The sequence below is a fragment of the Mesorhizobium sp. YC-39 genome (assembly GCF_025753795.1).
GTDB lineage: Bacteria > Pseudomonadota > Alphaproteobacteria > Rhizobiales > Rhizobiaceae > Mesorhizobium.
On record NZ_JAOWPS010000016.1, the window covers coordinates 1 to 53,792 of the forward strand.

Sequence of the window (53,792 nt, forward strand, 5' to 3'; positions counted from 1 at the left end):
TCGGCCAATCTCCAAAGTCGGCGCCTCAGTCCTTAACAACAATCGGTTGCCTCTGGCCCATGGCCGGGCGGACCCTATACCTTCAGGATGCCAGCAACCCAACGAGGCCGCACCATGCGCAAACTCATCTCCACCGGTTCGCCCTTCGAAAAAACCGCCGGCTATTCGCGCGCCGTGGTGCAGGGCGACTGGTGTTTCGTCTCCGGAACCACTGGCTACGACTATGCCTCCATGACGATGCCGGAGACGGTCGAGGCGCAGACGCGTAATTGCCTGGCGACCATCGCCAAGGCGTTGCGGGATGGCGGTTTCGAGATGGCCGATGTGGTGCGGGCGCATTATTACATCACCGACCGGGCTTTCGTGGATGTCGTCTTCCCGATCCTCGGCGAGGCTTTTGGCGAGATCAGGCCGGCGGCGACGATGATCGTCTGCCAGCTCAACAAACCGGAAATGAAGATCGAGATCGAAGTCACGGCGCTGCGGCGGGCGGCCCGATGAAAGTCCGGCGCATCGTTGCAAACATAGACACGCAGGACATTGCGGCGGCCAAGCGCTTCTATCAGGATGTGCTCGGCCTCGATCTCAAGATGGATCTTGGCTGGATCGCCACCTATGGCTCGCAAGAGACAATGACCGTGCAGGTCAGCTTCATGGCCGAGGGCGGCTCCGGCACGCCGGTGCCGGATCTGTCGATCGAAGTCGACGATGTCGACGCGGCGCTCAAAGCGATGAAGACCGCCGGCTTCGCCATCGAATACGGACCGGTCGACGAGCCCTGGGGCGTACGGCGATTCTTTGTGCGCGATCCGTTCGGCAGGCTGGTCAATATTCTCTCGCATCAGTAGGCGGCTTCTTGCGGGACGTTATTCCAGCTTGGGTTCCTCTCCCCCGCCTCTGGCGGGGGCGAGGAACCTCAAGCCCCGCAAGGCCGACAGCTCAGAAGGGCGTCGCAGCGTTCTTCATCCCCTTGCGCACAGCCTGCTTGCCGTTTAGCAAGGCCGCGGTTTCTCCAAACAGCATTGGGACGGTTCGCCATGGCTTCGAAAAATCTTCTCCTGCTTGCCGGCGACGGTATCGGCCCCGAGGCCATGGCCGAAGTGAAGAAGTTGATATCAGCCATGAACGACAAGCTCGGCAGCGGTTTTACCACCGACGAGGGCCTGGTCGGCGGCTGCGCCTATGACGCGCATGGCGCGGCGATCTCCGATGCCGACATGGAAAAGGCGATGGCGGCCGACGCGGTGCTGTTCGGCGCCGTCGGCGGGCCGAAATGGGACAAGGTGGCTTACGAGGTACGCCCCGAAGCCGGGCTGCTGCGGCTGCGCAAGGACATGGAGCTGTTCGCCAATCTCAGGCCGGCCATCTGCTATCCGGCACTGGCCGCATCCTCCTCGCTCAAGCAGGAGGTGGTCGAGGGGCTCGATATATTGATCGTGCGCGAACTCACCGGCGGCGTCTATTTCGGCGAGCCGAAGCAGATCATCGACCTCGGCAACGGCCAGAAGCGCGGCATCGACACCCAGGTCTACGACACGTTCGAGATCGAGCGCATTTCCGGCGTCGCCTTCGAGCTGGCGCGCACGCGCAAGAACCATGTCACCTCGATGGAGAAGCGCAACGTCATGAAATCCGGCGTGCTGTGGAACGAGGTCGTCACCCAGACCCACAAGGCCAGATATGCCGACGTCAAGCTCGACCACATGCTGGCCGATGCCGGCGGCATGCAGCTGGTGCGCTGGCCGAAACAGTTCGACGTCATCGTCACCGACAATCTGTTCGGCGACATGCTCTCCGACATCGCCGCCATGCTGACCGGCTCGATCGGCATGCTGCCTTCGGCCTCGCTCGGCGCGCCTGACGTGAAGACCAAGAAGCGCAAGGCGCTTTACGAGCCGGTGCATGGCTCGGCGCCCGACATCGCCGGCAAGGGTATCGCCAACCCGATCGCCATGATCGCCTCCTTCGCCATGTGCCTGCGCTATTCCTTCGGCATGGTGGCCGAGGCCGACAAGCTCGAAGCCGCAATCGCCGCCGTGCTCGACGACGGGTTGCGCACCAAGGACATCCTGTCCGAGGGGATGACCGAAGTCGGCACCGTCCAGATGGGCGACGCGATCATCGCCAGGTTCCTGGGCTGATTCCATGGCAGTCGACGTCCGCTGGGCGACGACTGCGGATGCGGCGGCGCTTGCCCTCATGTTTTGCGAGATGGCGGTGCATTACCGCCAGCCGCCGCTCGATACCGATCGGGCTTTATCGGCAGCGCGCAAATGGCTTGGCGAGGAAAGCCCGGCCTATCCGCATTTCGCGCTCGCCTTCGTCGATGGCAAGGTGTCAGGCTTGGCTTCGGTGGCCATCGCGCATCCCGGCATCGATCTCGAGCGGTTGCTGTTCCTGAAGGATCTGTTCGTGCGCGAGAACACCCGCAATGAAGGCGTCGGCCGGGCGCTGATTGGCTTTCTCGCCAGCCATTGCCTCAGCCAAGGCGTCGGCCGCATCGACCTGACCACCGAAGACTGGAACGAAGGCGCGCTGCGCTTCTACGAGCGACTTGGCGCGGAGCGCCACGGGCAGAAGATCTTCCTCAGACTGTCGGGCGAGGCGCTGGAGAAGATTTCGGCGAAACCCTGACGCCGGCTGGTACAGGCCCCCACTGGTTCTCCTCGAATTGGGAGGGAAGAAGCCCGAAGATGAGAAAGGCCACGGCCCCCAAAGCCGGAGTGTAGCACAGCAAGACAAGCCAGCCGGTCAGCCCGATGTCGTGCAGACGCCGCACGACGACTGCGATCGACGGCAGAATTGCTACCAGCACGAAAAGCAGGGCAGGAACGTACCCGATCGAGGTCCTTGGACCGTCGTCGAAACCGCTTATTGCCAGGTTGAGCAGAATGCCGAAACCGAACAGCGCCACGAGCACAATGTAGAGCCAGAGATAGAACGCCCAAAACTCCTTACGGCAGGCCCGGCCGGTGAAATTGCGGTAGTCGTCGCCCAGAGCTCGCAGGAAATAAGCCCACAAGCCCATAGATGGGGCCGGCCGACGTTCGGCGGAACGGGTAGGCCGCTGCGACGGATCGCGTCTTGGCGCCGTTGCGGCGACGATGTCATGCGCCGTCCCGTCGTCCGCCCGGAACTCGACCACCGTGCCCCTGAGCAGCGCGATGTCCTGACTCAGGTCCGCACGCGCGAAGATATAGCGCTTACCATCCACTCCGTTGATGTAGCCGTAATCCTGATCCTCGTCGTAGTGGAATACCGTCCCGCGCATTGCTTTGCCCCCAAAAAATTCCCGGTTCCATACTATCCAAGGTTGTTCATGATTGCAATATGCACGCAAGACATGCATGATTGAGCTCCAGGCGCGGATGCTGGGCAAGGCGCAGGCTAAACCCTGACGCCCGTCGGCACCGGGCCCCACTGGTTTTCCCGGCCTTGAGTCGGGATCAGCGCAAAGATCAGGATGATCAGGCTGCCGAAGGTCGGGATCAAGACAAGCAGGACGAGCCAGCCGGTCAGGCCGATATCGTGCAGGCGACGCACGTTGAGTCCGAGCCACGGCAGGACTGTCGCCAGCAGGAAGAGGCCGCAAAGGCCGATCGTCACGGCCGGCAATTCGTCGAGATTGGCCATGGTGTCGTCGATGAAGACGCCGATGCCGCCAATCACCAGCAGCGCGATCGTCCAGAACAGGAAATAGCCCCAATATTCCTTGCGGCGGGCGCGGCCGGCGAAGTTGAAGTAATTCTCGGTCAGACCGCGCCAGAAATAATCCCATAATCCGGTGGTTGCCGCAGGCTCGTTGTCGGCGGATCGGCCGAACTGTTGTGGCTTGGATGTTTCGGGCGCATTGCCGGTTTGAGAGGGCGCGGCGGTTGCAGTAGCAGGAGCATCGGCTGCCTTGGCATCAATCGAAAAGACATCGCGCGCCCGGCCGCCACCCGGCTGGAACTCAACGAGCGCGCCCTTGGCCATCGACGTCTCACGGCGCAGATTCTCGCGCGCGAAACTGTAGCGATTGCCATCGGCTCCAGTGATGAAACCGAAGCCCTGGGTCTCGTCATAGTGAAGAACCTCGCCGCGCATGCTTGCCCACCCCCATTCGCGTCTCGCCCAGACTGTCTAGAGTTGCGGCGGATCGCAAGGGGTGCAACTGCCAAGGTCTACGATTTGTGGCCGGGGCTCTCATGACGAAGGGAGGGATGTTTCGGCCAATCTCCAAGGTTTGCGATCCGCCGCGGGAAGGTGACGTTCGCTGTCCATCGGCTTCCAGCCTATCCAAATCGTCGTTAAGCCGGCCGCTTCTTCGATTTCTTGTGTTTCGGCGATCCGCTGGTCTCGAATTTCGGTTTGCCCGCCTTCTTCGCCCAGGGTTTTGCCTCGGAGGCACCGGCGTCGCGCTGCCCGGCCGGCGCCGCGCGCTTCTCGAATTTCGGCTTCGGCGCGTTCGGATCGAACGCTCCCTTGCCGCGATGCGGCTTCTTGTCAGGCCTCGGCGGCTGGTAGCCGGCCCGCGACAAATCGGGAGTGCCTTCCAGCCGCTTCACCACGATGTTGTTCTGCAGCTTGCGGTCTGGCCCGATCGCGGCAAGGAAGCGGTCGGCCCAATCGGCTGATATCTGCACGAAGGTTTCCTCCGGCTGCATCTTGATGGCGCCGATCTCGCGCTTGGTGATGCCGCCGGTGCGACACAGCATCGGGATCAGCCAGCGCGGCTCGGCATTCTGCCGGCGTCCGACGGACAGCGAGAACCAGACACTGGCGCCGAAATCGTCCCGGCGACTGGGCTGCTCATCGCGGCGTGCAAATTTTTCGCCCGACGGCGTGAACGGTGCGACGTCCAAAAGATCCTCGGGCGCCGAACGGCTGGAGCGGCACATCCGCACGAAAGCGGCCGCCACCCGTTCGGCGCCATGTTTTTCGAGAAGCGTGTCGACGAAGCCGCGCTCGTCTTCATTCACCGGTTCTTCGAAGGCCGGGTCGGCAAGGATGCGCTCGTCGTCGCGCCTGAGCACGTCGTCGGCCGAGGGCGGACTCGCCCAAGTCGCCTTGAGGCCGGCACTTTGCAGCAAGCGTTCGGTGCGCCGGCGGGCGCTGTTGGGCACGATCAGCGCGCTGACGCCTTTCCGTCCCGCCCGGCCCGTGCGCCCGCTGCGGTGCAGGAGCGTCTCCGGGTTGGTCGGCAGGTCGGCATGAACAACCAGTTCGAGATTGGGCAGGTCGATGCCGCGCGCCGCCACGTCGGTGGCGATGCAGACTTTGGCGCGGCCGTCGCGCATCGCCTGCAGCGCGTGGCTGCGCTCGTTTTGGCTGAGCTCGCCGGACAGTGCCACGACCGAGAAATTGCGGTTGTTGAAGCGCGCGGTCAAATGGTTGACGGCGGCGCGGGTGTTGCAGAACACCAGCGCGTTCTTCGCCTCGTAATAGCGCAGCACGTTGATGATGGCGTTCTCCCGGTCGGCCGGGGCGACGCTCAGCGCCCGGTATTCGATATCGAGATGCTGCTTTTCCTCGCCAGCGGCCGAGATGCGCACGGCATTGCGCTGGTAGCCCTGGGCCAAAGTGGCGATGGAGCGCGGCACGGTGGCCGAAAACATCAAGGTGCGGCGCTCGGCTGGAGCGGCGTCGAGGATGAATTCCAGATCCTCGCGAAAGCCAAGGTCGAGCATCTCGTCGGCCTCGTCGAGCACCACCGCCTTCAGCGCCGACATGTCGAGCGAGTGCCGGGCGATGTGGTCGCGCAAGCGTCCGGGCGTGCCGACGACGATATGGGCGCCGCGCTCCAGCGCGCGCCGCTCGGTGCGCATGTCCATGCCGCCGACGCAGGACGCTATCGCTGCGCCAGTCAGCTCGTAAAGCCATTCCAGCTCGCGCGTTACTTGCAGGGCGAGCTCGCGCGTCGGTGCCACGGCCAGCGCCAGGGGTGCTGCGGCGTGGGTAAAGCGCTCCACGCCGCCGAGAAGTGTCGGCGCCATGGCAAGACCGAAAGCGACGGTCTTGCCGGAGCCGGTCTGCGCCGAAACCAGTGCGTCGGCTTGACCGAGCTCGGGCGCCAAGACAGCCTTCTGTACCGGCGTCAGCTCGGCATAGCCGCGTTTTTCCAGCGCCGCTGCCAGCGCAGGAACGATACCTTCGAAATTGGACATCTCGCTCTTTCGGAATTCGGATTCTTTTTATGCCCGGCAATGGGTCATCCGTCGGCGGGCGCGCTATCAGCGCCACGAGCCAGACGATCTTGCCGTACGTACTTCGCGCGGCAGCCATTGTACAGGGCAAGTGTGGCGCCTCGTTGCGATTGACTCTTTGCACAAACCGCGTAAAAGCCGGCTCCAAACGGGACAGTTTCGATGCGCGGCCTTTTGATGGCGCTCCTTGCATTCGACATCTCCAGCCACAATGTACACCATTGGGCCGGGCGCATTGGCGCGTCATCCCGTTCCAGCAAAACCATGGCCAAAACCACCACCAAAACGGTGTGATTCCCTTGGCCTAACCACCCTCTCCCGGGTCCGGCCCGGGGGTTGAAACCCGCATCGGCCGGCGGGTTTTCTCCAAAACCAAAGCGGAGAGGGACAGGAGAACTTTATGAGTTTCAAGGTTGCGATCGTCGGCGCCACGGGCAATGTGGGCCGGGAAATGCTCAACATACTGGAAGAGCGCGGCTTTCCGGTGAGCGAAGTTGTGGCGCTGGCCTCGCGGCGCAGCCAGGGCACGGAAGTGTCCTTCGGCGACCGCACGCTGAAGGTCAGGGCGCTGGACAGCTACGACTTCTCCGACACCGACATCTGCATCATGTCGGCCGGCGGCAATGTGTCGAAGGAATGGTCGCCGAAGATCGGCAAGCAGGGCTGCGTCGTTATCGATAATTCGTCGGCCTTCCGCTACGACCAGGACGTGCCGCTGATCGTGCCGGAAGTGAACCCGGACGCGATCTCGCTGTTCACGCGCAAGAACATCATCGCCAACCCGAACTGCTCGACGGCGCAGCTCGTCGTGGCGCTGAAGCCGCTGCATGATTTCGCCACCATCAAGCGCGTCGTCGTCGCCACCTATCAGTCGGTGTCGGGTGCCGGCAAGGAAGGCATGGACGAGCTGTTCACGCAGACGCGGGCCGTGTTCGTCGCCGATACCGTCGACGTCAAGAAGTTCACCAAGCGCATCGCCTTCAACGTCATCCCGCATATCGACGTCTTCCTCGACGACGGCTTCACCAAGGAAGAGTGGAAGATGGTCGCCGAGACCAAGAAGATGCTCGACCCCAAGATCAAGCTGACGGCGACCTGCGTGCGCGTGCCGGTGTTCATCGGCCATTCGGAGGCGGTCAACATCGAGTTTGAAAAGCCGATCACCGCCGACGAGGCGCGCGATATCCTGCGCGACGCGCCGGGCTGCCAGGTCTTGGACAAGCGCGAGGACGGCGGCTACATCACGCCGCTGGAATCGGCCGGCGAGGACGCCACCTTCATCTCGCGCATCCGCGAGGACTCCACCATCGACAACGGCTTGTCGATGTGGATCGTCTCCGACAATCTGCGCAAGGGCGCGGCGCTCAACGCCGTGCAGATCGCCGAGCTGCTGGTTGAGCGGGGGCTTATCCAGCCGAAGAAGAAGGCGGCTTAGTTTTCGCTCACGGGCCGTATCGCCGCTGCCGCGGCGGGGCCCTGCGCGGGCGCGCCGGACGACCGGCGGCCCGCGGTCGCGGGCCTGGCCTTCGGCCGGATGCTCCCTTCTCCCCGTTTACGGGGGAGAAGGTGCCGGTCCACCCTCCGCAGCTGCAGCGCAGCTGCTGCGGAGGACGGGCAGGCCGATGAGGGGCGGCACCGGCGTTTCAGGTAGTCGCATTGGCCGGCATCACCTCCGGCTCTCCTCCGCCAGCTTTTCCAACATCGCCATCGCCTCTTCCGCCCGGTCGGCCGGCACGAACAGATGATCGTGGTAGAAGGCCGAGACCGGATTGACGCCCATGCCGGCGCTGGCCAGCCGTGTGGTGATGGCAGCGAGGAAGCCGACGGCTTCCAGTGACGAATGGATGTTCAGCGTGATCATGCGGCTCGGGAAAACGCCGTCCAGGCCGGCCGCCCTTGCCTGATCCTCGAGCACGATCAGCGTCGTGCCCTCGCGCTCGCGAAACAGCATCACCGGATCGAGCCCGCCGGGAACCGGCACAGCGGGCGGCACGGTGACGAAGACATGGATGCCGGCAAGCAATTGCGGCGTCATCGTCGCCAGAAGTTTCTTCAGATCGGTCTCGCCGCTCATTGCCATCCTCCGACTGACGCCCTTGGCGGGCATGCAGAATGCATATCCGCGCTGGATGGATGCCGATAGTCCCCGGCGGTTACGGTCCGTGGGTCATCGCTGCGCTTGGCGAAAAAGTTCCCGTACCGTGTCGGATCGCCGCCTGGTGCCGCGTCCTTGCTTCGAACCTGGCGAACGAGGCCAGTGCCCGAAACAACGGAGGGAACACCTATGACCATTGCTCAATCGACATCCGTGTCGTCGCGTGCGCTGTGGACCGGCCGCGTGCTCAGCGCCATCATCGTGCTGTTCATGATCTTCGACGGCGTCATCAAGCTGCCGCCGCTCGATGTGGTTACGCAGACAATGGTGCCGCTTGGCTGGCCGGCCGACGCAAACGTCGCGCGCATGCTCGGCGTCATCGTGCTGATCTCGACAGCCCTCTACGCCCTGCCGCGCACCTCGGTGCTCGGCGCCATCCTGCTCACCGCCTATCTCGGCGGCGCCATCGCCACCAATATGCGGGTCGGCAGCCCGCTATTGTCGCACACTCTGTTCGGTGTCTATCTCGGCATCATACTGTGGGGCGGCCTGTATCTGCGCGACCCAAGGGTGCGCGCACTGATGCCGTTCAGCCGATAAGCGCAAACAAGGGAGAAGAAGATGCTTACCACCGTCCTTATCATCCTGGTCGTGCTGATCGCCGCATTGCTCATCTATGCCGCGATGAAGCCGGACAATTTCACCGTCAGCCGTTCGGCCAGCATCAAGGCGCCGCCCGAGGCGATCTTTCCGCTGATCAACGATTTCAAGCGCTGGACCGTCTGGTCACCTTACGAAAAGCTCGATCCGGACATGAAGCGGACGCTGTCCGGCGCCGACAGCGGCAAGGGCGCCGCCTATGCCTGGGAAGGCAATGGCAAGGCCGGCGCCGGACGGATGGAGATCACCAAATCGGTGCCGTCGTCCCTGGTCGCGCTGAAGCTCGACTTCGAGAAGCCGTTCAAGGCGAACAATACGGTCGACTTCACCTTGGTTCCGGCCGGCAACAACACCGCCGTCACCTGGGCCATGCACGGCCGCTATCCCTTCATCGCCAAACTGATGGGCATATTCATCAACATGGACAGGATGGTCGGCAAGGATTTCGAGACCGGCCTCGCCAATCTGAAGAGCGCCGCCGAAAAATAGGGTTTGGCTCAAGCGCCGTTACTCCTCCAAGCGGATCAAATCCCACAGCCATGCGTTATCGGCACAAGGCGGGGTGGAGATATTTGGCCTTCGGGAGGAACGACAAATGAAAAAGACGATGCTTTTGCTGGCCCTGGTGATACCGCTCGGTGCCTGCTCGCAGACAGAGAAGGGTGCGGCGGTCGGTGGACTGGGTGGCGCGGCGATAGGTGCTGCCGTGGCAGGGGATCCGGTGGAGGGAGCTGTCGTCGGTGGAGCTGTCGGTGCCGTCGCCGGCGCGCTGATCGGCCGCGCCAGTGAAAGCGGCCAGTGCCGCTACCGGGACCGCTACGGGCGCGTCTACGTTGCCCGTTGTCCGCAGGGCTATTGACCCGGCGATCTCGGAATTCCGACAAAATAGCAAAACGGCGGGCACAGGCCCGCCGTTTGCTACCACAGGGGTAAAGCGATTTATTCCGCGGTGGCGGCTTCCGCCTCGGCCGGTGCGGCCGCAGCGGCTGCAACAGCGGCGGCGGCATCTTCCTGCGCCTTCTTCAAAAGGGCGGCGCGTTCCTGCGCCTTCTTGCCGGGCTCGGCCTTCTTCGGGTTGGAGCGGGCTTCGCGCTTGGCGAGGCCGGCCTCGTCGAGGAAGCGCAGCACGCGGTCGGTCGGCTGGGCGCCGTGCGAGAGCCAGTGCTTGACGCGGTCGGCGTCGACCTTGACGCGTTCGCCGTCCTTCGGCAGCAGCGGGTTCCACGAGCCGAGCGACTCGATGAACCGGCCGTCGCGCGGCGAGCGGGCGTCGGCGACGACGACGTGATAATAGGGACGCTTCTTCGAGCCCGCACGGGCCAGTCTGATCTTCAATGGCATTTCTTTTCTCCTAAAAGCTCTGATTCGTTAGTCGGTTTACGGTTTGTGTTTTGTGCATGTCGTTGTCCCAAAACCGCTGCGCACTTTTGGGCGACATGCACCGGGTCCTCAGCCGGTTTTCGTCACGCCGTTGGTAGCGGCGATCTGTTCGTGGTGTCTGATGACTTCGCGGACGACGAAGTTGAGGAATTTCTCCGCGAAATCCGGGTCGAGATGGGCGTCCTTCGCCAACTGGCGAAGGCGGGCGATCTGCTGCTGCTCGCGCGCCGGATCGGCCGGCGGCAGGCCATGCTCCGCCTTCAGCACGCCGACCGCCTTGGTGCAGCGGAAGCGTTCGGCCAGCATGTGGATGAGGGCCGCGTCGATGTTGTCGATCGAGGCGCGGTAGCCGGCCAGAATCGTCCGTGCTTCGGCCATGTCCTTCTCTTCGTTCATTGCATTCTCACTTCTTCTTGCCAAGGCCGGGCAGTCCGCCGCCGCCCAGGCCGGGAAGTCCCGGAAGTTTCATGCCGCCGGGCAGACCGGGCAGTCCGCCGCCACCGGGCAGTGAGCCGGGCAGGCCCTTCATACCGCCGAGACCAGCGGCTTGCGCTTGCTTCTGCAAGGCTTCGAGCTGCTTGGGGTCCATCTTCGACAGGTCCGGCATGCCGCCACCCATGCCGCCCGGGCCTCCCATACCGGGCATCATGCCGCCGAGACCCATCTTCTGGGCGAGGCCGCCCATCATGCCGCGCATGAGGCCGCCGCCTTTACCCTTGCCGCCCATCGCCTTCATCATGTCGGCCATGCCGCGATGCATCTTGAGCAGCTTGTTGATCTCGGCCGCATCGGTGCCGGAGCCGGCGGCGATGCGCTTCTTGCGCGAGTGCTTGAGAATATCGGGATTAGCGCGCTCGGCCTTGGTCATCGACGAGATGATGGCGAGCTGGCGGCCGAACATCTTGTCGTCGAGACCGGCGGCGGCCATCTGGTCCTTCATCTTGCCCATGCCCGGCATCATGCCCATGATACCGCCCATGCCGCCCATCTTCGACATTTGCTGAAGCTGGCTGGCAAGGTCGTTCAAGTCGAACTTGCCCGACTGCATCTTCTTGGCCATCGCCGCCGCCTGTTCGGCGTCGATGTTTTCGGCGGCCTTTTCGACGAGGCTGACGATGTCGCCCATGCCAAGGATGCGGTCGGCGATGCGCTTGGGATGGAATTCCTCCAGCCCGTCCATCTTTTCGCCGGTGCCGATCAGCTTGATCGGCTTGCCGGTGACGGCACGCATCGAAAGCGCCGCACCGCCGCGGCCGTCGCCGTCCATGCGGGTGAGCACCAGGCCGGTGATGCCGACGCGCTCATCGAAGCTCTTGGCCAGATTGACGGCGTCCTGGCCGGTCAGCGAATCGGCGACCAGCAGGATTTCGTGCGGCGACGACACCTTCTTGATGTCGGCCATCTCGACCATCAGCGGCTCGTCGATATGGGTGCGGCCGGCGGTGTCGAGGATGACCACATCATGACCGCCGAGCTTGGCCGCCTGCACGGCGCGCCGCGCGATGTCGACCGGGTTCTGGCCGGCGACAACAGGCAGTGTCGCCACCTTGACCTGCTCGCCGAGCTGGCGGAGCTGCTCCTGCGCGGCGGGGCGCCGCGTGTCGAGCGAGGCCATCAGGACTTTCTTGTTCTGGCGCTCGGAAAGCCGCTTGGCGATCTTGGCCGAGGTCGTCGTCTTGCCGGAGCCCTGCAGGCCGACCATCATGATGACGACGGGGGCCGGCGCATTGAGGTCGATGGCGACGCCTTCGGCGCCGAGCATCTCGACCAGCTCATCGTGGACGATCTTGACGACCATCTGGCCGGGCTTGATCGACTTGACCACGGCGGCGCCGACAGCCTTCTCGCGCACCTTGTCGGTGAAGGAACGCACCACTTCCAGCGCCACGTCTGCCTCGAGCAGCGCGCGGCGCACCTCGCGAAGTGCCGCCGAGACATCCGCCTCGGACAGCGCTCCGCGGCCTGTCAGGCCGTTCAGGATGGAGCCAAGGCGCTCCTGAAGGGATTCAAACATCTAGCTTCCTTCAATCTCGGTTCAGTTCGATCCGAGAGGTAATGCGTTCGCGCCAGGTGTCCAGACAAAAGCCCGTGCAAGCGCAAAGCCAAAAAGCACCCGGGGGCGCATTGCGCTGCCGGGTGTTGGCCTCCAGGATCGATTTACAGCACTCACCTCAAAGAGGTTTCGGCGTCCTGGTCGGCTTGCTCGGAGGGATACTCGTCGCGGAATTCGGGGGCTGTAGACAGGAAATTGGCCGCAGAGTCAAGCTGCGAGCCGGATATGGCCAGGTTGGGCTGCCGGCGCGCGCATGACTCCGACGTCAGGCTGTGCTATGCGCCGCGCTTCATTTCCAGCGCGATGCTGCAATCGGCCGTAAATAGCTTATATCAGTGCAACCATGACCCTTTCGCTCGATCTTACTGCCGAAGGCGCCCGCGAGGCGTTGCGTGCCCGCGTCACGGCGGCCGAAAAGCCGTCGCTGGTCGGCTTGACCCGTACCGAACTTGGCGCCGCCCTCATTGCAGCGGGCATCGTGCCGGAGCGCCAGGCGAAGATGCGCGCCCAGCAACTCTGGCACTGGATGTATGTGCGCGGCGTCTCCGACTTCGCCGGCATGTTCAACATCTCCAAGGATCTGCGCGCCGAGCTCGACAAGCATTTCACCGTGACCAGACCCGAAATCGTCGAGGAACAGATCTCCGCCGACGGCACCCGCAAATGGCTGTTTCGCTTTCCGCCGCGCGGCGCCGGCCGGCCGGTCGAGATCGAGACGGTCTACATTCCAGAAGAAGGCCGCGGCACGTTGTGCATCTCCTCGCAGGTCGGCTGCACGCTGACCTGTTCCTTCTGCCACACCGGCACGCAGAAGCTGGTGCGTAATCTCACCGCCGAGGAAATCCTCGCCCAGTTGCTCACCGCCCGCGACCGGCTTGGCGATTTCCCCGACCGCGACACGCCGGACGGCGCCATCGTGCCGGCCGAGGGCAGGAAAGTGTCCAACATCGTCATGATGGGCATGGGCGAGCCGCTCTACAATTTCGAGGCGGTGAAAAAGGCGCTGCTGATCGCCTCCGACGGCGACGGGCTCTCCCTGTCGAAAAGACGCATCACGCTGTCGACCTCCGGCGTGGTGCCCGAGATTTTCCGCACCGGCGAGGAGATCGGCGTCATGCTGGCGATCTCGCTGCACGCCACCAATGACGATCTGCGCGACCTGCTGGTGCCGATCAACAAGAAGTATCCGCTGAAAGAACTGATCGCCGCCTGCCGCGCCTATCCGGGCCTCTCCAACGCCAAGCGCATCACCTTCGAATATGTGATGCTGAAGGATGTCAACGATTCGCTCGACGATGCCAAGGCGCTGGTCAAGCTGCTCAGGGGCATTCCGGCCAAGATCAATCTGATCCCGTTCAACCCGTGGCCGGGCACCAATTACCAGTGCTCGGACTGGGAGACGATCGAAAAATTCGCCGACTATATCAACAATGCCGGCTACGCCTCGCCGATCCGTACGCCGCGCGGCCGCGACATCCTCGCCGCCTGCGGCCAGCTCAAATCGGAATCCGAGCGCATGCGCAAGGTCGACCGGCTGGCGCTGGAAGCGATGATGATCGCGGGGCACGGCGAGGCGTGAGGAACGTCAGACGATTGGCTTTGGTCACGCTCTGCTACGTTTTGGCTGCCTTCACCACGTGTCTGATCACATTGATGCTTAGTGGGCTGATCTGGCGTCACGGCACGGTACTATTGAACGGCTTGGACGGTGTGGGCTTGTTGCTTCTCGGGACGGCGATCGCAGGAATCTATGGCGCCCCGTTCGCAATCCCCTTGATCATCGCAGCCCGGTTTCTTGAAACGAGACGCTGGACCACGTTTGCTTTTGGGGGAGCAATCATCGGTGCATTCATGTTTGTATTCATGAAATTTTATCCGCTGGCTCAGCGGCCACCAGACACTGGCACGCTGGTTATCCTGATTGTTGCAGCCGGTTTCGGAGGTGCGGCCTACTACTTCGCGGAGAGCCGACTCCTTCAAGATTGCAGACAATCCGCATGAGTCGTCTCGTCGCCTACCTCATACGCTTCGCCGTCATCCTGATCGGCTATGCCGTCGCTTCGCTGGCGGCCAGCGCCTTCCTCAACATCATGTTCCTGGCGTCGCTTGGGCTGATGGCGGAGCAGTCGCAGCCGGCGGCGCAGGCGTCGCTGTGGTTTTCCGTCCCCTTCGTCGCGCTGTTCGTCGCCTATTTCGCCTTCATGCCGGCGGCCATCGCCATCCTCGTCTCCGAAATCCTGGGACGGCGCGACTGGCTGTTCTATGCGCTGGCGGGTGCCGTGGTCGCGGCGGTTTTCCTCGGCTTCGTCCACCAGACGGCCGACGCCAATTTCGAGGTCACCAACACCAGCGTCATGCTGGCGGTGATCGGCTGCGGCATGGTCGGCGGCATCTTCTACTGGCTGAGCGCCGGACGCTGGGCCGGAAGCTGGCGTGAAATCGGAAACCCTATTTCGCCTGGGCCGTCAGGATCTTGAGCGCGAAGGCCGAAAATACCCCGGCGAACAGATAGTCGACGACGCGCGTCACGCGCGGGCTGGCCTTCATCGCCGCCGAAAATTTTTCCGCCGCAAAGACCATCGGCGCCGTCACCGGGATCGACAGCACGACGAACATCGCGCCGAGGAAGAACAGTTTTCCCGGTGCGTTCGGATCATGCGCCGAGACGAATTGCGGCAGGAAGGTCATGAAGAACAGGATGATCTTCGGGTTGAGCAGGTTGACGCCGAGCCCAGCCGCCCAGCTGCGGAACAGTGAGATTTGCGGGCCGCTCTTCTTCTCCGGTGAGAAGGCCGACCCCTTGGTGATGGCCTGCCAGGCCAGGAAGACGAGATAGCCGGCGCCAAACAGCTTGAGCACGAAGAAGGCCATCGGCGAGGCGACGATCAGCGCCGAGACGCCGACCACCACCAACGTCGTGTGGATCAACGTGCCGCACAGCGCACCGGCCATCGAGGCAAAGCCGGTGGCGCGGCCCTGGCTCAGCGTCCGTGACACGAAAAGCGTCATGTCAGGCCCCGGCGTGATCGCAAGGATCACCGTGGCGATGGCGAACTGGATCAGCGTCGTGGTATCGGGAATGAAGGACATGGCCGGTCTCGTGGCAGCAAAATATGGCGCAGCCATACCGCATGAGCCGTGCGCTGGCCAGCTTCTGGCCGATGCAGCATCTGGTCCAGCCGCCGTTCATCTCTTGCGCAGGCCGGAAACGCCGTGATACCTCGCCCGCGAAACCTTTTCGCGCGGAACCGCCAAAATGTCCCCAAGCAAGATAAAAGACGTCAAGAAAGTCGTGCTCGCCTATTCCGGCGGTCTCGACACCTCCATCATCCTGAAGTGGCTGCAGACCGAGCTCGGCGCCGAAGTCGTCACTTTCACCGCCGATCTCGGCCAGGGCGGCGAGCTGGAGCCGGCGCGCCGCAAGGCCGAGATGATGGGCATCAAGGACATCCGCATTGTCGATGTCCGCGAGGAGTTCGTCTCCGACTTCGTCTTCCCTATGTTCCGCGCCAACACCGTCTATGAGGGCACCTATCTGCTCGGCACCTCGATCGCGCGGCCGCTGATCTCCAAACACCTGGTCGAGATCGCAAAAGAAACCGGCGCCGACGCGATCGCCCATGGCGCCACCGGCAAGGGCAACGACCAGGTCCGTTTCGAGCTCTCGGCCTATGCGCTGAACCCCGACATCAAGGTCATCGCGCCGTGGCGCGACTGGTCGTTCAAGTCGCGCACCGACCTGATCAACTTTGCCGAGCAGCACCAGATCCCGGTGCCGAAGGACAAGAAGGGCGATGCGCCGTTTTCCGTCGACGCCAACCTTCTGCACTCCTCCTCCGAGGGCAAGGTGCTGGAAGACCCGTGGAGCGAGCCGCCGGAATTCGTCCACCAGCGCACCATTTCGCCGATGGACGCGCCGGACAAGGTCACCGAGATCGAGATCGAATTCCTGAAAGGCGATCCCATCGCCCTCAACGGCAAGAAGCTGTCGCCGGCAACGATGCTGGCCGCGCTCAACGATCTCGGCCGCGACAACGGCATCGGCCGGCTCGACCTGGTCGAGAACCGTTTCGTCGGCATGAAATCGCGCGGCGTCTATGAAACGCCCGGCGGCACCATCCTGATATCAGCCCACCGGGCGATCGAATCGATCACACTCGACAGAGGCGCCGCCCATCTCAAGGACGAGTTCATGCCGCGCTATGCCGAGCTGATCTACAACGGCTTCTGGTTCGCGCCCGAGCGGCTGATGCTGCAGGCGATGATCGACAAGAGCCAGGAAGACGTCGAAGGCACGGTGCGGCTGAAGCTCTACAAGGGCAACGTCATCGTCACCGGGCGCAAGTCGAGGAAGACGCTCTATTCCGATGCGCTGGTCACCTTCGAGGACGACCGCGGTGCCTACGACCAGAAGGACGCCGAAGGCTTCATCCGCCTCAATGCGCTAAGACTGCGCACGCTTGCCGCGCGCAATCGCAAGGGCTGAAATCCGAACGGCGCATGGGCCGCTTTACCGATCCCGTGAAAGCTGAAACGGTTCGAGAAACCCGGCGGAGACGCCGAGTTTTATTTGGTGTTTCTAATATAACGGAAGTTAAACCACCTCAATGGAGTTTTGTTTGACCTTTAGGCGACTTCATCTAAGTTCCCTCTGCTGAACGGGGGACTTTCCACAATGAAAAATGGATTTTTTATTCTGCTTGCAACGGTCGTCACCTTGACAATTTGCCAGTCGTCAGAGGCAAGCGCGAAACGCAACCCGAACGCGGACTTGGGCGGATGTATCGCCTCTGTCCACGCATGGAGCATCACGCTCAAGCACGATATCGCCTCGTTCATGGGCGTCTCGCAGGAGCGCATGCCGGCCCTGTTCTGCCAGCGCCTTGCCGAAGGGGTGCGCACCGGACGCATCAGCTACTCCGACATAAACAGCCTGCAGCTGGACCAACCGACCGAAATCTGGATGGTCATCAAGGGCAAGTCAAAGGCGGCTACGCAAGCCCCGGCGCCCCGGAACTCCAAGTTCCGTACCTGCAGCGGTATTGACGGCACCTTCCAAATCCCCAGTTCCCGGAAATGCCCGTTGAGCGGCTACGCGCATTATTAAGAGTGGTGATGAGATCGAACTTGATCTTTCCGAGTGATTGGGTTTTGACCCTGCTCCATCAACAAGAAGGCCCGGCTCATGGCCGGGCCTTCCTTTAATTAATCTGGATACCTCTATCAGTCGGCATCGATCGCCGTGGCGATGCGGGCGATGGCCTGTTGATAGACGCTCGCGGAATTCCAGCCGGCGATTGCGCCCATATTCGCCCCGTAACTCGCGCCGGCCCGCCAACCATGCCCCTTGAGGAAGTTGGCGGTGGAAGCCAACGCGGTGCTCTTGTCGCGCAGATTTCTGCTGCCGACGCCATACTTCATGACATTACCGGGCAGGAACTGCGTGTGGCCAATCTCGCCATGCATGGCGCCGACCGACGAGGCGCTCAACGCTCCGCGATCAACCAGCTTCAAGGCTGCAATGGCATGCGGGTAAAAGAATTCCGGGCGGCGGCAATCATAGGCAAGCGTTAAAATGGCAGAGACCGTATTCTGGTTGCCCATGGAGGAACCGAAGCCGGTCTCCATACCCCAGATGGCGAGCAACACACCCGGCGGCACGCCGTAGGTCCGTTCTATCTTGTCGAACATCCCCGCATTCGCCTTTTTCAGCGCACGGCCCTTGGCAATGATCGCGGATCCGCCACGGCGCTTCATGAAAGCTTCCACCGAGCCGCTGAAGGCCTTGTGGATGGCGCGGTCGGCGGCGATCGTCCTTGTTGCATAGTTCGCGCTGGCCAGAGCGGCCAGACCTTTCGAGCCTACACCGTTGGCCTTGGCCTCAGCGGCAAACTCCGGCTTCCAAGCATCGAAGCCAGCGCCGCTCTTGCCACAGCTGGCCGCCGCCTGCGCGCCCGTCGCTAGTGCAAACACCGCCACCACCGTGGCCGCTGCAAACATTTTTCCCTTGGCAAGAAATGCCATGCTGTTCTCCTGATTTGCCTGAATCACGTCCCAGTCGCGAATTTGCCAGTGAAACGTGCGTTTGTCACTCTAGAGCGGCGTGCGTGAATTTACGTGCACAAAGTACGCTCCAACACTTTGAACCCGCGTATCATGCTTTCCGAAAGTCGACTCCGGTTTTCGGGCAGATACGGTAAGAAGTCGTTTACGCGTTCCCGGTACCGCACTGGCGAATGCCGGAGAACTTGCCTACGATCAAGCAATTATTGTGGCGGGGCAGAATATTCATGGAAGACGTTGACGTCGTGATCGTTGGCGCTGGCTCGGCGGGGCTTGCCGCCGCCAGGACCCTTGGCGCAGCCGGCCTTTCCTTCAAGCTGTTCGAGGCGATGAACCGCATCGGCGGCCGCGCCTGGACCAGCGACCAGCATTTCGGCGTGCCATTCGACATTGGCTGCGCCTGGCTGCATGCCGCCGACCGCAATCCCTATTTTCCCGAGGCACAGGCCGCCGGCTGGACGCTTCACCATCACGACATGAATGTCGATCATCTCTATTACCGCAAGCGCAAGGCGAGCGAAGCCGAAGAGGCCGCGATGAAGGCCGCCGACGCCAAGCTGTTCGAGCTTTTGGCGGCGCATCAGGTTGGCGATGGCGACGACGACCGTCTTTCGGCGCTGCTGGCCAGGGGCCAGGCGCCGCGCGCCGCCGCCACCTTTGCCGGGCCGATGGATTTCGGCGCCGACGAGGACGAGATCTCGATCCGGGACTTCCAGGCCGCCGCCGATCTCGATCCGAACTATTTCTCCAAGGAAGGGTTCGGCGCATTGGTCACCCGGTTTGGCGCCGATGTGCCGGTCGAACTGTCGACGCCGGTGCGCAAGATCCTCTGGGAGGTGCCGGGCGTGGCCTGCGTCACCGATCGCGGCACCATCCGCGCCAAGGCAGCCATCGTCACAGCTTCGCCGGCGGTGCTTGCCTTCGAGGAGATCGAATTCTCGCCGGCGCTGCCCGACACGCATTTCGGCGCCTTCTTCGATCTGCCAATGGGCATGCTGACCAAGCTGCCGGTGGAGATCCGGGGCACAAGGCTGGGGCTGGCGCCCTTCGACGACCTGCTGATCGAGCGGATGGCCAGGCACGATATCTATTTCCTCTGTTTTCCCTTCGACCTCGACCTGATGGTCGGCTTCGTCGGCGGCGATTTCGCCTGGGAAATGTCGGCTGCAGGCGAGGCGGCAGGTGTCGATTTCGTTGTCGACCGGCTATGCGGCATCTTCGGCGCGGATGTGCGAAAGCATGTCGGTCGCGCCATGATGACCAATTGGGGCGGCGAGCGCTTCGTGCGCGGCGCCTATGCGACGGCCCGCCCCGGCCGTTCGGAGGCACGCGCCACGCTGATGCAGCCGGTGGCGGAGAAGATCTTCTTCGCCGGTGAGCATCTGGCCGGTCCGCTGATGCAGACCTGCGGCGGCGCGCGCCTGTCTGGTGAGGCGGTGGCGCGACAGGTCGTCGCCCAGCTTGCGGCAAAATAGCGTCGTCGGCAGGAACGCCGGCGGTGGCGGGCATTTGGGCAATGGATGGCCCCGCACTATATCCGTCACCTTGCTCCGGGGTGCGGACCCCCCTGATGATTTGGGACCGAGATGAAGCTTTTCGATTGCCCGCATTGTGGCCACCGCCTCTATTTCGAGAACGCCCAGTGCCTCCACTGCGCCAGCCCAGTGCTTTACGACCCGGGGCACGCGCGCTTCGCGCTGTCCGGCACCGCCGGTGTCTTCCAATGCACCAATGCCGACGAGTGCGCCTGCAACTGGATGGCGGAGCCGGGCCATGCCTTCTGCCGCGCCTGCATGCTGAACCAATTGATCCCCGACCTTTCGGTCGACGGCAACCGCCGTCGCTGGATCCGCGTCGAAGCGGCGAAGAAGCGGGCCATCTATTCGCTGCTTGCCGCCGCGCTGCCGGTCGCACCCAAGCAGAATGCCGGCGACGAAACCGGCCTCGCCTTCGACTTCCTCGCCGATCCGATCGGTGGCGGACCGGGCGGCGAACGCATCCTGACCGGTCACGACAATGGCCTGATCACGCTCAACGTCGCCGAAGCGGATTCGGCCGAGCGCGAGAGGCGGCGCATCGAAATGGGCGAGAACTACCGCACCTTGCTCGGTCATTTCCGCCATGAGCTTGGTCACTACTATTGGGACCGCCTGATCCGCGACGATCCGCAAAGGCTGGTCGCTTTCCGCGCCTTGTTCGGCGACGAGCGCTCCGACTACGAACAGGCGCTGAAGGCCTATTATGCCAACGGTGCGGCGCCCGACTGGCAGCAGGGCCACATCTCGGCCTATGCCACGTCCCACCCCTGGGAGGACTGGGCTGAGACATGGGCGCACCATCTGCACATCACTGACACGCTGGAGATGGTGCATGCGCTGAATTTCCCGCTCGGCCGGCTGGAAACCGTGGAAACCAACGCTCTGCCGCAGGGCGACACCGGCGGCGAGCTGCAGGCGGCGCCGTCCGAACCCGCCGCCGCCCCGGAACCGTTCGACAAGATCCTGGCCCGCTGGCTGGTGCTGTCGGAGGCGTCCAATTCGATCAACCGCTGCATGGGCCTGCCCGACCTCTATCCCTTCGTCATCTCGGATCGAACGGCACAGAAACTGGCCTTCGTTCATGAACTCCTTACGGGTTTGCCGAAAGAAACCGGAATAAATCGTGAGCCGGCCGGGGCATTTTAGCCGGAACGCATAGGCCTTTGCCCCGTTTCCGTTGCGAGGGGTTGTGAAAAACGGAGCGAAAACCATGAAACGCTTACTGTTTCCTGCCATAGCCGGCGCGCTTGCCGCCATGTCGGGGACGGCCTTGGCTGACACTGCTGTTTCGGCCATTGCCGATCTCAACGTGCGCGCCGGGCCTGGCCCGCAATATCCGGTCATAGGCGTGCTCGCCGCTGGCCAGTCGGCGACGCTCGACGGCTGTATTGAAAACAGCAAATGGTGCACCATCGCCGAGGCAGGCGGCCAGGGTTGGATCTATTCCGACTATGTTACCGCCGATTTCGGTGGCGACCGGGTCGTGCTGACGCGGCGCCCGGCCGATGCCGCCATCACCGTCGTGACACCGCCGGCTGACAGCGATGAGTATTCCGACACCTATACCGGAGCGATCGTTGCCGGCGAGCCGATCGAGCCCATCAGACGACCGCCGGCCGAAGTCCGCACCTATGTCGACACCAATCGGCTCGATCCGGTCTATCTCGATGGCGAAGTGGTTACCGGCGCAACCTTGCCCGACAGCGTCGAGTTGCGCGAGATTCCAGACTACGACTATCGCTATGTCTATGTGAACGGCCAGCCGGCGCTGGTCGATCCGGCCACGCGGCGCATCATGTACGTCGTGCGTCAATAAATAACCAACCGGGAGCCACCGCCAAGTCGGCGGTTTCCGCGGCTCCAATTTGCGCATGACCCCGAAAATCGATTTTGATTTTCGGGGTCATGCGCTAGATCATGCGACCCGATGCGTTCGGCAAAGGAACCCGCGTGATATCAGACCCCGCCGCCTTCGAGCGCTACCGGCTTACCCCCAACGACAAGACGACCCTGCCGCGCCTGCTGTTCGGATCGGCGATCGTCATCCTGTTCTGGGTCACGACGACCATGGTCGTGCTGCTCGGCGGCGCCTATGTTTTTGCGCTGTGGCAGGCATCGTCGGGTACGGTGCAGGACTTCATGGCGTCGCCCGCCGGGATTCTTGCCGCACTCGCCTCCTTCGCCGGCATCTGGATCGGCCTTTGGGTTGCCATGCGCTGGGTCCATCGCGAGCCGCTGACGGCGCTGCTCGGCGTGAGCCGCCGTGTCTCGCGCGCAGGCTTCCTCAAGGGGTTGGCCGCGGTACTGATCACCTCGGCGCTGTCCGAAATCCTGCTCTATGTCCTGCAGCCCGATATTGCGCGCGGTGCGATCAGCTTCTCGACCTGGCTTGTCTTCCTGGTCCCGATCATCGTGCTGACCTTGCTGCAAACCTCGTCCGAAGAGGTGCTGTTTCGCGGCTATCTCTTGAGGGGCTTGGCCAACCGGTTTCAGAACCCCTTCATCTGGGCGCTGCTGCCGGGGCTCTTGTTCACCTCGATGCATTGGAGCCCAGGCTCGAGCGCCGCCATCAACGCCTGCGTGCTCGCCTCGATCGCCGCTTTTGCGCTGGTGCTGACGCTTGTGGTCTATGCCACCGGCAATCTCGGCGCCGCCTTCGGCGCCCATCTCGGCAACAATCTGACCGGCTTCCTGCTGATTTCGCATCAGCAGAGCTACAACTCCTTCGCCCTCTTCAACGCCAAGCCGCTCGAAGGCCCCGGCTGGACGACACTTGACGCGGTCTTCATCGCCGTGATCGGCATCGTCTGCAGCCTGCTGACGATCGTGCTGCTCCTGCATCCTCGCTCGCCGCTGAAGGTCGAGCCGGATGGACAATGATCCCGAACCGAAGGTTCGCGTCAGCGAAAAATGGAAACCGGTTTCGGATAAGATCATGGTCAAGCAAAAGACCGGCAGGGGCGGCTGATGCGCATTACACTGGTGGTGGTCGGAACCATCCCCTCCAGGGGCTATGGCGGCACCCAGCGCCAGGTCGACTGGTTAGCTTCGGAATTCGCCCGCCTTGGCCATAGCGTCATGCTGATCGCCGATCCCGGCTCGAGCCACCCGCTTTGCGAGGTGCGGCATGCATCTTCGGAGGCGCAATGCCGGGCCGCCATCCCGGCGGATACGCAGATCGTCCATTTTCACAGCCGGTTTCTCGACGTTCCCTACCCGACCCTCAACACCGCACACGGCTATTCCCCGCAAAAACCGAGGCCGCAGCCGAACTGGAGTTTCGTCAGCGCCAGCCATGCGCGGAACCACGGCAGGAAGACCTTCGTCTATAACGGCTTTCCGACGGACAGCTACCGCCTGGCCGCTTCGAAGAACGACCATCTGCTGTTCCTCGCCAGCATCGCGCGCGCCGGCAAGAACCTGAACCGCGCGGTCGATCTGGCGAAGAAATTCGAATTTCCCCTCGATATCGCCGGCGGCTCGCGCTGGATGCTTTTGACGCGCAGCCAGGTGCGGCGCGATGGCGTCTTCTTCAAGAGCCTGGGCGGCCGCTTTCGCTTCCATGGCGTCGTCGATGGTGAGAAAAAGCATCGCCTGCTGGGCGAGGCAAAAGCCTTTCTCAATCCGATCGCCTGGGAAGAGCCGTTCGGTATGGCGCCGGTCGAAGCCATGCTGTGCGGAACGCCAGTGCTGACGACGCCGCGCGGCGCCATGCCCGAGATCATCAACGACGACACCGGGCGCCTCTTCAACAGCGATGAGGAATTTGCTGCAGCGCTTGCCGCCGTTACCGGCCTTTCGCCGCAAAATTGCCGCGACCAAGCCGCCGAACGGTTTTCGATCGCCCGCACCGCGAAGGGTTATCTCGATCTCTATCAGCGGATCCTCGACGGCGAAACGCTGCCATGAGCCGGCGCCCACGCTCGTACAAGAACGGGGACGCGGACAACCGTCTCTAAAGCGCGTCGCGTTTGAACGGATTCATGCGACGCGCTTTAAGTTCTTGTTTTTATATGCATGTGGCTATCGCAAAACCGCTGCGCACTTTTGCGCGACATGCATTAAGCTGCCGTCTGACCTATTTGCACTTGGCGATCGAGGCCAGCGCGGCGGAAATGCCCTTCAGCGAAAAGACGTAGGTGGTGGTGTTGCCGCGGCCGGATTTCGCCGACACTTTCATGTCGGTGCCGGTCTTCATCGCGGCGATCAGCACCGGTTCCTCGGCGGCATTTTCGACCCAGGCCGACTTGCCGCGGGTGAACATCGAGAAGCTCTTCTTGTCGATGGTGACGGTGGCCTTGGAGCCTTCCTGGAAATTGTAGCCGGCGATGAATTGCGGCTCGTAGGAGATCTGCTGTCCTGGCCGCTGGCTGACGAAAAAGAACATGTCGCCATGGTCGAGCGTCGGCGGCTGCTTGTCGGTCGGCACTGTCAGGACGTAGCAGACCTTGCCGCCGGACGCCTTGTAGCTGTAGGTGCCCCAGGCATTGTGCTGGCCGATCTTGGTTGCCGATTGCGCCATGGCTGGCGCTGTCAGGGCCACCAGGACCAGGCTCGAAACTGTAGCAATCAATCCGCGCATCGTTTTTCCTGTATTCCAAATGGTGCGGAGGCAGACCCGCCTTGCGTCCTGCCGTCGCTTCATTTTGATTTAATCTGGGTTACCAAACGGTGAACTTCCTTTGGGAAAAGGACCCTCGCCCCAGGAAACCGCCGCCACTCCCGCGCCGCCGCCCGAAAAGCGACAAACATGGTGTCCCTGGCGCGACTTGGAGGCCACGAAAGCGGCAAGAGTTTGACTTTTCAAACGGCCCCTCGGCCTGCGCCAGCTCAGCTCTCGTCGGCCATCGCCTCCCGGGCGGCCAGCCTGTGCGCGGGCGTAATATGGGCGCTGACGGTGGTGATCGCGGCGGTCAGCACGGCGATGTCGTCGGTGAAGCCGAGCCCGAGGACGAAGTCGGGGATCGCGTCCACCGGCAGCACGAAATAGCCCAGCGCCGCCAGCAATATGCCCTTGGCGCGCAGCGGCGTCTTCTTGTCCATGGCGCAGTAATAGGCGGCGACCACCTCTTCCATGAACGGGACATGCCGGGCAGCCTTCTTGGCAGTGCGCCAGAATTTCGCGCGCACTTCGCTTTCATCGCCCAGCTTGCCGCCAAAGCCGAAGAAATCAAAACCGGATTTTTGCACCATCAAATTTCTCCTGCGCGGGCTCGAGCGCATCGTTGAGCGCAGACCGCGAGCAAAAATGTGGTGAAACCCGAACCGCGCTGCAAGATGCCGGTGGTGGATTTCGGATTCGCCCTGCCTGCGCGGTCAACCGCCGAGATAGCCGTTCATCTTCTTCGCGAGTTCGAAATCGAGTGCGGTCAGGCCGCCGGCGTCATGCGTGTTCAGTGTGACGTTCACGGTCTTGTAGACATTCGACCAGTCGGGATGATGGTCCATCTTCTCCGCCGCGAGCGCGACGCGCGTCATGAAGGCGAAGGCCTCGGAGAAATTCCTGAAAGTGAATTTGCGGCTGATCGAACGGCCATCGCCGGCCAGTGCCCAGCCGTCGAGGCCGGCAAGCGCCTCGGCAATGGCTTCCTTGCCCAGTTTCTCTCTCGTCATGTGCGCTTCCTGTGCTATCTCGGATTATGACCTTCACCATAGCGCCGGATCGATGAGCGCAAAGCCCATAAACTCCATTCTTTTCGTCTGTCTCGGCAATATCTGCCGCTCGCCACTCGCCGAAGGCGTCTTGCGCGCTGTGCTGGCCGAGCGCGGGCTGGACATATTGCTCGATTCAGCGGCGACCAGCGGCTGGGAGGTCGGTTCCGCCCCCGACCCACGCTCGATCGCGATTGCGGCGCGCCATTGTATCGACATTTCCGGGCAGAAGGCGCGCAAGGTGACAGTGGAGGACTTCCACCGCTTCGACCTGGTTCTGGGCATGGATCGTTCGAACGTCCGTGATCTCAGGGCGTTGGCGCCTGCCGCCATGCGCGACCGGGTGCATCTTTTCCTGGAATTCGCGGATGGCAAGGCGCACGACGTGCCTGACCCGTATTACGAGGGCCAGGAAGCCTTCGTCTCGGTCTATCGCATGATCCGCGAGGCGTCGGAGACGCTGGCGACACGGCTCGAGGCGAGGGCGTCCGTGCCCGACAGCGGCCAGGCCTCCTCGACGATGTAGGGTCCGCCGCCGACCGAATCGCGCGACGACATCAGGACGAAGCGGCCGACGCGGAAGGGCAGCGTCGAAAAATTGCCGCGCGCCGACAGATATTGGGCGACGTCGAGCGGGCTCGAATTGCGTAAGCGCGCCAGCGTCACATGCGGCGTGAACTTGCGCGGATCGGCCGGCATGCCGAGGCGCTGGCAGATGCGGTCGATCTCGCCCTGCAGTGCGGCGAGCTCGGACGAGCCGGAAACGCCGGCCCATACCGCATGCGGCTTCTTCTGGCCAAAGGCGCCGACGCCGGACAACGCCAGCGGGAAGGACGGGCGGTGCACTCGGTCGAGCGCGTTGGCGATCTCGTCGGCAACATGGCCTTCGACATCGCCGATGAAGCGCAGCGTCAGATGGTAGTTTTCAACGTCGATCCAGCGGGCCCCGGGCAGGCCGCCCCTGAGCAGGGACAGCGAAAGGGCGGCGTCACGCGGTATTTCGAGGGCGGTGAAAAGACGCGGCATGGAGAGCCTCCCTTCCTCGAATCGAACTGTTGCCCCTAGCGAATCATCGAAAATCAAACGGGGCAAGTGGTTTGTTGGTCGCAGGCTTTCCTGAAAGTTTCCCTAACGGAAAGCCGCGCCTGCATCGAAAAACCTGCTCAAGAACCGCCCTGCGCTGCAATCGCCTTTTCCACGGTGGGCAGGATGCGCTCGACCATGCGGTCGACTCCCTTGGCATTGGGGTGCAGACCGTCATCGAGCTGGAATGCGGGCTCGCCGGCGACGCCGTCGAGAAAGAAGGGATAGAGCGGGACGCCGTATTTTTCGGCCAGTTTCGGGAAGATCGCATCGAAGCTGTTCTGATAGTCGGCGCCGAGATTGGGTGCGGCGCGCATACCGGCCAGCAGCACGGCAATCTTGCGTTGCTTGAGCTTGGCCAGCATGTCGTCCAGGTTCTTTTGCGTGATCGCGGGAGAGACGCCGCGCAGCATGTCATTGGCGCCGAGTTCCAAAATGACGAGCTTGGTTCCGTCCGGCACCGACCAGTCGAGCCGTGACAGGCCGCCGCTCGACGTATCGCCGGAAACGCCGGCATTGGCGACGGTCACGTCGTGGCCCCTGCCGCGAAGTGCCGCCTGCAGTTTGTCGGTAAAGCCCTCGCCCGGGCCGAGACCGAAACCCGCCGTCAGGCTGTCGCCGAAGCCGACGATCTCCAGGGGCTCGGCGCGCACCGACGAAATGGCGCCGCAAAGCGCGAGAAAAAGCAGGAAGGCTGCGGCAAGGGAGTGTTTGAAAGCCATGCGGCAGGCCCCATATGACGAGGAACGGTCTTTCGACGAAGGCGATTCCAGCTTCTATTCTCCCATATAGGACGATTTAATTGTGACAGAAGCCGTCATCGCGCTGAAGGACGTATCGCTGACGCTCGGTGAAGGCGCGTCTTCTGTCCATGTGCTGAAAGGAGTCAGCCTCGATGTAGCTGGTGGAGAGGCGACCGGCATCGTCGGGCCATCGGGTTCAGGAAAGTCGACACTGCTGATGGTGCTTGCAGGCCTGGAAAGGGTCGATTCGGGTACGGTACGAATCGCCGGTGAGCTGCTGAACGGCAAGAGCGAGGACCAGATCGCGTCGTTTCGGGGACGAAACATCGGCATCGTGTTCCAGTCGTTCCACCTCATACCCAACATGACGGCGCTCGAAAATGTCGCGGTCCCGCTTGAGTTGGCCGGCCATGCTGATCCATTTGGCGTCGCGACGCAGGAGTTGGCGGCCGTGGGCCTGAGCGATCGCGTCACCCATTATCCTGGCGAATTGTCGGGCGGCGAGCAGCAGCGTGTGGCGATCGCCCGGGCGCTGGCGCCGTCGCCGCGTATCCTGATCGCCGACGAGCCGACCGGCAATCTCGACCAGACGACGGGGCGGCAGGTCGCCGATCTGCTGTTTGCCAAGGCGGCCGAGCGCGGCATGACGCTGGTGCTGGTCACGCATGATCCAGCGCTTGCGGCGCGCTGCTCGCGCCAGGTTTCGATGCGCTCCGGCCGGATCGAGGACGCAGCCGCGCCGATCTCAACCGCCGGCAAGGTGCCGGCCTGATGCCGCTGTCGCGCATGCTGAAGCTCGCTTTCCGGTTTTCGCTGCGCGAGATGCGCGGCGGACTGTCCGGCTTCCTGATCTTCCTCGCCTGCATCGCGCTTGGCGTCGCGGCGATCGGCGGCGTCAATTCGGTGGCGCGCGCCATTACCGCCGGGGTCGCCAACCAGGGCCAGACGCTGCTCGGCGGCGATCTGCGTTTCCAGGTCAACCAGCGCGTCGCGACGCAAGCCGAGCAGGCTTTTCTCGATGGGCTGGGCACGGTCTCGCACAGCGCCAACATGCGCTCGATGGCGCGGCTTGAGGACGGCTCAGACCAGGCGTTGGTCGAGGCCAAGGCGGTCGACGATGCCTATCCACTCTATGGCGTGCTGGAAACCGCGCCGGCGCTGTCGAGAGAGCAACTGTTTAGCGAACGGTCCGGCGTTTTCGGCGCCACCGCGCCGGATCTGTTGTTCGAGCGGCTGCATCTCGCGATCGGCGACCGGCTGAAGCTCGGCAGCGCCACCTTCGAACTGCGCGCCAGGCTGGTCAGCGAGCCGGACGCCGTGTCCGATGGCTTCGGCTTTGCGCCGCGGCTGATGGTCTCAACGAACGGGCTTGCCGCTTCCGGCCTGATCCAGCCGGGCAGCCTCGTCGAAAACGCCTACAAGGCCCGGCTGCCCAGCGGCGCCAGCGAAGCTGATATCAAGGCCATCCAGGACCGGGCGGCCAAGGATTTTCCCGAGGCCGGCTGGTCGATCCGCACGCGCAGCAATGCCGCACCGGCGCTGTCCTCCAACATCGAGCGCTTCTCGCAATTCCTGACGCTGGTCGGGCTGACGGCGCTGGTGGTCGGCGGCGTTGGCGTCGCCAATGCGGTGCGCGCCTATCTCGACGGCAAGCGCGGCGTCATTGCCACCTTCAAAAGCCTGGGCGCTTCGGGTGGTTTCGTCTTTGCCGTCTACCTCGTGCAGATCCTGATGATCGCCGGCCTTGGCATCGCGCTTGGCCTGGTGCTGGGCGCGCTGATGCCGTTCGCGGCAAGCGCTACCCTTCAGTCAGTCATACCGGTGCCGGCGGAAGGCGGCTTCTATCCCGGCGCGCTCGGCATGGCGGCGTTGTTCGGCCTGCTGGTGACGCTGGCCTTCGCGCTGCTTCCGCTCGGCCGCGCGCGTGACGTGCCGGCGACGGCGCTGTTTCGCGAAATGGGGTTCGAAGGCCGCGGTTTTCCACGCCCGATCTATGTGGCCGCCGCGCTCGGCATCGCGCTCGCCCTGGCGGCGCTGGCCATTCTGTTTTCCGGCGACCGCCGCATCGCCTCGATCTTCGTAGGCGCCACCGTCTTTGCCTTCCTGGTGCTGCGCGTCGTCGGCTCGCTGGTGCAGTCGGCCGCCAGGAAGAGCCCGCGCGTCCGCTCAACCGCGCTGCGGCTCGCCATCGGCAACATCCACAGGCCGGGCGCTTTGACGCCATCGGTGGTGCTGTCGCTGGGGCTCGGGCTGACGCTGCTGGTGACGCTGGCGCTGATCGACGGCAATCTGAGGCGACAGATCTCCGGCAGCCTGCCGGAACGGGCGCCGAACTTCTTCTTCGTCGACATCCAGAGCAGCGACGTCGATGCCTTTTCAGCGCTGGTCGGCAAAGAGGCTCCGGCGGGAACGCTGGTCAAGGTGCCGATGCTGCGCGGCCGGGTTATGGCGCTGAACGGCGTCGATGTCGGCAAGGTCAAGGTGCCGGCGGAAGGCGCCTGGGTGCTGCGCGGCGACCGTGGGCTGACCTATGAAGCCAGGCTGCCGACGAATGCGGCGCTGACAGAAGGGACATGGTGGCCGGACAATTATGCCGGCGAGCCGCTGGTTTCGTTTTCCGCCGAGGAGGGCAAGGAGATCGGGCTGAAGCTCGGCGACACCGTCACCGTCAATGTGCTCGGCCGCAATGTGACGGCCAGGATCGCCAATTTCCGCCAGGTCGAGTGGGAGACGATGGGCATCAATTTCGTCATGGTGTTCTCGCCCAACACATTTGCCGGCGCGCCGCATGGCTGGCTGGCGACGCTGACTGAAAAGAACGCCTCGTCGGCGGATGATGCCCGTCTGCTCAACGCCGTCACCCGGGCCTTTCCGGCGGTGACGACGGTCAGGGTCAAGGACGCGCTCGACATCGTCAACCGGCTGGTCGCGCAGCTTGGCACGGCCATCCGGGCCGCGGCCGGGGTGGCGCTGATCGCCTCGGTGCTGGTGCTGGCCGGTGCGCTCGCCGCTGGCAACCGGGCCCGCATCCACGACGCGGTGGTACTGAAGACACTCGGCGCCACCAGGAGAACGTTGATCGCAGCCTTTTCGCTGGAGTACATGCTGATCGGGCTTGCCACAGCGATCTTCGCGCTGGCGGCTGGCGGGATCGCTGCTTGGTTCGTTGTCGCCCGCATCATGACGCTGCCGTCGCATTTCATGCCTGAAGTGGCGGTGGCGACAATTGTCTTCGCGCTGGCGGTCACGGTCGGTATTGGCCTTGCCGGTACGTGGCGGGTGCTTGGCCACAAGGCGGCGCCGGTGCTGCGCAATCTCTGATTCGCAAGGCCCGAGCGGAGCGGGATTTGATTAAATCTCGTTCATGTAGCGCCTTGAAAGCGAATAAAACCGGTTTTTCGGCGCCTCACGAAGCATTACACCCGGTTACGGTCTTGTTCTTGTCGTCAAGAACCATCATATTTCGCGGCAGGCATGCTGGAGCCCCGCCAGCGGCGCCTTGGTCCGAATTGACCTGACACCCGACGGGGCAGAAGCAATAGAGGACTACCATGGCTGAACCCATTCGCAACTACCAGACGCGCGCCGTGCCCGGCGTCGGCGTCGACGCGTCCATCGACCAGGGCCTGCGCGCCTATATGGTCAAGGTCTACAATCTGATGGGGCTTGGCCTGCTCATCACAGGCTTGGCTGCTGTCGGCACCATCATGCTGGCCACCACCAGCGACCCGGCTTCGGCGGTCGCGACGCTGCCAAGCGGCGAAATGCTGACCTCGTTCGGCTACGCGATCTTCGGCTCGCCGCTGCGCTGGGTGGTGATGCTGGCCCCGCTGGCCGCCGTTCTGTTCCTGTCGTTCCGCGTCCAGTCGATGAGCGTTTCGGCCGCGCAGACCACGTTCTGGGTCTATGCCGGCCTGGTCGGCTTGTCGCTGTCGTCGATCTTCCTGGTCTATACCACGGCCAGCATTTCGCAGACGTTCTTCGCCACCGCCGCGGCCTTCGGCGCGCTGTCGCTCTATGGCTACACGACCAAGCGCGACCTGACCGCGTTCGGCTCGTTCCTGGTGATGGGCGTGTTCGGCCTGATCATCGCGATGGTGATCAACATCTTCCTGCAGTCGTCGGCCTTGTCCTTCGCCGTCTCGGCGCTGGGCGTGCTGATCTTTTCGGGCCTGACCGCCTATGACACGCAGAAGATCAAGGAGATGTATTTCGAGGGCGATGCCACCGATGTCGCTGGCCGCAAGGCGATCATGGGCGCGCTGACGCTCTATCTCGACTTCATCAACCTGTTCATGTTCCTGCTGCAGTTCATGGGCGACCGCCGCTAATACGGTTCCTGGACCAGCGAGTTTAGAAAGGGCGGCCCAACGGCCGCCCTTTCCTTTTGCTGCAGCCTTTGCTGTTATGGCAGGCAGGTGAACGATTTGCATAAATTATGAGCAGCATCACGATACGGCCCGCAACGGCCGCGGACCTCGACCGCATCACGGAAATCTATGCCGACGCGGTGACCCATGGCACCGCAAGCTACGAGCTGGAGCCGCCGAGCCGCGCCGAAATGGGCGCGCGATTCGACAGCCTGAGGGCGGGCGGCTTTCCCTATCTGGTCGCGGAAAAGGACGGCGTTGTTACAGGCTATGCCTATGCCGGCGCCTTCCGGCCACGTCCGGCGTATCGCTTTGTCGTCGAGGATTCCGTCTATGTCGCGCCCGAAGCCAAGGGCCAGGGCGTCGGGCTCAAGCTGATGCAAGGGCTGATCGACGCGGCGAAGACGGCGGGCTTCCGCCAGGTCATCGCGGTGATCGGCGACGGCCGTCCGGACAGTGCTTCGGTGCAGTTGCATGAAAAGCTCGGCTTTCGCCATTCGGGTCGCCTGGAAGGCTCAGGCTACAAGCACGGGCGCTGGCTGGATACGGTGTTCATGCAACTGTCGCTGAATGGCGGGGCAGACCTGCAGCCCGATCCGGCTTCGCTGCCGGAACGGAAATTCCGCAACCAAATTAAATAGTTAGGCCTCGACCACCTTCAGCTTGCTGTCGAAGATGCCGAGCACGCGGCCGAGCTCCTGGCCGCGCTTGAGGATGCGACCGCCGGCGGCGATGACGGCGAAAGCGCCTTGCTTGCGGGCCAGCTTCGGATCCTTGACGATCTGGAACAGAGGCACCTCGCTGGCGCGGCGGAACACGGAAAACACAGCGCGGTCGGCAAGGTGGTCGATGGCGTAGTCACGCCATTCATTGGCGGCGACCATGCGTCCGTAAAGCCTGAGAATCTGGTCCAGTTCGCGCCGGTCGAAGCGCACCGGCTGGTCGAGGCGCTCGCGTCTTGCCTCATGCAGCGGGATCAATATTGCGGATGCGTCCCCATCCTCCGTCCCGCTGCCGCGATCAGTCATGCCTCGATCCTTCGAATGAATCTTTCGCCGACCAAAATTGGCGCTTTCGTCACGGAATTGCAAGGCCCGAGCGGGCAGAGCCGGTGTCGGGCCGTTTCCGAAGTGTCCAGTCACGTTTTGAAACGATCGTTGGAATTGGTGATGGTCTGCCACAATTCTGCCTTTTTTTATCCGCGCTCATGCCCCAATGTCCGACGAATTTACCGGCGTTGCCTGAGACGGTTCGGTCCGGCACCGGCTCGTAAACCCCAAGCCCCCCGCCCACGGGTCTGCGTCGGATCGAACCAACCTCGGTTTTCCCTCAGGGGAAAATCAGGTGCGACGATCCCAAAACCTAAATGACCGGCGTCAGAAGCAAGCTGACGTCGGTTTTTTATTGGTCGATCATGGTGCTACCGTGACTTCCATGCCCTGAGAGGAGCAGCGCTCGAGCCTGAACCGTTTTCGTGTGCCACAGATGTCACGGCATGGATCCTGGGGTCTTCGCGACGGAGCTTCGCTCCTGCTTCGCCCCAGGATGACGCAGGCAGGACTGGCTGCCGAAGCGTTTTACGGCTTGCGGATGAAGGCGGCGCCCAGGATGGGTCCGGGCAGGCCGTCCTTGCCGACCGACTGCAGCAGCACGGCGCAGCCGCCCTTCTTCTTGGAAATCTCGCTCATCGGCAATTCGTAGCGCTGCGCCTTGCCGTGCCACATGCCGGCGGTCTGGATGCCGGAGACGGCGTTCCAGTAGGTCATGCTGCGGCCGATGTTTTCGCCCTTGGCGATGGTGACCGTCTGCGGCGGGTCGAAATAGACGATGACGACATGGGCGTCGCTGGGGCCGGTCCCGGCATCGCCGGCATCGATCATGACGCGGTCGCTGGTCCGGCTGACCTTGATGCCGACCCGCATGCCTTCGCCTGATTTCTCCATGCGGGCGAGCGCGCCATCGACTTCCCTGCGGTTGGCGCCGTTGACATGGCTGCGGCCGTTAATGACGGCCTGCGGTGTATAGACCGACCGGCTGCCGAAGGCGCGCATATAGTCATACTGCCGCTCGGTATTCTCCTTGCTGCTCAGCGTGTCCTGCCAGCCGAGGTAATCCCAGTAGTTGACGTGGTAGGCGAGCGCGACGATGTCCTGCTTGGCGGCAAGCTCGGTAAAGAACTCGTCGGCTGGCGGGCAGGAATTGCAGCCCTGGCTGGTGAAAAGCTCGACCACGCCCAAGGGCCTGTCAGTTTGGGGCCTGTCGATCTCGCCGGCAAACCCGGTGCCGGCAAGCATCGAGAAGGCCAGCGCGAAGGCCGCAAGCCGCAATGGTCTTCGAGATGTCATGACCGTTCCAATTCCCGCCGGTGATGCCGACCTTGTTCTGATTGCTGAAATATGTGGCAGAAGCGACGGTCAAGGTGAAGTCACGTTGCGGTGAAATTTTGCCGTTGCAACCACCGGCAAAGGAGCCATAGGAGAGGCCTGCACTCCAAGGTAGCGACCGATTCGGGCGGCAATTCAGCATGTGGCAAACTTTCCTGACGCCGATCGACCTCTATTGCGAGCGGACCGGGCCCGAATTCTGGGCCGAGCCAGTCAATGCCTTGACCAATCTCGCCTTCATCGCAGCCGGGTTGTGGGGCGTTCGGGAGGTGCGGCGGCGTGGCACCGGAACCTTCGCCGAGGTGCTGGCCTGGTGGGTGGTGGCGATCGGCATCGGCTCGACGCTGTTCCACACCTTTGCCAATCACGGCACGATCTGGGCCGACGTCCTGCCGATCGCCGGCTTCACGCTGGCCTACACGCTGTTCAACCTGCGTCGCTTCCTCGGCATGAAATGGGGCAAGGCGGTTCTCGTCTTCGTCGCCTTCTACGCCGTCGCCGGCCTGCTCACCTTCGCCGTGCCGGACTGGCTACGCCAGGCATCGAACGGCACGACCGGCTATCTGCCGCCCTTCCTGGCGATTGCCTTCTTCGGCGCATGGGTGGCAGCCAGCGGCAACCGCGCCGGCTGGTACAATCTGGCGGGTTCGGCGATCTTCGTCGTGTCGGTCATCTGCAGGATGGTCGATCCGCTCGTCTGCGGCAGCTTTCCGCTCGGCACGCATTTCCTGTGGCACATCCTCAACGCAGTGATGCTCGGCGTGCTCTTGGCGGCGACAGCGCGGTTTGGGAAGGCAGTAGGCAGTAGGCAGTAGTCCTATTCCCTACTGCCTAAGCCCTATTCCCTTGCTGCTTTAAGCCGCCAGATCGCGCAGCACGTACTGCAGAATGCCGCCGTTCTTGAAGTAGTCGAGCTCGTCCAGCGTATCGATGCGGCAGATGATCGGCACGTTCTTCACCGTGCCGTCGCCATAGGTGATCCTGGCGACCATCTTCTGGCGCGGCTTGATCTTGTCGAGCCCGTCGATCTCGACCAGCTCGTCACCCCTAAGGTTGAGCGAGGCCCATGAGGTGCCTTCCTCGAAGACGAAGGGGATGACACCCATGCCCACCAGGTTCGAGCGGTGGATGCGCTCGAAGGACTGGGCGATGACCGCGCGGACGCCAAGGAGATTCGTTCCCTTGGCGGCCCAGTCACGCGATGAGCCGTTGCCGTATTCGACGCCGGCGAAGATGACCAGCGGCACGCCTTCCTTCTTGTACTCCATGGCGGCGTCGTAGATCGACGTCTCCTCCTTCGATGGATAGTGGATGGTGTAGCCACCCTCGCGGCCGTTTTCGCCCAGCATGTGGTTGCGGATGCGGATGTTGGCGAAGGTGCCACGCATCATCACCTCATGATTGCCGCGCCGCGTGCCGTATTGGTTGAAATCGGCAACACCAACGCCATGGTCGGTCAGGTACTTGCCGGCCGGCGAGGCGGCTTTGATGGAGCCCGCCGGCGAAATGTGGTCGGTGGTGATCTTGTCGCCGAAGAGACCCAGCACGCGGGCGCCCTTGATGTCGCCGATCTTGCCGAAGCCCGATGTCATGCCGGCGAAATAGGGCGGGTTCTGCACGTAGGTTGAGTTGTCGTCCCAGGCATAGGTCTGGCCTTCCGGCGCCTTGACCTTCTGCCAGTATTCATCGCCCTTGAAGACATCGGCATATTTGCGGGCGAACAATTCGCGCGTCACGTTCTTCTCGATGAATTCCTGGATCTCGGCCGAGCTCGGCCAGATATCCTTGAGATAGACCGGTTCGCCATTCTTGTCCTCGCCGAGCGGCTCGGTGGTCAGATCCTTGGTCACGGTTCCGGCCAGCGCATGGGCAACGACCAGCGGCGGCGAGGCCAGATAGTTTGCCTGCACGTCGGGCGAGACGCGGCCTTCGAAATTGCGGTTGCCGGAGAGGACCGCGGCAGCGATCAAACCCTTGTCGTTGATGGTCTTGGAAATCGGCGCCGGCAGCGGGCCGGAATTGCCGATACAAGTGGTGCAGCCGAAGCCGACCAGGTTGAAGCCGATCTGGTCGAGCTCCTTCTGCAGGCCGGACTTCTCCAGATATTCGGCGACCACCTGGCTGCCCGGCGCCAGCGAGGTCTTGACCCATGGCTTCTGCTTAAGGCCGAGGCGGTTGGCATTGCGCGCCAAGAGCCCAGCGCCAATCAGCACGCTCGGGTTCGAGGTGTTGGTGCAGGAGGTGATGGCGGCGATGACGACGTCGCCATGGCCGAGATCGTGCGAAGTGCCTTCGACGGCGTAACGCTTGTGGATTTCGGCGGCCTTCTTGTATTCGGTCTCCATCGCCTTGGCGAAGCCGGCCGGAATGCCTTCCAGGGCTACACGACCTTCCGGCCGCTTGGGGCCGGCCATCGATGGCACGACATCGCCGAGATCGAGCTCGAGCAGGTCGGTGAAAACCGGGTCGCTCGAACCGGTATCGCGCCACAGGCCTTGCGCCTTCGAATAGGCCTCGACCAGCGCGATGCGGCTTTCCTCGCGGCCGGACATGGTCAGATAACGGATGGTTTCGCTGTCGACCGGGAAGAAGCCGCAGGTGGCGCCATATTCCGGCGCCATGTTGCCGATGGTGGCGCGGTCGGCCAGCGTCATGTTGGAGAGGCCTGGACCGAAGAATTCGACGAACTTGCCGACCACGCCCTTCTTGCGCAGCATCTGGGTGACGGTGAGCACCAGGTCAGTGGCGGTGACGCCTTCCTTGAGCCTGCCGGTGAGGCGGAAACCGATGACTTCGGGCAAAAGCATGGAGACAGGTTGGCCGAGCATGGCGGCCTCGGCCTCGATGCCGCCGACGCCCCAGCCGAGCACGCCAAGGCCGTTGATCATGGTGGTGTGCGAATCAGTGCCGACGCAGGTGTCGGGATAGGCGGTGGTCTCGCCGTCCTCGGTGTTGGTCCACACGACCTGGCCGAGATATTCGAGATTGACCTGATGGCAGATGCCGGTGCCGGGCGGCACGACGCGGAAGTTACGGAAGGCCTGCTGGCCCCATTTCAGGAATTTGTAGCGCTCCTCGTTGCGCTCATATTCGAGCTCGACATTCCTGGCGAAAGCCATCGGCGTGCCGAATTCGTCGACGATGACGGAGTGGTCGATGACCAGGTCGACCGGCACCAGCGGATTGATCTTCTGCGGGTCGCCGCCGAGCGAAGCCATGGCGTCGCGCATGGCGGCCAGATCGACCACGGCCGGCACACCGGTGAAATCCTGCATCAGCACGCGGGCCGGGCGATAGGCGATCTCGACGCCGGCGGTGCCCTTGTCGGTCAGCCAGCCGGCGACCGCCTGGATGCTCTCCTTGGTGACGGAGCGGCCGTCCTCGTTGCGCAAAAGGTTCTCCAGCAGCACCTTCATCGAATAGGGCAGCTGGGCGATGCCGGTCAGGCCGTTCTTCTCGGCCTCGATGAGATCATAGTAAACATAGTCGGCGCCGCCCGCGGTCAGCGTGCGGCGGCAATTGAAACTATCGAGGGATTTTGACACGTGCGATCCGTCCTTGTCTGTTCAGCCTGAAAGGGAACGGACGCCGATGGCATGCAATCACGCGCAAAGGTGCGGGTACGGCCATTTCCGCTGTCCGTTCCCAAGCAACCCGAGCCGTTCAAGGCGGCGCGTGCGCTGGTTCGGCGCAAATTCTGTTCCCGTGCCGACCGCTGGCACGGATGACCCGCATATAGAGAATTTCCTGGAATAGTTCTAGACAGTCGAAAGGCTATTTTGTGCGATGCGGGACCTGCCGCGGCGCGGCGTTTTCGGGACGGGCAAGGAATGCGGCTGATCGCCGAAAATCTGGGCGGCGAACGGGGCGGCGAAACGGTGTTTTCCGGCATTGGTTTTGCTCTTGAGAAAGGCCAGGCGCTTGTTGTCACCGGGCCGAACGGCGTGGGTAAATCGACGCTGCTCAGGGTCATCGCCGGACTGCTGCCGGCGGCGGAAGGTCGGGTGCGGATCGAGGGCGGGCCTGAGGCTTTTCCGTCGGTCGCCTCGGCCTGCCATTATCTCGGCCACCAGAACGCGATGAAACCGGCGCTGAGCGTGGCGGAAAACCTGCGTTTCTGGCGAGACTTCTCGGGCGCGGATTTCTTGGGCGTCGAAGAGGCGCTGGAAACCGTCGGGCTTGATGGCATCGGCCATCTGCCGTTCGGCTATCTCTCGACCGGGCAGCGCCGCCGCGCGGCCATCGCGAAATTGCTGGTCAGCCGGCGGCCGCTCTGGCTGCTCGACGAGCCGACCGCAGGGTTGGACAAGGCTTCGGAAGGGCGGTTCGGCGAGGTGATGACGAATCACTGTCGGGATGGGGGGATCATTATTGCGGCCACGCATCTGCCGCTGGGGATTGAGGGGGCCAAGGAATTGAGGATGACCGGGTAATGTCGGCATTCAAGCGCAAGCATCTCAAATCATGCTAGCCCTCTTCCTGCGCGACATCCGGCTCAGCATCCGCGCCGGCGGTGGGGCGCTGACCGGCGTGATCTTCTTTCTCGCAGTCATCGTGACGATTCCCTTCGGTGTCGGGCCGGACCTCAACCTGCTCGCCCGCATCGGGCCGGCGATCTTGTGGATATCGGCCTTGCTCGCCTGCCTGCTCGGCCTTGACCGGCTGTTCCAGGCCGATCGGGAAGACGGCTCGCTCGATCTTCTGGTGCTCGGCAACGACCGGCACATGCTGGCGCTGACGGTGCTGGTGAAATGCCTGGCGCATTGGGCGGGCAGCGTGCTGCCGTTGGTGATCGCGGCGCCCTTGCTCGGCCTGTTCATGAACATGGCGCCGGTCGGCATCGGCGCGACGGCGCTGACCCTTTTGGTCGGCACGCCGGCGATCACCTTCATCGGTGCCGCCGGTGCGGCGGTAGCGGTGGCGCTGCCGCGCGGCGGGCTCCTGATCTCGGTGTTGGTGCTGCCGCTGATCATCCCGGTGCTGATCTTCGGCGTCTCTGCAAGCTATGGCGCGGTGGCGGATCCCGACCCGTTCCTGCAGCCCTTCCTCATTCTTGCCGCGCTGACCCTGTTTCTTGCCGTACTGGGGCCGGTGGCGGCGGCGCTGGCGCTACGCCACGGAACGGACTGATGTGGCCGCTACGCATAGAAAATCCGATCTTTCTCCAAACCATCTACGGCCACTATCCTGACCTGTCTTCCGTCGAGGTCACCAAGGCCGAAATCAGTCGTGACGGACCGAGCCTGCATTTGCATTTTATATCCCGCATTCTCCCCTACCGGCCTCCCGTCAAATGGGGACCGTTCAACGCCGTGTTTTTTGAACTCGCGTTCGATGGTGTCGAGACAATCAGCGTTCGCAAATTCCAAAATCACGACAAGAGTGCAATCAGGATGTGGGATGACGCAGGCAAGATTCTGCTTACGTGCGAAGGAGCGGTCAGGCTGTCCCTGACATGTGAATTTATGCGCATCATCAAGATATCCGGGTTGCTTCAGTCGCAGTGAAGGCGAAGCTCGACTAACCGCAAATCTGCCGCAGACGTGGTTCATTGCGACGAACAGCCGGTGCGGCTATGAATTCCGCCGTAAAAGCCTTGGATCGGGAAATGAGCGTACACGCCCTTTATGTCACCGCCGCCTATGCCATCACTGCGCTAGTGCTGGCCGGGCTGATCGGCTGGATCCTCATCGACCAGCGCGCGCGCAAACGCGATCTCGCCGAACTGGAAGCATCAGGCGTGCGTCGCCGCTCCGACAAGACCTCCAAGCCATGAGGGCCGCCAAGCCAATGAGCAGCGAACCATGAGCATCAAAACCGAAACACCGGCGCGGAGCCGGCGCCTGATCGTGTTGTTGCCGCTGCTGGTCTTCCTCGCGCTGGCCGGGCTGTTCCTGTCGCAGCTTTTGTCCGGACGCGACGTTTCGGAAGTGCCGTCGGCGCTGATCGGCCTGCCGGCCCCCCAGACAAACCTGCCGGCGCTGGAGGGTGTGAACCTGCCGGGGCTCGATTCGAAAGCCTTCGCCGGCAAGGTCACGCTGGTCAATGTCTTTGCGTCCTGGTGCGCGCCATGTCGGGAAGAGCATCCGGTGCTGCTGGCCTTGTCGCAGGACAAGCGCTTCACCATGGCGGCGCTGAACTACAAGGACCAGCCGGAAAACGCCCGCCGCTTCCTTGGCGATCTCGGCAATCCATTCCAGGCGATCGGCGTCGACGCGGCGGGGCGCACGGCGATCGACTGGGGCGTCTATGGCGTGCCGGAAACCTTCGTCATCGGCAAGGACGGCAAGATCGCCTACAAACATGTCGGCCCGCTGACACCAGACTCGGCGCAAACGCTGCTCTTGCCGGAAATCGAGAAGGCGCTGGCCGCGCCGGGCTGAGGCACCGGAAACGCGATGGACGAACGAGACATCCGCGATCATTTTCTGGCGCAGGCGAAAGCCTGCGACGGGCTTGGCTCGCCTTTCACCGCGAAATTGTGCCGTGCGCTGGCCAAGGTTCTCGACACAAACACCAGGACCGGGCAGGCGGTGCTCGGCTGGCCGGGTGACGCGCGCGCCGATGGCCTCTCATTGCGGCTCTGCGGCGCGCTGCATGCGTTGGTCCTGACGGGTGCGGATGAGCGACTGACACAAGTTTATCCGCCCAACCGAACAAGCGACGATGAGATCGCGGCGGTGCTGCCGGAAGCAATTGCGCGATCCGACGAGCGGATTGTCGCTGGCCTCGCCGGCGCCCCGCAGACCAATGAAATCGCCCGGTCGGCGATGCTGCTGCCTGGATTTCTGACGGTCGCGCGCGAAACCGGCTTGCCGCTGGATCTGTGCGAGATCGGCGCCAGCGCCGGGCTCAATCTCCTGTTCGACAGCTTTCACTATCGCTATGGCGATGCCGAGTGGGGCGACCCGGCCTCCCCCGTCCGGTTGGCGCCGGAGGTGCGTGGCCGTGCTGTTCCGCTGAATGGAGTGATCGAAGTTCGCCATCGCTCGGGCTGCGACATCGCGCCGGTCGACTTCGCCGATGCGGCCGCGCGGCTACGGCTTCGGTCCTTCATCTGGGCCGATCAGGCAGCGCGGCTGGCCCGGCTCGACGCAGCGCTGTCACTTGCCGAAAAGTTGCAGCCGCTGCTTGTCAGGGCGGATGCAGCGCAGTTTGTCGAGAAGGCACTGGCCGCACGGCAGGACGGCGCCTTCGTGCTCTATCATTCGATCATGTGGCAATATTTGCCGCGAGCGACCAAGGATGCCATCACCGCCACCCTGGAGCGGGCGGGCAGACAGGCCACGACCGATGCGCCTATCGCAAGGCTGAGGATGGAGCCGCGCGATCCCACCAAGAATTGGGCGGTACTCAGCCTGACTCTATGGCCGAGCGGCGAGACACGCCGCCTGGCCCATTGCGATTACCACGGCCGCTGGATCGAATGGATGGGCTAAGCCCGTTCGCTCAGCCGTAGATCTGCTTGTGGACCTGGTAGAGCATTTCCGAGCGGTCGGCGCGCATGTCGGCCAGATCGCGGCTGGAGAAGGAGTCGATTTCGGCGACGAGGCGATTGTAGTGGCGGCGCTTGGCGATGCTGGCGCGAGCGCGGCTCATGAGACTGTCGAGGATCATAGCAAGGTTCCTTCTGTGCCGCGTTCTCGCGGCCGATTGTTCCTCCCTTGATCTGTACGGAGCATGACATAGTTATGGTGCGTTGCAAAAAGAAGATGTTGCAATGCACCATTGCACTGCACGCATAGCGGGTTAACGCCGCCATGGCCATGGTTTTAGCAAAGCGCCATTCCCGCCGCACCAGCTCATCAATCTCTTTTGTCATACAAATTGCGAAGCTGCGCCACGATCGATCTTGCCATATCGATCGCCGGCTGGCTTGATCGCGCCGGCTTTGCCGATTGAAGACTGGGCCGATTGAACGACTGGGAGGAAACATGCCCGCCGAAGACTATGAAATTCTCGATCCGCGTTTCGCGCGGCTGTTCAACAGCAATGCGAATGTCGACAAGCTGTTCACCGGATGCCGGTGGGCGGAAGGGCCGGCATGGTTCGCGGCCGGCCGCTATGTGGTCTGGTCCGACATCCCCAACAACCGCATGCTGCGCTACGACGAGACTGACGGCAGCGTCAGCGTGTTCCGCCAGCCGTCCGGCAATTCCAACGGCAACACCGTCGACCGGCAGGGCCGGCTGGTCACTTGCGAGCATTCGGGTCGCCGCGTCAGCCGCACCGAGTATGACGGGTCCGTCACCACCATTGCCGCCAAATGGCGCGGCAAGCGGCTCAACTCGCCAAACGACGCCGTGGTGAAGTCCGACGGCTCGATCTGGTTCACCGACCCGACCTACGGCATCGATACGGATTATGAGGGCGACAAGGCCGAAAGCGAGATCGGCGCCTGCCATGTCTATCGGGTCGATCCCGGCACCGGCGATGTCGAGGCTGTCATCACCGACATGGTCAGGCCCAACGGACTTGCCTTCTCGCTCGACGAGAGCAAGCTTTATGTCGTCGACACTGGCCGGACGCACGGCGCTCAGAACCCGGCACATATGCGGGTGTTCAATGTCGGCAAGGGCGGCAAGAAGGTTTCGGGCGAAAAAATCTTCGCCGACTGCACCGCCGGCCTGTTCGACGGCTTCAGGCTCGACGCGGACGGGCGCATCTGGACGAGTGCGGCCGACGGCATCCATTGCTACGATCCGGACGGCACACTGATCGGCAAGATCAAGGTGCCTGAGGTGACCGCCAATTGCGTGTTCGGCGGCAACAAGCTCAACTGCCTCTACATCGCCGGCACGACCTCGCTCTATATGGTCCGGCTGATGGTCAATGGGGCCAAGACCTATTGAGGCTGCTCGAAATTCTTCTCTGGCGGCCTTTGCTGGCCTTTCTGCGCTTACCCGTGAGGCCCGCCGCGCCGCGGCTTCCGGAATCGCCGCCATTCAGCCCGCCAGAGAGAATTTCGAAGCAGCCCCCTGCAGGCAACCGACAAAGTTCAAAGGGAGGACGTTATGCCATTCGTCAACATCCGCATCGTCAAGGAAGTGATCGCCGCCGATCCGGCAGGCAAGAAGGCTGATATCGCCAAGAAAGTCACGGCCGCCATCATGGACGCCACCGGGCTGGGCAATGACGATGTCTGGGTGGTTTTCGAGGAGGTCAACGCGCGCGACTGGTATGTCGGCAAGACCGATGTCGAGACACTGAGAGGGAAGAGCTAGTTCAACTACGGTTGTGGTGAGGCGTTATGAGAGGCTGGCGGGACAGCGCCCCCCTCTGTCCTGCCGGACATCTCCCCCACAAGGAGGGAGATTGGCTGTCATCCCCCGATTTCGCCAATCTCCAACGTTGAAGGATGCGGCCGGCGGCGAAGCTGCCGATCTCCCCCCAAGTGGGGGAGATGCCCGGTAGGGCCGAGGGAGGCGCGAAGGATTACAACCGAAGGCATGGTGGCCGCTGATCAACATTGGCGGATGAAGCCCGCGAAAGCCGAGAGCGCATTGCGCATCGCCACCCTGTTTGCCGGCTCGGCCAGGATTTTCTCGACCTCCGGCGCCTTCTTGCCAAGCAGGGCGATCTCGAGCGGCACCTCGTCATAGAGCGCGAAAGACATGGTGCGCATGATCTCGGCCAGCGCGGCGCGGGCAAACAGCGAGCGCGGCGAGGCATGCACCAGCATGGCCGGCTTGCCGACGGCGGCGTCGCGCGAGACCAGCCAGTCAAGCCCGTTCTTCAACCCGCCCGGCACGCCATGGGCATATTCGGGGCAGGAGATGATGACACCGTCGGCGCCGGACACCGCATCGATCAGCGCCGAGGCTTCGGCCGGCGTCCGTTCGCCCTCGTCGTCCGGATTGAAGATCGGCAACCGGCCGAGTCCATCATAGACGGTGATACGGCAGCCGGGTGGTGCATTCTGCGCCAAGGCCGCGATCAAGGCCGAATTGGTAGAGGCGGCCCGCAGGCTGCCGGAGATGGCGAGTATATCAAGCAAAGGAAGGGACCGGCTCGGGCGGTTCTGGTCCTCTTGTTTTGAGCATGTCGTTATCCCAAAAAACCGCTGCACACCCTCGGGTCAAGCCCGTGGGCAGGCTTTGGGCGACATGCTCCAGAATTACCACATCGTATGTCTGTATTCCTCGTCCAGCCAGCGATCCGTCGCCTCTGCGGAATCGGCGAGCGCCAACTGGTCGCGCATAATCTGGCCGAGCGTCGGCAGCGTCGCGCGGTCGTACCAGGTCTCCGGCTTCCACAGGTCGGATCGCATGAAGGCCTTGGCGCAATGCATGTAGGCAGCCTTGACCGACACTACAACGACGCTTTGCGGCTCCTTGCCGTCGACCGCCAGCCGCTCGCGCAAGCCGGCATCGACGGTGATGCGGGCATCACCATTGACGCGCAGCGTCTCGTTCATGCCCGGAATGAGGAACAGCAGTCCGACCGACGGGTTGAGAAGGATGTTCTCCAGCGTGTCCAGCCGGTTGTTGCCGGGACGGTCGGGAATGGCGATGGTCCTCTCGTCGAGCACGGCGGCGAAGCCCGGCTTGTCGCCCTTCGGCGTCACGTCGGCATTGCCGGCGCCATCGGAGGAGCCGATCAGCACGAACGGGCTCTTGCCGATGAAGGAGCGGCAGTGGCCGTCCAGCGCCCTCAACTCCTTGCGGATCGAGCCGTCGGTCGGCCGCGGCGTCTTGTAGACCGTCCTCAGCTCTTCGCGTGTGGTGATGAACTCCATCCCCGTCTCCTCCTTCTGACGCAATTCCCTAGGAAAGCGCTGCACACTTTTCCGGGAATTGCCTATTTGCGGGCCTTTTCCGCCTTCTCGGTCTTGTCCTCGAGCGAATGGCGCAGGATCAGCGGCATCTGGCTGAAGGTGAACAGAAGCGTGATCGGCATGATGCCCCAGACCTTGAAGGTAACCCAGGCATCGGTGGAAAAATTCCGCCAGACCACTTCGTTGACAAGGGCCAGGAACAGGAAGAACAGGCCCCAGCGGAAGGTGAGCTTGCGCCAGCCCTCGGCGTCGAGATTGAAGGCCGAATTGAAGACATAGCCGAGCAGCGATTTGCCGAAGAACAGGCCGCCGAGCAGCACACCGCCGAACAGCGTATTGACGATGGTCGGCTTCATCTTGATGAAGATGTCGTCCTGCAGATAGAGCGTCAGCGCGCCGAATATGAGCACGACGACGCCCGACACCATCGGCATGATCGGCAGCGTGCGGGTGAGCAGCCAGGAAGCGATCAGCGCGATCGCGGTCGCGGCCATGAACAGGCCGGTGGCGACGAAGATCGGCCCGCCGAATTCGGCAAGGGCTGGAAATTTCTGCGTCAGCCATTCGCCGCGCGCATTGGCAAAGAAGAACACCATCAGCGGGCCGAGCTCCAGCACCAGCTTGAGCAGCGGATTGACGCCCTCCTTCTTCTGCTTTTGCGGGTCGGACGGGTCGCGTTCGAGAATGGGCGGGTTCATAGGGTTCCTTCTGGCGCATGATCTTGTCCAAAAAGCCTTCGACTTTTTGCGATCATGCTTTTTTAGGCCACTCCAGCGATCGCCCTGGCGAATTCGCTTGCCGAGAAAGGTTCGAGGTCGTCGACCTGTTCGCCGACGCCGATGAAATAGACCGGCAGTTTATGCTTTGCCGCGATCGCCACCAGAATACCGCCGCGCGCCGTGCCGTCCAGCTTGGTCATCACCAGGCCATTGACGCCGGCGACATTGCGGAAGATCTCGACCTGGTTGAGCGCGTTCTGGCCGGTGGTGGCGTCGACTGTCTGCAGCACGGTGTGCGGGGCTTCCGGGTCGAGCTTGCCCAGTACGCGCACGATCTTTTCCAGCTCCGCCATCAGCTCGGTCTTGTTCTGCAGCCGGCCGGCGGTATCGATGATCAGCACGTCGGAGCCGGCTTCCTTGGCCCGCTCGAAGGCATCGTAGGCGAGGCCGGCGGCGTCGGCCCCAAGTTTTGAGGCAATGACCGGCGATTTCGTGCGCTCGCCCCAGATCTTGAGCTGCTCGATCGCCGCGGCGCGGAACGTGTCGCCGGCGGCGAGCATCACCGACAGGCCGCCATCGGTAAGCTTGGCCGCCAGCTTGCCGATGGTCGTGGTCTTGCCGGTGCCGTTGACGCCGACGACCAGGATGACATGCGGCTTGTGCGAGAGGTCGAGCTCCAGCGGCATGGCGACATGGGTCAGCACCTTCTCCACCTCGGCCGCCATGATGGCGCGCACTTCGGTATCGGAGACGTCCTTGCCGTAGCGGCTGGCGGCCAGCGCATCGGTGACGCGCAGAGCCGTTTCCATACCGAGATCGGCACGGATCAGCACATCCTCCAGATCCTGCAGTGTGTCCTCGTCGAGCTTCTTCTTGGTGAAAACGCCGGCAATGTTGCCGGTGAGCTCCCGCGATGAACGGGCGAGTCCGTCCTTCATGCGCTGGAACCATGAGCGTCTTGGCGCAGGCTCCGGCGCCTTTTGCGGTTCCGCTTTCTGCTCGACCTTTTTGGTGACCGTCACCTTGCCCGGGGCGAGGGCGGGCTTTGGCTGCGGCGCCGGTTGTGGGAGGGGCTGCGGTTCGGGCGCGATCTCGGCAAGGATCGGCTGCGTCTCGACCGGCCCCGGCTGGCGAATGGGAGGCGGGATTTCGGCCGGCGGGGCTTCGGTTTCAGGCGCAGGGCCTGCCTCTGAAGATGGCGGCACGGAAGACGGGGTCGGTGGTGGCACCTCGATAGGCGCGGGCTGCTCCGCCGGAACCTCTGCAGGCGGCGTCGGCACTTCGACGGGCGCCGGTTCCGGCTGCCTTTCCGGGCGTGACGGGACGATCTCCGGCTCGGTCGGCGCGGGTGCCGGAACTTCCTGCGGCTGCGGTTCGGGCGCAGGCTCAGGAGCCGCAGGAGGCGGCGCAGGAATTTCCTCTGGTTCGGCCGGCTCGGCAGGTACTTCAGGAGCGGGCTGCGGCTGCTCCACAGGCTCGGGCTCAGGCAGAGGCTCCGGCTCGGACGGAACGACCGGCTCCGGTGCCGGCGGGATGGTCGGGGTCGGCTCGGGCTTTGGCTCCTCGGGCACCGGTTGGGGTGCCGGCGCGGCTTCGACCACAGGAGGTGAGATTGGCTCAACCGGAGACTGGGTCTCCGGCGCCGGCTTAGGCTCTTCGCGCTTCAAGAATTCCGGAACGGTCTGCTCGGCTGCCGGCTTCAGTGCCTCCAGCGCGTCCCATTTGATCGGCGGCAGGGGGGCGGTCTCATCGATCCGCTCCTCGACGACTTCCTTCTTGCCGAATGAAAATATCTTCTTGAAAAAACCGGCCATGCTTCAGCTGTCTCAGGCGGCGCGGGCAGCGAGGGGTGCTGCGATCAGGCGGGCGCCGTCATGGCCGGCGATATCGGCCTCGACGATCTCGCCCGGAGCACCGGTGTCGATGGCGGCAAGCGTAAATCCTTCGGTGCGGCCGAGGCCGTCGCGCTCGACCAGGATCGACTGGCGGGTGCCGGCGAGCGAAGACAAATGCCTGATGTAAGCAGCTTCGCCGGCGGCGCGCAGCCGGGCGGCGCGCTGCTTGACCACGTCGCGGCGGACCTGTGGCATGCGCGCGGCGGGCGTGCCTTCGCGCGGGCTGAATGGGAAGACATGCAGATGCGTCAGGCCGCATTCCCTGACGATTTTTTCCGAGTTCTCGAACATCGCCTCGGTCTCGGTCGGGAAGCCGGCAATGATGTCGGCGCCGAAGACGATGCCGGGGCGTAGTTTCCTGACATCCTCGCAGAAGCGGATCGACTGGTCTCGGCTGTGCCGCCGCTTCATCCGCTTCAGGATCATGTCGTCACCCGACTGCAGCGACAGATGCAGATGCGGCATCAGCCGCGGCTCGGTGGCGATGGCGTCGAGCAAATCGTCGTCGGCTTCGATCGAATCGATGGAGGACAGCCGCAAGCGTTTTACGCCGGGCACCTGCTTCAGGATCGTCTTGACCAATCCGCCGAGCTTAGGGGCGCCCGGCAGGTCGGCGCCGAAACTGGTCATGTCGACGCCGGTCAGCACGATCTCGGCATAGCCATTGTCGCTGAGCCGCTTGACCTGTTCTACCACGGCACCCATCGGCACCGAGCGCGAATTGCCGCGACCATAGGGGATGATGCAGAAGGTGCAGCGATGGTCGCAGCCGTTCTGCACCTGGACGAAGGCGCGCGCCCGGCCCTCGATGGCGTCGACCATGTGGCCGGCCGTCTCGCGCACCGAAAAGATGTCGTTGACGCGCGCCTTCTCGGTGTCGTTGACGCCGAAATCGGGCAGCGCGCGATAGGAGTGCGCCTTGAGCTTCTCCTCATTGCCGAGCACGAGATCGACCTCGTCCATCGCGACAAAATTCTGCGGCTCGGTTTGCGCGGCGCAGCCAGTGACGATGATGCGCGCGCCGGGGTTCTCGCGGCGAGCCTTGCGGATCGACTGCTTGGCCTGGCGCACCGCCTCGCCGGTGACGGCGCAGGTGTTGAAGATGATAGCGCCGCCTTCCAGCGCGCCGAGGCCGGCGTTTTCCGCCTCGCGGCGCATTACCTCGGATTCATAGGTGTTCAGCCGGCAGCCGAAGGTGACAACATCAATTGCCATCAGGCCGCACTTTCGGTGTCGCGGGCCCACGTGCCGGTCGCTGGGTCAAAACTACCGGAAAATTCCCATTCGGCCGCCCCGGTGAGGATGACGTGGTCGTCGTCGCGCCACTCGACATGCAGCGAACCGCCGCCGGGCGTCATCAGCGTGACGCTGCGTCCCGTGCGCTTGGTGCGGGCGGCAGCGACGACGGCGGCACATGCGGCCGAGCCGCAGGCCTTGGTCAGACCCGCACCGCGCTCCCAGGTGCGGACGACCATGGTCTCGGGCGAGGTGACCTGGGCGATGGTGATGTTGGCGCGCTCGGGGAAGATCGGATGGTTCTCGAGCAACGGGCCGAAACGGTCGAGCTCGTAGGACCAGACATCGCGGTCGACCCAGAAGATGGCGTGCGGATTGCCCATCGAGACGACCGACGGCGAATGCAGCACCGGCGTATCGATCGGGCCGATCTGCAACTCGATCATGCGGGTATCGCGAAATTCCTCGGCCAGCGGAATGTCCTGCCAGCCAAAACGCGGTGTGCCCATGTCGACAGAGATCGTGCCATCGGGATGTTCCACGGCGTTGAGGATTCCGGCCCGGGTCTCGAAGGTGAAAGTCTTTTGCCCGGTCTCGGCCGCGAGCGCCTGGACGACGCAGCGCATGCCGTTGCCGCAGGCCTGCGCACTGGAGCCATCGGAATTCAATATGTCGACGTAGTAGGCAGTGCCCGGCGTCTTTGCATCATGGATCGCCATGATCTGATCGAACTTCGTCGCAGCATCGGCATTCAGCGCAATGGCTGCCGGAGCCGACACCCGATCGGCACGGCCGCGCATATCGGCAACGATGATCTCGTTGCCGATGCCATTCATCTTGGCGAAGGGGGCCGTGCCTGCCATTGCTCCGGTGGTTCCGCGTCGGTTAGCCGTGTCCGTTTGGCGCTATATGGCGGAAACGGGCCGGAATTACCAGTGCGGCGCGTTATCGGCGGACGCTCTCACGTCACTGCAAAGACGCCAAGCACGATCAACAGGAAGATGAGAAGAACGATGCCGATGAGAATGCGGGCGCCGGTGGCGGCGGCTCCGGCCAAAGCCGGCATGCCGAGCAGGCTTGCCGCGGCGGCGACGATCAGAAGAATGATGATCCATTTGATCATGGAAGGCTCCCAAATTGTGTCGGCGAAACAACGCGTTTCGGCGACCTCCGCTAGACCGCCGGCACGTCCCAGACTTCGCCGGGCTGCAAGGCGCGAAAGCGTTCGTGCGGCAGGCCTTCGGCGTCCAGCGCCTCGGCCAGTTTCCGGGCCGGCTCGTCGATCGGCTCATTGGTGAGCTGGAACGTGCCCCAGTGGCAGCCGGCGGCATGGGCAGCGTTGCAAAGCTTCATACCTTGCACCGCTTCTTCGGGATTCTGGTGCTGCGGCGCCATGAACCAGCGCGGCTCGTAGGCGCCGATCGGCAGGATGGCGAGGCGCAAGCCGCCATGTTTCTCGGCCATCAGCCGGTAGTTGGTGCCATCGTGGAAACCGGTGTCGCCGGCGAAATAGGCCTTTCCACTTGGGGTTTCGATAACGAAACCCGCCCACAGCGCCATGCGCCGATCGCGCGCGCCGCGCGCCGACCAGTGATGCACCGGCTCGACATGGACGGCGACATCCTTGCCGATATCGACCCGGTCGCCCCAGTCATGCACCGATAGCCGCATGCCGGGCACGGCTTGGTCGATGATGGTGTCGTTGCCGAGCGGGGTCAGCACCAGCGGGTCGTGCTTCGCCTTCAATCGCCTCAGCGTGGCAAGGTCGAGATGGTCGTAGTGGTTGTGGCTGACCAGCACGAGGTCGATCGGCGGCAAATGGGAGAAGGCGATGCCTGGCGGATTGACCCGTTTCGGTCCGGCAAAGGATAGCGGCGAGACACGCGACGACCAGACAGGGTCGGTCAGGATGTTCAGGCCGGCCGTCTGGATGAGCAGCGAGGAGTGACCGACCATGGTCAGACGCAGCCCGGCGCCATCGACGCACGCGGCCGGTCTTGCCTGATGAAACGGGCTTGGCTGCGTCGCCGGCCATTTCGAGCGTTCGCCACCCAGCTGCCATTTCAGCAGGTCGGAAAAACGGCCGGGCGGTTTGCCGTTGGGATTGAAGAACAAGGTGCCGTCGAAATGATCGCTGGGCGGGCCGCTGTAATAGCGGTTGACGGCTCTCTTTCTCGCGGCCAAGGTTTCGGCTCCGGCAGGTTTCGGCTTAGCAGAGATAGGGCCGAAGCCGGCTGGCGCAAACATCTGCCTCGGCAGCCGGACCTCGACCGCTCACCACGCACCGGCCGGCTCCTTGCCAGTGTCGGGCGTCTCAATCGTGATAATTTAGCAACAATTCTTATTGCAAACTGTATTTTTACCATATCGGGTTGAAATTTCGCCACCTTCTCCGTCTTGTTGCGGGTGGGATTTGTGCGGACGGCAGCCCCGGCCGGATCCGACGGAGGTTGGAATGAATTTTTCGAAAGCCGGTCTTGTGGCCGTATCGCTTGCCGCTCTGGTTGCGAGCGGCTGTTCGACCTCACGGTTCTCGTCGATGGATGACCAGCAGCCGGCGCCGCTGGAAGCCGCGCCCGCCGGCAAGGTGACTCAGAATCAGTTGCCGCCGCCGGCATCGCCCGGCACCGCCGACCCGTCGAAATTTCCGACCGCCCCGCAAACCGCGCCAAACACGCAGGTCGCCTCGTTGCCGCCGGATGGAACGGCACCGGCCGGAGCTCCGGATCTGACCGCGGCCAGCGTCGCCGGCGTCTGGAACGCCAGCGTCTCCGGCCAGAGCTGCAAGGTGGCGACGCCACAGACCAAATTCGGCTCCGGCTACCGTGCCGGCCCGTTGCATTGCCCGGCGCCGATCGACGGTATCAAGTCCTGGAACGTTTCCGGCAAGCAGCTGACGCTGTACGACGACAATGGCGGCACGCTGGCTAGGCTCTATTCCTCGGGCGGAGAGAAATTCGACGGCCAGACTTCCAACGGCCTGCCGATCTCGCTTACAAGGTAGGCTAGGATATGCAGATATTCAGGTGATGCCGGCCTGCGAACGGCGGCTTTCTGCGCTTCCGGTGCTCACGTACTTAAAGTACGCTCCGCTCCGGTTCTCGAAAGCCACCATTCTCGGCTCGGCCTAACCTGAATCTCTGCACATCCTAGTCCTCCCTGGAGCATCCTGCTCTGAACAACGACGTGACCGATGCATCTGCGTGACGGCCTCCAGACCCATGCGACCGTCCGGCAGCGCTACGACCATCTGGTTGTATCAGGCGAGATCGAGCGCGATCCGGCGCAGGAGCGGGTTACAGCCGCACTCGACCGGCTGATCGACGAGATCTCGGCCAAGCGGCTGGCGCACAAGTCGAGCGCGCTGGGCTGGCTGTTCGCCCGCAAGCGCGAGACGCATGAGGCTGTCAAGGGCCTCTACATCCATGGCGGTGTCGGCCGCGGCAAGACCATGCTGATGGACATGTTCTTCGAGCTGGTGCCGGTCAGGCGCAAGCGCCGTGTGCATTTCAACGACTTCATGGCCGATGTGCAGGATCGCATCCAGAAGCACAGGTTGGCGCGCAAGAATGGCGACGTCAGGGAGGACGACCCGATCCCGCCGGTGGCGCGCACGCTGGCCGAGGAAGCCTGGGTGCTGTGCTTCGACGAATTCTCCGTCACCGACATCGCCGACGCGATGATCCTGTCCAGGCTGTTTTCGGCGATGTTTGCCAATGGCGTGGTGCTGGTCGCCACCTCCAATGTCGCGCCTGACGATCTCTATCGGGATGGGCTGAACCGCCAGCTTTTCCTGCCCTTCATCGGCATACTGGAACGGCATGCCCATGTGCTGGCGCTGGATGCCGACAAGGATTACCGGCTGGACAAGCTCAGCCGCATGCCGGTCTACATCACCCCCGCGGATGCGGCCGCCGACGCCGCGCTCGACGCGGCCTGGGAGGCGATGACGCATGGCAGGCCGACGGCCGAGACGACGCTGACGGTGAAGGGCCGGCAGGTCGTGGTGCCGGCTGCCGCCGGCGAGGCGGCGCGCTTCTCCTTTGCCGATCTCTGTGAAAAGCCGCTCGGCGCCCGCGACTACCTTGCCATCGCAGCCCGCTTCTCGACCATCTTCATCGACCGCGTGCCGGCGCTCGGCGAAGGTCGGCGCAACGAGGCGAAACGCTTCATCCTGTTGATCGACACGCTCTACGACCATCATGTGCGGCTGGTGGTGAGTGCGGCGGCATTGCCGCCCGAACTCTATACCGCCAAGCGCGGCAACGAAGTGTTCGAGTTCGAGCGCACGGCGTCGCGGTTGATCGAGATGCAGAGCCGCGACTGGCTTGAGGATTGGGTGAAAAGGCAGAAGATGCGCACAACGGCGGAAGAGGCGCGGCAGGCGCAGGCGTAGAACCCTGCATTCGTCATCCTAGGTCTCCGCGACGTCACTTCGCTCCCGCTCCGCCCGAGGATGACTAAGTGGGGAGGCTTCGGCCATTTCTATAGCTTATACACATACATGACGAATTCTTCCGCCTCGCCGTGCGCCTCCTTGCGCGACTCATAAAGCGCTCGCGCCGCAACATTGTCCGGCTCGGTTCCGACCCAGGCTTCTTCACAACCGTTCTCACGGCCGAGCTCAAACATGGCGTCGAGCATTTTGCGCGCGATGCCTTGCCGCTGAAAGGCTGGCGAGACGCCTACCTCGTCGACATAAAGCTCGCTCGCCTTGTCCGGATGGCGGTGGATGACGGCGGCGCATTGCCCGACGACCGCGCCGTCGGCCAGCGCCACGATCATGAAGTGACCGGGCGAGGTGAGATATGCGGCCAACCTGTCGGCCCTCACCGGTTCGTCGAACACCTCTTCAGCGAGGCGCATCACAAGGGCGTCATCGCCCGCTTCAAGCCTTCTGATTTCGGTCATCATTGTGTAATCTCTCCCAGGTCGGCTTAATAATTTTGACGTTTACGT

62 protein-coding genes are annotated in these 53,792 nt (G+C 63.2%); 35 read left to right on the forward strand and 27 right to left on the reverse strand.

Annotated features, from left to right (window positions below; genetic code table 11):
• The first annotated feature begins 114 nt into the window (after window positions 1–114).
• From OHD62_RS34480 to OHD62_RS34495, 4 genes are all read left to right on the forward strand, one after another.
• Window positions 115–501 (forward strand): RidA family protein, encoded by a 387-nt coding sequence (locus tag OHD62_RS34480; protein WP_263792076.1) that lies wholly within the window; start codon window positions 115–117, stop codon window positions 499–501.
• On the forward strand, window positions 498–848 hold the full coding sequence (locus OHD62_RS34485) for a VOC family protein (RefSeq protein ID WP_263792077.1): 351 nt from the start codon (window positions 498–500) through the stop codon (window positions 846–848). The genes OHD62_RS34480 and OHD62_RS34485 overlap by 4 nt, the downstream gene beginning before the upstream one ends.
• Before the next feature lie 189 nt (window positions 849–1,037).
• Window positions 1,038–2,141, forward strand: a complete 1,104-nt coding sequence (gene leuB, locus OHD62_RS34490; protein ID WP_263792078.1) for a 3-isopropylmalate dehydrogenase — start codon at window positions 1,038–1,040, stop codon at window positions 2,139–2,141.
• 4 nt (window positions 2,142–2,145) lie between these two features.
• Window positions 2,146–2,634 carry a GNAT family N-acetyltransferase gene (locus OHD62_RS34495; protein ID WP_263792079.1) on the forward strand — a complete coding sequence of 163 codons (489 nt, stop codon included), beginning with the start codon at window positions 2,146–2,148 and terminating at the stop codon, window positions 2,632–2,634.
• On the opposite strand, the gene OHD62_RS34500 is transcribed toward OHD62_RS34495, so the two are convergent.
• The 3 genes from OHD62_RS34500 to OHD62_RS34510 form a co-directional block, all read right to left on the reverse strand.
• Window positions 2,588–3,349, reverse strand: a complete 762-nt coding sequence (locus tag OHD62_RS34500) for a DUF805 domain-containing protein (protein WP_263792082.1) — start codon at window positions 3,347–3,349, stop codon at window positions 2,588–2,590. The two genes, OHD62_RS34495 and OHD62_RS34500, sit on opposite strands and share 47 nt — an antisense overlap.
• 38 nt (window positions 3,350–3,387) lie before the next feature.
• Window positions 3,388–4,086 (reverse strand): DUF805 domain-containing protein, encoded by a 699-nt coding sequence (locus OHD62_RS34505; protein WP_263792084.1) that lies wholly within the window; start codon window positions 4,084–4,086, stop codon window positions 3,388–3,390.
• Window positions 4,087–4,289: 203 nt separating this feature from the next.
• Complete coding sequence (locus tag OHD62_RS34510) at window positions 4,290–6,146, reverse strand: DEAD/DEAH box helicase (RefSeq protein WP_263792086.1); 1,857 nt, start codon at window positions 6,144–6,146, stop codon at window positions 4,290–4,292.
• A 201-nt stretch (window positions 6,147–6,347) separates the two neighbouring features.
• Here OHD62_RS34510 and OHD62_RS34515 point away from each other — a divergent pair, with 201 nt between their 5' ends.
• The gene (locus OHD62_RS34515; RefSeq protein ID WP_263792088.1) at window positions 6,348–6,479 is read left to right on the forward strand and encodes a hypothetical protein; all 132 of its coding nucleotides are present in this window, start codon (window positions 6,348–6,350) and stop codon (window positions 6,477–6,479) included.
• A gap of 106 nt (window positions 6,480–6,585) precedes the next feature.
• Complete coding sequence (locus OHD62_RS34520; protein ID WP_263792089.1) at window positions 6,586–7,620, forward strand: aspartate-semialdehyde dehydrogenase; 1,035 nt, start codon at window positions 6,586–6,588, stop codon at window positions 7,618–7,620.
• A gap of 231 nt (window positions 7,621–7,851) precedes the next feature.
• Here the strand turns inward: OHD62_RS34520 and OHD62_RS34525 are convergent, their stop codons facing one another.
• Window positions 7,852–8,259, reverse strand: coding sequence for an ACT domain-containing protein (locus tag OHD62_RS34525; protein ID WP_263792091.1), 408 nt, complete (start codon window positions 8,257–8,259; stop codon window positions 7,852–7,854).
• A 210-nt stretch (window positions 8,260–8,469) separates the two neighbouring features.
• On the opposite strand from OHD62_RS34525, the gene OHD62_RS34530 reads away from it, so the two are divergent.
• The 3 genes from OHD62_RS34530 (at window position 8,470) to OHD62_RS34540 (ending at window position 9,799) form a co-directional block, all read left to right on the forward strand.
• Entirely contained in the window at window positions 8,470–8,880 is a 411-nt protein-coding gene (locus OHD62_RS34530) for a DoxX family protein (RefSeq protein ID WP_263792094.1), read from the forward strand.
• A gap of 21 nt (window positions 8,881–8,901) precedes the next feature.
• Window positions 8,902–9,429: an SRPBCC family protein gene (locus OHD62_RS34535; RefSeq protein ID WP_263792096.1), complete on the forward strand. Its 528-nt coding sequence runs from the start codon at window positions 8,902–8,904 to the stop codon at window positions 9,427–9,429.
• Window positions 9,430–9,535: 106 nt separating this feature from the next.
• Window positions 9,536–9,799: a YMGG-like glycine zipper-containing protein gene (locus OHD62_RS34540; protein WP_263792098.1), complete on the forward strand. Its 264-nt coding sequence runs from the start codon at window positions 9,536–9,538 to the stop codon at window positions 9,797–9,799.
• An 80-nt stretch (window positions 9,800–9,879) separates the two neighbouring features.
• On the opposite strand, the gene rpsP is transcribed toward OHD62_RS34540, so the two are convergent.
• The 3 genes from rpsP to ffh all read right to left on the reverse strand — a co-directional run bounded on the left by rpsP (window position 9,880) and on the right by ffh (window position 12,334).
• A complete protein-coding gene (gene rpsP / locus OHD62_RS34545; protein ID WP_263792100.1) occupies window positions 9,880–10,281 on the reverse strand; it encodes a 30S ribosomal protein S16 in 402 nt (133 codons plus the stop codon).
• Between the two features lie 108 nt (window positions 10,282–10,389).
• A complete protein-coding gene (locus OHD62_RS34550; RefSeq protein WP_263792103.1) occupies window positions 10,390–10,716 on the reverse strand; it encodes a chorismate mutase in 327 nt (108 codons plus the stop codon).
• A 7-nt stretch (window positions 10,717–10,723) separates the two neighbouring features.
• A complete protein-coding gene (ffh, locus tag OHD62_RS34555; protein WP_097575297.1) occupies window positions 10,724–12,334 on the reverse strand; it encodes a signal recognition particle protein in 1,611 nt (536 codons plus the stop codon).
• A 382-nt stretch (window positions 12,335–12,716) separates the two neighbouring features.
• Between ffh and rlmN the strand changes: the two genes are divergently transcribed.
• From rlmN to OHD62_RS34570, 3 genes are read left to right on the forward strand one after another with little or no spacing between them, the layout of a single operon-like run.
• Entirely contained in the window at window positions 12,717–13,952 is a 1,236-nt protein-coding gene (gene rlmN / locus OHD62_RS34560) for a 23S rRNA (adenine(2503)-C(2))-methyltransferase RlmN (RefSeq protein WP_263792106.1), read from the forward strand.
• A gap of 14 nt (window positions 13,953–13,966) precedes the next feature.
• A complete protein-coding gene (locus OHD62_RS34565) occupies window positions 13,967–14,374 on the forward strand; it encodes a hypothetical protein (protein ID WP_263792108.1) in 408 nt (135 codons plus the stop codon).
• The gene (locus OHD62_RS34570; RefSeq protein WP_263792110.1) at window positions 14,371–14,850 is read left to right on the forward strand and encodes a hypothetical protein; all 480 of its coding nucleotides are present in this window, start codon (window positions 14,371–14,373) and stop codon (window positions 14,848–14,850) included. The genes OHD62_RS34565 and OHD62_RS34570 overlap by 4 nt, the downstream gene beginning before the upstream one ends.
• Here the strand turns inward: OHD62_RS34570 and OHD62_RS34575 are convergent.
• On the reverse strand, window positions 14,822–15,463 hold the full coding sequence (locus OHD62_RS34575) for a LysE family translocator (RefSeq protein ID WP_263792111.1): 642 nt from the start codon (window positions 15,461–15,463) through the stop codon (window positions 14,822–14,824). The genes OHD62_RS34570 and OHD62_RS34575 overlap by 29 nt on opposite strands.
• Before the next feature lie 166 nt (window positions 15,464–15,629).
• Here OHD62_RS34575 and OHD62_RS34580 point away from each other — a divergent pair, with 166 nt between their 5' ends.
• Together OHD62_RS34580 and OHD62_RS34585 are read left to right on the forward strand one after the other, a co-directional pair.
• Window positions 15,630–16,859: an argininosuccinate synthase gene (locus OHD62_RS34580; RefSeq protein WP_263792112.1), complete on the forward strand. Its 1,230-nt coding sequence runs from the start codon at window positions 15,630–15,632 to the stop codon at window positions 16,857–16,859.
• A gap of 189 nt (window positions 16,860–17,048) precedes the next feature.
• A complete protein-coding gene (locus OHD62_RS34585; protein WP_263792114.1) occupies window positions 17,049–17,480 on the forward strand; it encodes a hypothetical protein in 432 nt (143 codons plus the stop codon).
• 116 nt (window positions 17,481–17,596) lie between these two features.
• Here the strand turns inward: OHD62_RS34585 and OHD62_RS34590 are convergent, their stop codons facing one another.
• Window positions 17,597–18,397 (reverse strand): lytic transglycosylase domain-containing protein, encoded by an 801-nt coding sequence (locus OHD62_RS34590; RefSeq protein ID WP_263792116.1) that lies wholly within the window; start codon window positions 18,395–18,397, stop codon window positions 17,597–17,599.
• A 266-nt stretch (window positions 18,398–18,663) separates the two neighbouring features.
• Between OHD62_RS34590 and OHD62_RS34595 the strand changes: the two genes are divergently transcribed.
• From OHD62_RS34595 to OHD62_RS34615, 5 genes are all read left to right on the forward strand, one after another.
• A complete protein-coding gene (locus OHD62_RS34595) occupies window positions 18,664–19,911 on the forward strand; it encodes a flavin monoamine oxidase family protein (protein WP_263792118.1) in 1,248 nt (415 codons plus the stop codon).
• Window positions 19,912–20,022: 111 nt separating this feature from the next.
• Entirely contained in the window at window positions 20,023–21,120 is a 1,098-nt protein-coding gene (locus tag OHD62_RS34600) for a putative zinc-binding metallopeptidase (protein WP_263792120.1), read from the forward strand.
• 64 nt (window positions 21,121–21,184) lie between these two features.
• On the forward strand, window positions 21,185–21,790 hold the full coding sequence (locus tag OHD62_RS34605; protein WP_263792123.1) for a DUF1236 domain-containing protein: 606 nt from the start codon (window positions 21,185–21,187) through the stop codon (window positions 21,788–21,790).
• A 134-nt stretch (window positions 21,791–21,924) separates the two neighbouring features.
• Complete coding sequence (locus OHD62_RS34610) at window positions 21,925–22,854, forward strand: CPBP family intramembrane glutamic endopeptidase (RefSeq protein WP_263792125.1); 930 nt, start codon at window positions 21,925–21,927, stop codon at window positions 22,852–22,854.
• 87 nt (window positions 22,855–22,941) lie between these two features.
• On the forward strand, window positions 22,942–23,883 hold the full coding sequence (locus OHD62_RS34615) for a glycosyltransferase (RefSeq protein WP_263792127.1): 942 nt from the start codon (window positions 22,942–22,944) through the stop codon (window positions 23,881–23,883).
• A gap of 169 nt (window positions 23,884–24,052) precedes the next feature.
• On the opposite strand, the gene OHD62_RS34620 is transcribed toward OHD62_RS34615, so the two are convergent.
• The 3 genes from OHD62_RS34620 to OHD62_RS34630 all read right to left on the reverse strand — a co-directional run bounded on the left by OHD62_RS34620 (window position 24,053) and on the right by OHD62_RS34630 (window position 25,587).
• On the reverse strand, window positions 24,053–24,556 hold the full coding sequence (locus tag OHD62_RS34620; protein WP_263792128.1) for an invasion associated locus B family protein: 504 nt from the start codon (window positions 24,554–24,556) through the stop codon (window positions 24,053–24,055).
• Window positions 24,557–24,804: 248 nt separating this feature from the next.
• Entirely contained in the window at window positions 24,805–25,167 is a 363-nt protein-coding gene (locus OHD62_RS34625) for a YkvA family protein (RefSeq protein ID WP_263792130.1), read from the reverse strand.
• A 123-nt stretch (window positions 25,168–25,290) separates the two neighbouring features.
• Window positions 25,291–25,587, reverse strand: a complete 297-nt coding sequence (locus OHD62_RS34630) for a 4a-hydroxytetrahydrobiopterin dehydratase (RefSeq protein WP_263792132.1) — start codon at window positions 25,585–25,587, stop codon at window positions 25,291–25,293.
• A gap of 52 nt (window positions 25,588–25,639) precedes the next feature.
• Here OHD62_RS34630 and OHD62_RS34635 point away from each other — a divergent pair, with 52 nt between their 5' ends.
• On the forward strand, window positions 25,640–26,152 hold the full coding sequence (locus OHD62_RS34635) for a low molecular weight protein-tyrosine-phosphatase (protein ID WP_263792134.1): 513 nt from the start codon (window positions 25,640–25,642) through the stop codon (window positions 26,150–26,152).
• Here OHD62_RS34635 and thpR read toward each other — a convergent pair.
• Both thpR and OHD62_RS34645 read right to left on the reverse strand, forming a co-directional pair.
• Window positions 26,056–26,652, reverse strand: coding sequence for an RNA 2',3'-cyclic phosphodiesterase (gene thpR, locus OHD62_RS34640; protein WP_263792137.1), 597 nt, complete (start codon window positions 26,650–26,652; stop codon window positions 26,056–26,058). The genes OHD62_RS34635 and thpR overlap by 97 nt on opposite strands.
• 137 nt (window positions 26,653–26,789) lie before the next feature.
• Window positions 26,790–27,431, reverse strand: a complete 642-nt coding sequence (locus OHD62_RS34645) for an arylesterase (protein ID WP_263792141.1) — start codon at window positions 27,429–27,431, stop codon at window positions 26,790–26,792.
• Window positions 27,432–27,513: 82 nt separating this feature from the next.
• Between OHD62_RS34645 and OHD62_RS34650 the strand changes: the two genes are divergently transcribed.
• The 4 genes from OHD62_RS34650 to OHD62_RS34665 all read left to right on the forward strand — a co-directional run bounded on the left by OHD62_RS34650 (window position 27,514) and on the right by OHD62_RS34665 (window position 32,463).
• Window positions 27,514–28,224 carry an ABC transporter ATP-binding protein gene (locus OHD62_RS34650; RefSeq protein WP_263792143.1) on the forward strand — a complete coding sequence of 237 codons (711 nt, stop codon included), beginning with the start codon at window positions 27,514–27,516 and terminating at the stop codon, window positions 28,222–28,224.
• Entirely contained in the window at window positions 28,224–30,773 is a 2,550-nt protein-coding gene (locus OHD62_RS34655) for an ABC transporter permease (protein WP_263792145.1), read from the forward strand. Before OHD62_RS34650 ends, OHD62_RS34655 begins: the two co-directional genes overlap by 1 nt.
• Window positions 30,774–31,003: 230 nt before the next feature.
• A complete protein-coding gene (locus tag OHD62_RS34660) occupies window positions 31,004–31,783 on the forward strand; it encodes a Bax inhibitor-1/YccA family protein (protein ID WP_263792147.1) in 780 nt (259 codons plus the stop codon).
• Between the two features lie 107 nt (window positions 31,784–31,890).
• Window positions 31,891–32,463 carry a GNAT family N-acetyltransferase gene (locus OHD62_RS34665; protein WP_263792149.1) on the forward strand — a complete coding sequence of 191 codons (573 nt, stop codon included), beginning with the start codon at window positions 31,891–31,893 and terminating at the stop codon, window positions 32,461–32,463.
• On the opposite strand, the gene OHD62_RS34670 is transcribed toward OHD62_RS34665, so the two are convergent.
• Both OHD62_RS34670 and OHD62_RS34675 read right to left on the reverse strand, forming a co-directional pair.
• On the reverse strand, window positions 32,464–32,850 hold the full coding sequence (locus tag OHD62_RS34670; protein WP_263792151.1) for a DUF2794 domain-containing protein: 387 nt from the start codon (window positions 32,848–32,850) through the stop codon (window positions 32,464–32,466).
• A gap of 549 nt (window positions 32,851–33,399) precedes the next feature.
• Complete coding sequence (locus tag OHD62_RS34675) at window positions 33,400–34,167, reverse strand: DUF1223 domain-containing protein (RefSeq protein ID WP_263792152.1); 768 nt, start codon at window positions 34,165–34,167, stop codon at window positions 33,400–33,402.
• A gap of 179 nt (window positions 34,168–34,346) precedes the next feature.
• Between OHD62_RS34675 and OHD62_RS34680 the strand changes: the two genes are divergently transcribed.
• Window positions 34,347–35,021, forward strand: a complete 675-nt coding sequence (locus OHD62_RS34680) for a ceramidase (protein WP_263792155.1) — start codon at window positions 34,347–34,349, stop codon at window positions 35,019–35,021.
• 39 nt (window positions 35,022–35,060) lie between these two features.
• On the opposite strand, the gene acnA is transcribed toward OHD62_RS34680, so the two are convergent.
• Window positions 35,061–37,751 carry an aconitate hydratase AcnA gene (acnA, locus tag OHD62_RS34685; RefSeq protein WP_263792156.1) on the reverse strand — a complete coding sequence of 897 codons (2,691 nt, stop codon included), beginning with the start codon at window positions 37,749–37,751 and terminating at the stop codon, window positions 35,061–35,063.
• A 285-nt stretch (window positions 37,752–38,036) separates the two neighbouring features.
• Here acnA and ccmA point away from each other — a divergent pair, with 285 nt between their 5' ends.
• The 6 genes from ccmA to OHD62_RS34715 all read left to right on the forward strand — a co-directional run bounded on the left by ccmA (window position 38,037) and on the right by OHD62_RS34715 (window position 41,645).
• A complete protein-coding gene (gene ccmA, locus OHD62_RS34690) occupies window positions 38,037–38,639 on the forward strand; it encodes a heme ABC exporter ATP-binding protein CcmA (RefSeq protein WP_263792157.1) in 603 nt (200 codons plus the stop codon).
• Between the two features lie 31 nt (window positions 38,640–38,670).
• Window positions 38,671–39,336 carry a heme exporter protein CcmB gene (ccmB, locus tag OHD62_RS34695; RefSeq protein WP_263792158.1) on the forward strand — a complete coding sequence of 222 codons (666 nt, stop codon included), beginning with the start codon at window positions 38,671–38,673 and terminating at the stop codon, window positions 39,334–39,336.
• Entirely contained in the window at window positions 39,336–39,713 is a 378-nt protein-coding gene (locus OHD62_RS34700) for an immunity 50 family protein (RefSeq protein WP_263792160.1), read from the forward strand. Before ccmB ends, OHD62_RS34700 begins: the two co-directional genes overlap by 1 nt.
• A gap of 101 nt (window positions 39,714–39,814) precedes the next feature.
• On the forward strand, window positions 39,815–39,982 hold the full coding sequence (gene ccmD, locus OHD62_RS34705) for a heme exporter protein CcmD (RefSeq protein ID WP_263792162.1): 168 nt from the start codon (window positions 39,815–39,817) through the stop codon (window positions 39,980–39,982).
• Window positions 39,983–40,010: 28 nt separating this feature from the next.
• Window positions 40,011–40,589, forward strand: a complete 579-nt coding sequence (locus OHD62_RS34710) for a DsbE family thiol:disulfide interchange protein (RefSeq protein WP_263792164.1) — start codon at window positions 40,011–40,013, stop codon at window positions 40,587–40,589.
• 15 nt (window positions 40,590–40,604) lie between these two features.
• Window positions 40,605–41,645, forward strand: coding sequence for a DUF2332 domain-containing protein (locus tag OHD62_RS34715; protein ID WP_263792167.1), 1,041 nt, complete (start codon window positions 40,605–40,607; stop codon window positions 41,643–41,645).
• 10 nt (window positions 41,646–41,655) lie between these two features.
• Here the strand turns inward: OHD62_RS34715 and OHD62_RS34720 are convergent, their stop codons facing one another.
• Window positions 41,656–41,823 (reverse strand): hypothetical protein, encoded by a 168-nt coding sequence (locus tag OHD62_RS34720; RefSeq protein WP_008873374.1) that lies wholly within the window; start codon window positions 41,821–41,823, stop codon window positions 41,656–41,658.
• A 317-nt stretch (window positions 41,824–42,140) separates the two neighbouring features.
• Between OHD62_RS34720 and OHD62_RS34725 the strand changes: the two genes are divergently transcribed.
• Window positions 42,141–43,058, forward strand: coding sequence for an SMP-30/gluconolactonase/LRE family protein (locus OHD62_RS34725; RefSeq protein WP_263792170.1), 918 nt, complete (start codon window positions 42,141–42,143; stop codon window positions 43,056–43,058).
• Window positions 43,059–43,220: 162 nt separating this feature from the next.
• Window positions 43,221–43,430 (forward strand): tautomerase family protein, encoded by a 210-nt coding sequence (locus OHD62_RS34730; protein WP_263792173.1) that lies wholly within the window; start codon window positions 43,221–43,223, stop codon window positions 43,428–43,430.
• Window positions 43,431–43,669: 239 nt separating this feature from the next.
• Here OHD62_RS34730 and OHD62_RS34735 read toward each other — a convergent pair whose 3' ends face one another.
• From OHD62_RS34735 to OHD62_RS34770, 8 genes are all read right to left on the reverse strand, one after another.
• On the reverse strand, window positions 43,670–44,203 hold the full coding sequence (locus OHD62_RS34735; protein ID WP_263792177.1) for an NADPH-dependent FMN reductase: 534 nt from the start codon (window positions 44,201–44,203) through the stop codon (window positions 43,670–43,672).
• 120 nt (window positions 44,204–44,323) lie between these two features.
• Entirely contained in the window at window positions 44,324–44,944 is a 621-nt protein-coding gene (locus OHD62_RS34740) for a pyridoxamine 5'-phosphate oxidase family protein (protein WP_263792180.1), read from the reverse strand.
• Window positions 44,945–45,006: 62 nt separating this feature from the next.
• Window positions 45,007–45,681, reverse strand: coding sequence for a septation protein A (locus tag OHD62_RS34745; RefSeq protein WP_263792181.1), 675 nt, complete (start codon window positions 45,679–45,681; stop codon window positions 45,007–45,009).
• 62 nt (window positions 45,682–45,743) lie between these two features.
• Entirely contained in the window at window positions 45,744–47,516 is a 1,773-nt protein-coding gene (gene ftsY / locus OHD62_RS34750) for a signal recognition particle-docking protein FtsY (RefSeq protein WP_263792184.1), read from the reverse strand.
• Window positions 47,517–47,528: 12 nt separating this feature from the next.
• Window positions 47,529–48,812 (reverse strand): tRNA (N(6)-L-threonylcarbamoyladenosine(37)-C(2))-methylthiotransferase MtaB, encoded by a 1,284-nt coding sequence (mtaB, locus tag OHD62_RS34755; RefSeq protein WP_263792186.1) that lies wholly within the window; start codon window positions 48,810–48,812, stop codon window positions 47,529–47,531.
• Window positions 48,812–49,696, reverse strand: coding sequence for a diaminopimelate epimerase (dapF, locus tag OHD62_RS34760; RefSeq protein WP_263792188.1), 885 nt, complete (start codon window positions 49,694–49,696; stop codon window positions 48,812–48,814). The genes mtaB and dapF overlap by 1 nt, the downstream gene beginning before the upstream one ends.
• 98 nt (window positions 49,697–49,794) lie before the next feature.
• On the reverse strand, window positions 49,795–49,956 hold the full coding sequence (locus tag OHD62_RS34765) for a DUF1328 family protein (protein ID WP_006327034.1): 162 nt from the start codon (window positions 49,954–49,956) through the stop codon (window positions 49,795–49,797).
• Between the two features lie 50 nt (window positions 49,957–50,006).
• A complete protein-coding gene (locus OHD62_RS34770) occupies window positions 50,007–51,017 on the reverse strand; it encodes an MBL fold metallo-hydrolase (protein ID WP_263792192.1) in 1,011 nt (336 codons plus the stop codon).
• Window positions 51,018–51,288: 271 nt separating this feature from the next.
• Here OHD62_RS34770 and OHD62_RS34775 point away from each other — a divergent pair, with 271 nt between their 5' ends.
• Together OHD62_RS34775 and zapE are read left to right on the forward strand one after the other, a co-directional pair.
• Window positions 51,289–51,837: a protease inhibitor Inh/omp19 family protein gene (locus tag OHD62_RS34775; protein ID WP_263792194.1), complete on the forward strand. Its 549-nt coding sequence runs from the start codon at window positions 51,289–51,291 to the stop codon at window positions 51,835–51,837.
• A gap of 189 nt (window positions 51,838–52,026) precedes the next feature.
• Entirely contained in the window at window positions 52,027–53,229 is a 1,203-nt protein-coding gene (gene zapE, locus OHD62_RS34780) for a cell division protein ZapE (protein ID WP_263792196.1), read from the forward strand.
• Window positions 53,230–53,318: 89 nt separating this feature from the next.
• Here the strand turns inward: zapE and OHD62_RS34785 are convergent, their stop codons facing one another.
• A complete protein-coding gene (locus OHD62_RS34785) occupies window positions 53,319–53,747 on the reverse strand; it encodes a GNAT family N-acetyltransferase (protein WP_263792198.1) in 429 nt (142 codons plus the stop codon).
• Between the last annotated feature and the right edge of the window lie 45 nt (window positions 53,748–53,792).

Coding starts and splice junctions, on each gene's coding strand:
- OHD62_RS34785 (WP_263792198.1), bottom strand. CDS start 53,747: ATGATGACCGAAATCAGAAGGCTTGAAGCGGGCGATGACGCCCTTGTG.
- OHD62_RS34620 (WP_263792128.1), bottom strand. CDS start 24,556: ATGCGCGGATTGATTGCTACAGTTTCGAGCCTGGTCCTGGTGGCCCTG.
- OHD62_RS34720 (WP_008873374.1), bottom strand. CDS start 41,823: ATGATCCTCGACAGTCTCATGAGCCGCGCTCGCGCCAGCATCGCCAAG.
- OHD62_RS34605 (WP_263792123.1), top strand. CDS start 21,185: ATGAAACGCTTACTGTTTCCTGCCATAGCCGGCGCGCTTGCCGCCATG.
- ccmA (WP_263792157.1), top strand. CDS start 38,037: ATGCGGCTGATCGCCGAAAATCTGGGCGGCGAACGGGGCGGCGAAACG.
- OHD62_RS34615 (WP_263792127.1), top strand. CDS start 22,942: ATGCGCATTACACTGGTGGTGGTCGGAACCATCCCCTCCAGGGGCTAT.
- OHD62_RS34725 (WP_263792170.1), top strand. CDS start 42,141: ATGCCCGCCGAAGACTATGAAATTCTCGATCCGCGTTTCGCGCGGCTG.
- OHD62_RS34660 (WP_263792147.1), top strand. CDS start 31,004: ATGGCTGAACCCATTCGCAACTACCAGACGCGCGCCGTGCCCGGCGTC.
- OHD62_RS34585 (WP_263792114.1), top strand. CDS start 17,049: ATGAAAAATGGATTTTTTATTCTGCTTGCAACGGTCGTCACCTTGACA.
- OHD62_RS34600 (WP_263792120.1), top strand. CDS start 20,023: ATGAAGCTTTTCGATTGCCCGCATTGTGGCCACCGCCTCTATTTCGAG.
- OHD62_RS34740 (WP_263792180.1), bottom strand. CDS start 44,944: ATGGAGTTCATCACCACACGCGAAGAGCTGAGGACGGTCTACAAGACG.
- OHD62_RS34710 (WP_263792164.1), top strand. CDS start 40,011: ATGAGCATCAAAACCGAAACACCGGCGCGGAGCCGGCGCCTGATCGTG.
- zapE (WP_263792196.1), top strand. CDS start 52,027: ATGCATCTGCGTGACGGCCTCCAGACCCATGCGACCGTCCGGCAGCGC.
- OHD62_RS34480 (WP_263792076.1), top strand. CDS start 115: ATGCGCAAACTCATCTCCACCGGTTCGCCCTTCGAAAAAACCGCCGGC.
- OHD62_RS34730 (WP_263792173.1), top strand. CDS start 43,221: ATGCCATTCGTCAACATCCGCATCGTCAAGGAAGTGATCGCCGCCGAT.
- OHD62_RS34670 (WP_263792151.1), bottom strand. CDS start 32,850: ATGACTGATCGCGGCAGCGGGACGGAGGATGGGGACGCATCCGCAATA.
- OHD62_RS34530 (WP_263792094.1), top strand. CDS start 8,470: ATGACCATTGCTCAATCGACATCCGTGTCGTCGCGTGCGCTGTGGACC.
- OHD62_RS34550 (WP_263792103.1), bottom strand. CDS start 10,716: ATGAACGAAGAGAAGGACATGGCCGAAGCACGGACGATTCTGGCCGGC.
- OHD62_RS34535 (WP_263792096.1), top strand. CDS start 8,902: ATGCTTACCACCGTCCTTATCATCCTGGTCGTGCTGATCGCCGCATTG.
- OHD62_RS34645 (WP_263792141.1), bottom strand. CDS start 27,431: ATGGCTTTCAAACACTCCCTTGCCGCAGCCTTCCTGCTTTTTCTCGCG.
- OHD62_RS34485 (WP_263792077.1), top strand. CDS start 498: ATGAAAGTCCGGCGCATCGTTGCAAACATAGACACGCAGGACATTGCG.
- OHD62_RS34675 (WP_263792152.1), bottom strand. CDS start 34,167: ATGACATCTCGAAGACCATTGCGGCTTGCGGCCTTCGCGCTGGCCTTC.
- OHD62_RS34540 (WP_263792098.1), top strand. CDS start 9,536: ATGAAAAAGACGATGCTTTTGCTGGCCCTGGTGATACCGCTCGGTGCC.
- OHD62_RS34575 (WP_263792111.1), bottom strand. CDS start 15,463: ATGTCCTTCATTCCCGATACCACGACGCTGATCCAGTTCGCCATCGCC.
- OHD62_RS34515 (WP_263792088.1), top strand. CDS start 6,348: ATGCGCGGCCTTTTGATGGCGCTCCTTGCATTCGACATCTCCAGCCAC.
- thpR (WP_263792137.1), bottom strand. CDS start 26,652: ATGCCGCGTCTTTTCACCGCCCTCGAAATACCGCGTGACGCCGCCCTT.
- leuB (WP_263792078.1), top strand. CDS start 1,038: ATGGCTTCGAAAAATCTTCTCCTGCTTGCCGGCGACGGTATCGGCCCC.
- OHD62_RS34595 (WP_263792118.1), top strand. CDS start 18,664: ATGGAAGACGTTGACGTCGTGATCGTTGGCGCTGGCTCGGCGGGGCTT.
- rpsP (WP_263792100.1), bottom strand. CDS start 10,281: ATGCCATTGAAGATCAGACTGGCCCGTGCGGGCTCGAAGAAGCGTCCC.
- ftsY (WP_263792184.1), bottom strand. CDS start 47,516: ATGGCCGGTTTTTTCAAGAAGATATTTTCATTCGGCAAGAAGGAAGTC.
- OHD62_RS34525 (WP_263792091.1), bottom strand. CDS start 8,259: ATGAGCGGCGAGACCGATCTGAAGAAACTTCTGGCGACGATGACGCCG.
- OHD62_RS34520 (WP_263792089.1), top strand. CDS start 6,586: ATGAGTTTCAAGGTTGCGATCGTCGGCGCCACGGGCAATGTGGGCCGG.
- OHD62_RS34500 (WP_263792082.1), bottom strand. CDS start 3,349: ATGCATGTCTTGCGTGCATATTGCAATCATGAACAACCTTGGATAGTA.
- OHD62_RS34570 (WP_263792110.1), top strand. CDS start 14,371: ATGAGTCGTCTCGTCGCCTACCTCATACGCTTCGCCGTCATCCTGATC.
- rlmN (WP_263792106.1), top strand. CDS start 12,717: ATGACCCTTTCGCTCGATCTTACTGCCGAAGGCGCCCGCGAGGCGTTG.
- OHD62_RS34765 (WP_006327034.1), bottom strand. CDS start 49,956: ATGATCAAATGGATCATCATTCTTCTGATCGTCGCCGCCGCGGCAAGC.
- OHD62_RS34625 (WP_263792130.1), bottom strand. CDS start 25,167: ATGGTGCAAAAATCCGGTTTTGATTTCTTCGGCTTTGGCGGCAAGCTG.
- OHD62_RS34590 (WP_263792116.1), bottom strand. CDS start 18,397: ATGGCATTTCTTGCCAAGGGAAAAATGTTTGCAGCGGCCACGGTGGTG.
- OHD62_RS34495 (WP_263792079.1), top strand. CDS start 2,146: ATGGCAGTCGACGTCCGCTGGGCGACGACTGCGGATGCGGCGGCGCTT.
- OHD62_RS34655 (WP_263792145.1), top strand. CDS start 28,224: ATGCCGCTGTCGCGCATGCTGAAGCTCGCTTTCCGGTTTTCGCTGCGC.
- OHD62_RS34745 (WP_263792181.1), bottom strand. CDS start 45,681: ATGAACCCGCCCATTCTCGAACGCGACCCGTCCGACCCGCAAAAGCAG.
- OHD62_RS34700 (WP_263792160.1), top strand. CDS start 39,336: ATGTGGCCGCTACGCATAGAAAATCCGATCTTTCTCCAAACCATCTAC.
- OHD62_RS34630 (WP_263792132.1), bottom strand. CDS start 25,587: ATGACGAGAGAGAAACTGGGCAAGGAAGCCATTGCCGAGGCGCTTGCC.
- OHD62_RS34635 (WP_263792134.1), top strand. CDS start 25,640: ATGAGCGCAAAGCCCATAAACTCCATTCTTTTCGTCTGTCTCGGCAAT.
- dapF (WP_263792188.1), bottom strand. CDS start 49,696: ATGGCAGGCACGGCCCCCTTCGCCAAGATGAATGGCATCGGCAACGAG.
- OHD62_RS34505 (WP_263792084.1), bottom strand. CDS start 4,086: ATGCGCGGCGAGGTTCTTCACTATGACGAGACCCAGGGCTTCGGTTTC.
- OHD62_RS34580 (WP_263792112.1), top strand. CDS start 15,630: ATGTCCCCAAGCAAGATAAAAGACGTCAAGAAAGTCGTGCTCGCCTAT.
- mtaB (WP_263792186.1), bottom strand. CDS start 48,812: ATGGCAATTGATGTTGTCACCTTCGGCTGCCGGCTGAACACCTATGAA.
- ccmB (WP_263792158.1), top strand. CDS start 38,671: ATGCTAGCCCTCTTCCTGCGCGACATCCGGCTCAGCATCCGCGCCGGC.
- ffh (WP_097575297.1), bottom strand. CDS start 12,334: ATGTTTGAATCCCTTCAGGAGCGCCTTGGCTCCATCCTGAACGGCCTG.
- OHD62_RS34680 (WP_263792155.1), top strand. CDS start 34,347: ATGTGGCAAACTTTCCTGACGCCGATCGACCTCTATTGCGAGCGGACC.
- OHD62_RS34715 (WP_263792167.1), top strand. CDS start 40,605: ATGGACGAACGAGACATCCGCGATCATTTTCTGGCGCAGGCGAAAGCC.
- OHD62_RS34510 (WP_263792086.1), bottom strand. CDS start 6,146: ATGTCCAATTTCGAAGGTATCGTTCCTGCGCTGGCAGCGGCGCTGGAA.
- ccmD (WP_263792162.1), top strand. CDS start 39,815: ATGAGCGTACACGCCCTTTATGTCACCGCCGCCTATGCCATCACTGCG.
- OHD62_RS34665 (WP_263792149.1), top strand. CDS start 31,891: ATGAGCAGCATCACGATACGGCCCGCAACGGCCGCGGACCTCGACCGC.
- OHD62_RS34775 (WP_263792194.1), top strand. CDS start 51,289: ATGAATTTTTCGAAAGCCGGTCTTGTGGCCGTATCGCTTGCCGCTCTG.